Raw genomic sequence first — 57671 nt, 5'->3', positions numbered from 1 at the left:
TAATGGGGCATACGTCCAGCCTTTTAGTTTGGCGAGTCGTTCCGCTTCCGTCGCAGGAACATTAGCCTCTCCGTAGTAAGGTAACATTAAAAGAAAAGACTGTTTCTTTGCCCCTGTTTTTTGCACCAAGGTGATTGGCCCGGTTAGTGCTAATGTACCCGTCTTCATAGAATACATGGCGGCACGATGTCGGTTAGTTTCAGATGCAACATCTAACCCGAAAGCCGCTTGATTACGTTCTTTGGGACTTACATATTCAATAATAAATTTTTCCCCATTATGTGGGGAGAGCATTCTGATTGCGAAATTTGGCCGGCCATCCGCCTTCATTCTGGCAATAAAAGCGGCTTCGTCAGCCGCAGGCACACGGATGATATATCCTATGCCCATTGCGCCAGGGAATTCTGCCTTTAAATCTCGGGTTGCTGAATAACGCTCGAACTCATTGAAGGTAATGTCGGATTTCCCCGATGCAGCAATTGTCCCTCGTAGGCCTCGTAAACCATATTGAAACTTGAACACTTTATCCCGGGACTCATCGAGAATATGCTCCGCACGTTTCTCTACTGCACTGATGATCACACGCTCTTCGTAACGCATCATCAACCACACTAGCGAGCCAGTCAGCATAAGACCAAGTAATAATACAATCGCCCCTTGCTTGATCGGAGACATCACCAAATTTCGAATTGCTTTTGTCATGTTTTGCATTCCGCCCTATTCGTTCGATTGCACTAACGATGCAATAAACGCTTTTGCTGGTTGTGGTCTGCCATAGTAGTACCCTTGCATGGTGGTACAGCCCAACCGTTTTAATTCATTTGCAATTTCTTTGGTTTCGACACCTTCTGCCACCAAATCAATTTTTAAGCTGCCTGCCATCCGAATTATCGCCTCGACAATACCGTGATCACTTTCATCGCGAAGCATGTCGCGCGTAAATCCTTGGTCAATTTTGAGTACATTAATAGGGAAACGTTTTAAATAGGTTAAGCTCGAATACCCCGTGCCAAAATCATCAATAGCAATCGACACGCCCATTCCTCGTAATTCTTTTAGCACAATCAGCATGTTTTCTAAGTTACAAACCAATACGCTTTCTGTAACTTCTAATTCTAATAACGATGGGCTAAGCCCGGTTTCCCGCAGCATCGCATTAATAAAACAAACAAAATCTGCTTGCGCAAATTGAATGGCAGACACGTTCACTGCTACTTTTAGGTTGGGGCTTAACGCTTGCCAAGCGAGACAATCTTTACAGGCTGTTTTTAAAACAAAGGCTCCAATTCGATTGATCAAACCAGTTTCTTCTGCCAGAGGAATAAAACTAAGCGGCGAAATGAGGCCCCCTGTTTCATCGCGCCAACGCACCAAGGCTTCTGCGCCGATAATTTTTTCTTCGGTTGTGCAATATTTTGGCTGATAGAACACTTCAAACGAATTAGACTCTATTGCTGCGCGCATCCGCATTTCTAGGTCATGTTTGGTTTTTAAACCTTCTTCAATTTCATGGGCAAAAAAACTAAACTTATTTTTACCGGCGGCTTTAGCGGTATACATGGCTGAATCAGCGTGGCGATACAATGCCTCGATGTCTTCTGCATCATCTGGGTAAATACTCACGCCTAAACTAGCAGATAAATTAAAGCGTTTATCACCAACCAAATACACGTCTGACAAGGTCGCTAAAACCGATTCGCAGAATTGCCCTACCATATCTACATCATGCACTTCATGTAGCAAGATCAGAAACTCGTCCCCCCCTTGCCGGCAGACAGTTTCCCCTCTGCCAATCGCGCTCTTTAGCCGCAGTGCCACTTTCTGCAAGATTAAATCCCCAACAGAATGGCCAATCGAATCATTAATCATTTTGAAGTTGTCTAAGTCTAGCATTACCAATGCCACGCGGTGTTTATGTAGCGCCGCAATCTCTATGGCATTCTCAGTTCTATCCCTTAGCAAGACTTTATTGGGTAAATTCGTTAACGAATCATGATTCACAATATGCGTCATTTGTATCGCTAACTGTCTAGCCACGCTCACATCATGAAACACAATAATGGCACCAATCACATCTCCATATTGGTCGAAAATAGGGGCAGCTGCATCTTCCACATTCAGACGCTCACCATCTGCACGAGCCAAACAGGTGTCTATTGCCATTCCCACAGGGCGTTTCTCAATGAGACTCACTCGGATAGGGTTTTGCAATACACGAGAAGTCTGACCTACATATAAAGGCATCACTTCTTCAATTGCTCGACCACAATATTTGCTCGCCATCCGGCCGGTCATCTGCTCGGCAGCAGGGTTCATGTAGGTGACAATCCCATCGGCATCCGTCGCGATCACGGCATCGGCAATCGACTCCAGCATCACACGAATGCGTTCTTTTTCGCTTCTTAGGGCATCTTCCGCTTGCTTTCTAGCGGTAATATCATTCAGCAACATTAGATAGCAAGCCTGCTCGCCTTCACCGCACTGCTGGGTGAGAATGGTCACTTCTACATAGCGTAAAAAGCCTCTGGGCGAGCGCATAGAGGTATCAAACGTCACTTTTCCGCTTTCCTGCAAAGCGGGTAACACTTTTTCTACTTGCTCATGAAAGCGTTCACCAAACGCTTGTCCTATTTTTTGGCCAATTTGCTGCTCTACCGCACCAGCAATCCAAGCCCCTTCCCTATCATTGGAATACAAACACAAAAACTGATGATCCCAATGCGCAATAAAAACAGGCAGGTTGTAAGCAATATCAGACAAATTCTGCTGAGAGGCCGCTAATTGCTTGGTTTTAGCTTGCAGGGATAGATGGGTAGAGACACGCGCACGTGCAATGGGATGGTTAATCGGTTTATGCAGAAAATCTGCCCCACCTAAACGCAAGGCTTCAATTTCTTTCTCTGGCTCGGTATGGGAAGTAATAAAGATAATGACAGAGTTTGCCATGCTAGGCATCTCGCGTAGCGCTTGGCAAACCTCATAACCATTCATGCCAGGCATTTCAATATCCAGTAACACCAAGTCTGGTTTTTTGGATTCCGCGATTACTAATGCTTGTGCGCCACTCGTTGCAAAAAATAACTCACCTAATCCGGAAATGGCTTGCTCAATCGACAAGATATTACTTGGCTGATCGTCCACAATTAAAATGGTGGGTAGAACAGAGGTATCCGTCACAAACATGAATAAGAAGCTCCGAAGCTAGCCGCGCTACCGGCAGTTTAGGGAATCGATATTTCATTCTAGACGATTTAAATTTTTTAACACCTTGTAGTTCAGTAACTAGCAGGCGCCAAGCCACTGGTGGCCGATTGCTAATCATTCAAATTGGATACAATTTTTTGCTGACCCGCCCATTTCAATGGGGACTACATCGACGGCCTCTTTCAAAAAAGAAGCCCATCTCTCTCAAAAACATTCAACCAACGTGTTCATTAACCATGGCATGATCATCCTCAATACGATTACAAAGGCATCAACATGTCTCACTTTACAAATGCACTCACTGTTCATATCAGCAAAAATGAAACACAGCTTTTTTTAGCTAACCACACCAGTGAAGCGGCAGTTGGCACCTTAGCCATTGGATTTGAAAACGTATTACCCGGCCCGATTCGCGTTACGCCACCAAGGCCAATCGATCTAGAATTGGCAATTGAATACATCGAAGAAGAAGTAATGCCTTGGGCGCAAAAGCTACCGGCTCAGCCATATTTGTGCCTAGTGGGGAATGAAGAAGTAGTAAACGTGATCACGGCGCTATTTGATCAGGACGCAAGTAAACCGTATTCGATCGACCAAATCGAAGATGCATTTAGAAGACTATGTGAAATTGCAGAAGGTAGCCCTGCAAAAGGCAATGAGTCACTCATTACCCCTGTAGCAGTCAGTACATTACTTATATTGCGGGAGATGATGCATCACATTGGGTTCAATGAGTTACAGCTATACAGATGATTACCCAACCCAGAACCACTAACTAGGCGCTACGTTGGGTAATCGTTTTTATTAGGCATTTGCCTCTTGTAAGGTATTACTCTTGGAAGTAAGCGCCCCGCCAACCGAAGCCAGAATAATAAAGCCAATCGCCAACCATTGGCTGGTGGTTAAATGCTCATGCAAGATGACTTGGGCAAGCAATGCCGCAACCGCAGGCTCCATACTCACCAAAATACCGTAAGTTTTCGCTGGCACACGCTGCAAAGCAAGCATTTCCAGAGAAATTGGCAATGCGCTGGAAATAATTGCCACGCACACCGCCACCAATAAAATATTGGGTGAGAACAAGGCGGTACCGGCTTGGGCAAAGCCTACCGGCACCACGACTAATGCAGCAAGTAGCATACCAAATGGCACCGATTGCCCGTGGTGCAATTCGCTAATGCGTTTTCCAAACACAATATACACCGCCCAGAAAAAGGCCGCCGTTAGCGCAAAAATCACTCCCACTTTATCTAATGCAGCCTGATCGGTTTTGATCGGGATGAGCATGGCCAAACCAACAATCGCCAAGCAAACCCATAAAAAATCTACCCATTTGCGAGAGAGTAAAATCGCCACCCCCAATGGGCCGATAAACTCAATGGCTAATGCCACACCAAATGGGATAGATTGAATCGATAGATAAAAAAACAAGTTCATCAAACCAAGCGATAAACCATACAAAATCAGCGGCTTAATCATCTCTTTTGGCATTTTCCAACGCCACGGACGCCAAAATGCCATTAAACATAGTGATGAAATACCCACCCTTAATGCAGATGTCCCCGCGGCGCCCACCGCAGGGAATAAGGACATTTTTGCCCAAGAAGTGCCGGCTCCTAAGAATGTGACACAGCAGAGCATTGCCAATAGCGGCAATAGTGCTTTTTTGGTTGAATTGGTCATGAAATATGCTTGAAAATTGGATTTTATAATGTGAAAAATATTACACATTACATTGGGGGGCAAATGCAAGTCAGATTAACGATTCTCAGAAAATAAATATCACCTGTACTGCGAGGTTGCTTGGTTTAATAGCAAAGGAGAACATATTTAAAAGGCAAAGCCTGAGATAAATACGCTAATCTATCACTGCCACTCCAAGCGTAAGAGTCCCTTACTTTCAGCGAAAAAATCATCTGTGACATGGTGATATAATTTTTCCATCTATTTTTTTAGATCATCCAAATAGACTCAGATAGACCAACCCATTTCTCTCTGAACCGTATTGTTTTTTTATAGAAGGTAATAGATGACTCAGTTCGAAAAAGCAATTCGATTCCAAGCGCTGCATCAACGCGAGAAAGCATTTGCCATCCCTAATCCTTGGGATGCAGGCACCGCCCGAATCTTATCCTCATTAGGATTTGAAGCCTTAGCAACAACCAGTGCCGGCTTAGCTTTTAGCTTAGGCAGAAGAGATGCTGAAGGTGCACTAACGCGAGATGAAGTGCTAGCCAATGCAAAACTGATCGTTGATGCGACGGATTTGCCGGTTGCTGCTGATTTAGAAAATGGTTTTGGTGATCAACCAGCGGTGGTAGCAGAAACCATCCGGTTAGCTGCTGCGTGCGGATTGGTTGGTGGTTCGATTGAGGACGCTACCGGAAAAAAAGAACAACCTATTTATGACTTTTCTTTGGCGGTTGAACGAATTGCAGCCGCAGCAGAATCCGCTCACCGCCTTCCTTTCCCTTTTGTATTAGTGGCCAGAGCAGAGAATTTTCTTAATGGTAAGCAGGATCTAGATGACACCATTAAACGCCTACAAGCATATGAAGCAGCTGGCGCCGATGTGTTATTCGCCCCGGGTCTTCCAGATGCCGAAGCGATTCGGACAGTCTGCGCTGCCGTCACTAAACCTGTCAATGTGGTCATGGGGCTGCGTGGGCAACACTACACTATGAAGCAACTAACAGATCTTGGCGTGAAACGGGTGAGTCTTGGCTCTTCTCTTAGCCCCGCAGCACTCAGTGGACTAATAAATGCGGCAAAAGAAATTATGGATGAAGGCACTTTCTCATTTGCCAACAACACAATCTCTTTTGATGCAGTAAATGCATTCATGAAGGGGTCTGCTGATTAGCAGCCCCTTTCACCTTTTAGCGAATATAGGTCGAGTAGTAGGGAGAGATAGCCTGAAAAAACAGACACACCTGTTTGTTAAAATGGAACTAACAGGAGGATGACGTGAGTAAGAGAGTTACACAAAGCTATACAGCAGAATTTCGGGCAGAAGCAGAGGCATCTATCCAAGAGTACATAGAAATATTCTACAATCGACAGCGAAGACTTTCACGACTGGGTTTCGTTGCGCCATCTATGTTTTTTCTGGGATGCATATCTCAAAAACTGAGCCATTAGTCGAAGAAATTCTATAAGAAGCCTTACCACCATGCGCACTAGCAATTGCTGCGACAACTGCTAACCCCAGACCACTGCCAGTTCCTTTTGCATTTGGGGCGCGCCTGAAGGCAGTAAATACATATGGAATGAATGTCTCTGAAATGCCAGGGCCTTCATCACTGACGCTGAGCAGATAAGAGCCATTTTCAAGTCTCATCCGTATAACAATTGTTCCAGGGATTGCATGCTTTGTTGCATTTTCCAGGAGGGCTAATATTGCCTGCCTGATTTTTGCCGGATCACAAAAGACCTCCTTGACTTGCAAATCATACACCACTTGTTGTTCTGCTTTGCTGAGAGAGGGAGTGATAGACTCCACTAGTGGGTAGATTTCTGATGCTAAATCTACCCATCTTTGACTTAGGGATAAGTGCCCACTTTCTGCAAGGCTGACAACACGGAGGTCTTCTATCAGTTGGGTCAAACCCTCGACTTGTAGTAGTAGACTGTCAAATTGCTTCGCATCTGGTGGAAATATACCTTCCGCCAAGCCTTGCAGGCGTCCTCGCAAAATAGTCACAGGTGTTCGTAGCTCATGTGCAATGGCTGCATTCCAGAAAGCCTGCTCTTCTGTCATATGTTGCAGTTTTTCAACGAGTAAATTGAAATCTTCCACTAATTGTGAGGCTTCAAGTAAAGAGTGGTCATTGCCTGCTGCTCTTACCGTTAAATCGCCTTGTGCCACTTTGCGGATACCATCAATGACTGACGTTAATGGAGCCAATATTCTGCGTGATAAATTGGCCGCGACAAAGATGGCAAGTACTAGTGCGGCGAGTGTCGTCATGATTAACCAAATCCATTCTGGACCTGTTGGCGTTAACCCGTCTTCTGGAAAGTTTTCCGGCCAGTACTTTGACCAAAAAAAGTACAGCGCATACGAAGTCAGTACGACAAAAAATGTCACACCAACAGCCATTGCCATCATCGTGAGTGTGATCAAACGGTAAAGACCAACCGGCTTCATTCTTGACCCCATAGTCGGTATCCCACTCCTCGTACACCAGAAGGAATCCCCATGATGCCTACCTGCTCAAGTTTCTTACGTAGCTTGCTTAGGTGGCTGTCTACCGTCCGTTCAAGTGTATTGCCTTCCGGCAGACAGTTCTCAATTAATGTTGCCCGGCTAAAGACTTGTCTAGGTGCGCTGGCTAAATGAACCAGCAGCTTGAACTCGGTGAGAGTCAACTCAAGTGGGAGTGTTTTCCCCCCGAGATCCAGTATGACCTCATGATTGTGTAAATTTATCTCAAAGGGCTTCACACGTAAAATCGAGGAGCTAGCAGTGGAAGTATGCAGGCTGCTCCGACGCAGGACTGCCTGAACACGCGCTACAACTTCGGCTGGATTGAATGGTTTGACTACATAATCATCAGCCCCAATTCGAAGTCCCATTAGTTTGTCTATATCTTGGTCTAGGGCTGTTAGCATGATCACAGGGGTCGTTCCGCGAAGACGGATCTCTGATAACACACGCCAGCCATCGATTTCCGGCATTTGAACGTCAAGTAGTACCAAGTCTGGCTGATGACTCTGATGCAAGGCAAGTGCTTCCTTGCCATTTCGTGCATGAACCGAACGTAACCCACTACGGAGTAGAAAGGCGGAGAGGATTTCTGCAATTTCATCTTCATCTTCTGCGATCAGAATCATTCCGTGTGAGCCTGCGGGCATAGAACTCGGATTGGTAGGTATCACTTTTATCTCCATCGAATCTCCACATAGTCTCAGCTAAAAATCCATCTGGTCAATGCACAATTCAAACCAAATGGTTTTCTGACAAGCTTTTGGGGAGTTCTTGATCGTGTGCAATCGGTATTTTAGGCAGAGTGGAATCATAACAATTTCCATATTATTAGCGGCCTGCAAGCAGGCCTCAGTAGAGGAAGTATCCTTACCTCCGACAGTGACAACAGAAACTGTAGTAGGGGCTACTTTTCAACTCAATGAAGAACTCCCTGGTCGTGTTGAGCCATTTCGAGTAGCAGAGATTCGGCCACAAGTAAGCGGGATTGTCCAGCAACGCTTATTTGATCAAGGGACAGAAGTTAGTGCGGGGCAGCCGCTATTTCAGATTAATCCAGCCCCATTTCTTGCTGAAAAGGAGAATGCGGCGGCGGCGTTGCAACGGGCAGATGCTGCATTGGTTAGAGCAAAGATTCAAACTGAACGATTAGCTTCGTTGGTATCTTCTGATGCCATCAGTCGTCAAGTTTATGATGATGCGGTTTCTCAGCGTGACCAAGCATTGGCCGAAGTTGCCCAAGCAAAAGCAGCATTAAAGCGGCGGCAGTTGGATCTCAAGTTTACGAAAGTAGAAGCACCTATCGCAGGACGAATTGATCAGGCATTGGTGACAGAAGGGGCGCTAGTTAGTAGTTCGGATAGTAATCCGATGGCACGTATTCAGCAGATTGATAAAGTATATGTTGATGTTAGACGTCCGGCAGCTTCACTGGAGGCACTTCAACATACACTAAGGCAGCATGGTACCAAGGAGGAAAATCCACTTCCTGTCACTTTGCTTCGTAGTAACGGTGAGGCCTTTGATACCAGGGGAAAAGTTTTATTTTCGGGTATCAACGTAGATGCTGGTACCGGTGATGTATTGCTGCGAATTCAGGTGGATAACCACAAGAGGGAGCTTTTACCGGGCATGTTTATACGGGCGCGAGTTCCGGTAGCAACATATTTGGATGCACTGACAGTACCTCAACAAGCTGTTGTAAGACCTGGTGGTAAAGCAAGCTTATGGACTATTGATAATCAACACTTAGCCCACCTCATTCCAATCGAACTGGGTGAGTTACTGAACCATCGCTATCGCATTGTCTCTGGCCTGAAAAAAGGGCAGCAGATAGTTGTAGAGGGGATGGAGCGCTTAATTGATGGAAAGCCGGTAACGCTGAGCCAACCCGCTGCAACTTCGGCGTTGGCCACACACTAACGGATTGATTGGATTTTATTCATGGCCAAGTTTTTTATCTTTCGCCCAGTATTTGCTTGGGTGATTGCATTTTTCATTATTTTATTTGGGTTGATGGCAATTCCCAATCTCCCTGTTGCTCGATATCCCTCTGTGGCACCACCTAGTGTTTCCATTACAGCAAGTTACCCAGGGGCGAGCCCTCAAGCGATGAACGACAGTGTACTTAGCCTGATCGAGCGTGAAATCTCTGCTGTGAAGAATTTGTTGTATTTCGAGTCTTCTACCGATACTTCGGGCTCAGCATCTATTACTGTTACCTTCAAGCCTGGGACCAATCCTGAGATGGCTCAAGTCGATGTACAGAATCGACTGAAATCAATTGAGTCTCGCTTGCCTCTACCCGTTCGCCAAAATGGCTTGAGTGTTGACTCCGCTTCTTCTGGTTTCCTGATGATTGTTGGGTTGCGGTCCGAGAATGGTCAGTTCAGTGAGGCCGAGCTCAGTAATTATATGGCACGAAATATGGTTGAAGAGTTACGCCGTATTGATGGGGTCGGGCGGGTGCAACTATTCGGTGCCGAGCAGGCAATGCGCATCTGGGTCGATCCCGCTAAGCTGATTGCTTACGGGTTAACCATGTCAGATCTATCGACTGCCATTAGCCAACAAAATATTCAGATTTCCCCGGGAATCATCGGTGCGGCACCAATTAGCGCTGGTCAGCGTGTTGCTGTGCCGTTAACTGTCGAAGGGCAACTAACTAACCCCAATGAATTTGCCAACATTGTACTGAAGTCTAATGCAAAGGGTTCCAAAGTCGTGATTGGCGATGTTGCCCGAGTTGAGATTGGATCACAGTCCTACGGATTTGATAACCGAGAAAATGGTAAGAGTGCAACCTCTGCTGCGATTCAACTCGCTCCTGGTGCAAATGCGGTGAAGACCGCAGAGGCAGTCAAACTTCGCCTGCAAGAACTAGCTCCATCTATGCCTAAGGGGATAAGTTACTCGATTCCGTTTGATACAGCCCCTTTTGTAAAAATTTCCATCGAGAAAGTGATTCATACACTCATTGAGGCGATGGTACTAGTCTTTCTGGTGATGTTTCTTTTTTTACAGAATATCCGGTATACCCTCATTCCTGCAATCGTTGCACCGATCGCATTGCTTGGTACATTTACCGTGATGTTGTTGTGTGGCTCATCCATCAACGTGTTGACAATGTTTGGCATGGTGTTGGGGATTGGCATTATCGTTGATGATGCCATTGTCGTCGTTGAGAATGTTGAGCGCATCATGGCACAAGAGGGGTTATCGCCCCGAGAGGCTACCATCAAGGCGATGAAAGAAATTACCGGCGCAGTGATCGGTATAACCTTGGTTCTGACTGCTGTATTCATTCCAATGGCGTTTGCGAGTGGTTCTGTTGGCGTCATTTATCAGCAGTTTAGTCTGTCCATGGCAGTGTCTATTTTATTCTCAGCGTTCCTTGCTTTAACCCTTACACCTGCGTTGTGTGCCACGCTACTTAAACCGCTCGATACAGCACATGCGAATAAACGGGGGTTCTTTGGCTGGTTTAACCGCCAGTTTGAACGTCTTGTTCAAAACTATGAGTTGCGGGTAAGTAAGCTAATTTTACGAGCGGGCCGAGTAATGCTCGTCTTCGTCGGGCTGATTGGTTTGTTACTGCTGGGCTTTAGGCAGTTACCTAGCGCATTTTTGCCCGATGAAGACCAAGGGTATTTCATGACTGTTTTTCAGTTACCTTCAGATGCAACTACCGAGCGGACGCTGGAGGTGGTTGATCGGTTTGAGAAATACGTCCTGACTCGTCCTGCAGTGGCATCCACCTTGTCAGTACTGGGGTTTGGTTTCTCTGGTTCAGGTGCTAATACTGCCATGACCTTTACTACCTTAAAGGATGGAGATAAGAGGGAAGGTGCGACTGTTCAGTCCGAGCTTGCTTCAGCTTGGGAAGCCACCGCCAGCCTAGGAGAAGGAAAGATAATGCATATGTCTCCACCGGCGATTGAGGAGTTAGGTACAAGCTCGGGGTTCACATTGCGTTTGCAGGATCGTGCTAATCAAGGGGAAAAGGCCCTCAAAGCGGCGGAGGCAAAGCTACTTGATCTAGCTGCCAAAAGTTCGTTGGTGACAGACGTCTATCCAGATGGGCTTCCTCCTGGTACTAGCATTCGCCTAGAGATAGACCGACAAAAGGCAGAGGCATTAGGGGTGGCATTCATTGCGATCAGCGATACCTTGTCTACAGCGATTGGTTCTCTTTATGTGAATGACTTTCCTAATGAGGGTCGAATGCAACAAGTCATTATCCAGGCAGATGCACCGGCTCGTATGCAAATTGAGGATGTCCTTAAGTTATATGTACGGAATACCCAAGGTGGCATGGTGCCATTATCCGAGGTAGTTCGTCCTGTATGGAGTGAAACACCTCTTCAAATGGTCCGCTATCAAGGTTTTCCTGCCACACAAATTTCAGGTAGTGCGGCCAAAGGTACTTCCAGCGGTGAAGCAATGGCCGAAATGGAGCGTTTGGCAAAGCAACTTCCTCCTGGTTTTAGTGTCGCCTGGACTGGACAATCTTTACAGGAACGACAATCTGCTACGCAGGCGCCGATGTTAATGATGTTATCCATCGTGGTGGTTTTTCTTGTCCTGGCTGCGCTCTACGAAAGCTGGAGTATCCCTCTATCGGTCATTATGGTTGTGCCATTAGGGTTGCTGGGAGCTGTTGTTGCTGTCTTGATTCGAGGATTGCCGAATGATGTATTTTTTAAAGTCGGCATGATCACTGTGATTGGATTATCTGCAAAAAATGCCATTCTTATCGTTGAGGTAGCTAAGCAATTGCGTGAGCAAGGCAAAAGTTTAAGTGAGTCGGTGCTGACTGCTGCCCGCCTTCGATTGCGCCCCATTTTGATGACTTCATTAGCATTTGGATTAGGGGTTGTTCCGCTAATGTTTGCAATTGGTGCGAGCTCAGAAACTCAGCATGCCATTGGCACCGGTGTGTTTGGGGGCATGTTAAGTGCAACGGTATTAGCAATCTTTTTCGTTCCAGTATTTTTTGTGTTTGTCATGCGTGCACAAGAAAAACTTCGCTCACGGCAATCTATCGGCAAGACCCATGAGGTGATTGTTCATAAGGAGTCAATTTAATGAAGTTCCAGATTTTATCTTCAGTGATGTTGGGAATGACATTAACTGCCTGCTCACTTACCCCCCAATTGACGATGCCAGTAGCGCCAATTCCAAAACACTACCCTGCGGTAAACCTAGGTGATCAACGAGCAGGAATAGTGCCGCTTGACTGGACAAACGTGTTTACAGATCCTTATTTACAACAGTTGATTCCGCAAGCACTGGAAAACAATCGTGACTTAAGATTGGCTACTTTAGATGTTGCTGTGGTCCAGGCGCAATATGGCATCCAGCGTTCGACTATGTTACCGGCTATTGATGTAGCAATCAGTGAAACGCGACAGCGCAGTAACTCATCTGGTACAGGGGCCACGGTGAGTGCTCAGAAAAATATCAGTCTTGGAATCAGTGCATATGAGATCGATCTTTTTTCACGCGCTAGTTCGATGACAGATGCCGCATTTGCACGTTTTTTGTCGAGTGAATATGGTAGAAACTCCGCTCAGATTTCGCTGGTGAGTGCGATTGCAGATGCCTATCATGCGGTTTTGCTAGCGCGTGACCAGTTGCAACTAGCAAAACAAACCCTAAAAGATTGGCAGCAGTCACTAAATTTAGCACGCCAGCTTAAGGAGGCAAAGCAGAACAGTGGTCTTGATGTTGCACAAGCTGAAGGACAGGTTGCCATTGCTGAGGCAGATTGTGAATCGCGGACCCGGGCACTCGCATTGGCTCATCATGCCTTACAGTTGTTGGTTGGAAAAGAGCTAACACGGGAGATGGATTCGGCACCCAAACTTGAGCAATTGCCACGGCCGTTCTTCCCGACTGGCTTGCCATCAGACTTACTGACGAATCGACCAGACATATTACAAGCAGAGCAAAATTTGCGTGCAGCAAATGCGGATATTGGCGCGGCGCGTGCTGCATTTTTCCCACGCCTTTCTTTAACAACCTCTGTCGGGTACGGCAGTTCGGAAATGCATAACTTATTTGATAGGGATAATCGATCATGGATTTTTGCGCCACAAATAACCATTCCAATTTTTAGTGCGGGCAGGTTAAGGGCTGAGTTACGTCTGTCTGAGCTCAGAAAGTCTATTGCAGTTGTTGAGTATGAGAGAGCTATTCAAATTGCATTTCGGGAGGTATCTGATGGATTAGTAGGGCGAGAGACTTTTACACGTCAATTCGCTGCACAGCAACGTGTGGTGGATAATGCAGCAAAACGGCTGGAGCTTTCTACTCTGCGTTATCGTGCGGGGGTTGATAGTCGGTTAGAGGTACTGGATGCTCAACGGCAACTATATGCAGCACAGCAAGCTTTATTAGATTTGCGAGGTGCTGAATTGAGTAATGCAGTTTCATTGTATAAAGCATTAGGTGGTGGTGCTGTTCCTTCCTTGCGCTCTCAATTGGAGTAAATTGGATGAGCTCACTTTACCTGATGGATGCCCACCAACACTCTGCGCCTCCAGAAAATGGAGACAAATGGAGGCTACGGTTTTGGTCGATCTTTATCGGACAAGGGCTTTCACTGTGCGGCTCAGCGCTGACACAGTTTGTTTTGTTATGGTGGATTACTGATACAACCGGCAATGTGAGCGACTTAGCGATTGCTGGCGTCGCTGCAATGCTTCCCCAGGCGCTACTGAGCCCCTTGGGTGGTGTGTTTTCCGACCGCTATAGTCGCCGCGTGCTCATGATCTTGGCAGATGTAATAAGCGCATTGTGTATGGTTGTGCTGATTATTTTGTTTCTGACCGCCCACATAGCGCTTTGGCATGCTTGGGTCATGATGGCCATCAGAAGTGCCATGCAGGCATTTCAAATGCCTGCTGCCGCTGCGAGTATTTACATGTTGGTGCCCCGGCAATTCTTGCCAAGAGCAACTGGCTTCGAGCATGCATTGCAAAGCCTGACAGTTGTGACCGCCGCTCCTCTTGGGGCGATGGCAATCGGTGCTATGCCAATTGGCTGGGCACTCGCGATTGATGTGTGTACTGCGATATGCGGAGTATTGCCCCTGCTTTGTTTTCGTATTCCTCAGATCTTTACTCCCAATCAATCTCGCCCAGGGATATTGGTAGAGTTCAAAGAAGGACTGAGTGCGGTTCGTAATACACCAGGTTTGGTTGCGCTGTTTATCTTGCTTGCAACTACTGTTCTGGTCATCATGCCCGCATTTACCCTACTGCCAATGTTAGTAAAACAGCACTTCAGTGGCAGCCCAACTCAGGTGGCATGGATGGAAGGGCTATCGGGTATCGGGATGGTAATCGGTGGTGTCGCCGTTGGTGCAATGGTGCCGCAGCGACCTATTCTTTGGATACTTGTTGGATTTGCTTGCTCTTGTTTCTCGATTGCTTTAACCGCCTTGGTGCCGGGCAACTTGTTTGGTGTGGCTGTTGCATGGTGGGTAATGAGTGGGGTGTTCTTCATTTTTGGCGATGTACCTCTGACAACGATGCTTCAGACACTTGTTCCTAATCAGTTACAAGGCAGAGTATTTTCAATCCTGAATGCAATCATGAGTCTTTCAGCTCCAGTTGGCTTATTAGTGATTACACCATTGAGCGAAACATTGGGGGTTCGCTGGATTTTTATTCTTTCGGGTTGTCTAGGTGGCTTTATTTCCATCATTGGATTTTTGTTTCCATCTCTACAAAGATTAGGACAATCTAATGGAAAGCATTCGGGGATAGATTAGTTGTAAGTGGGAGTATTGGTTTTATACCGATTTACAAGGCATTGAGTTAAGGATACAAGGCTGCCCAAACTACTGTGTGTAGTTATGAACTGACCTGCCCTGACAATAGTAGACACACCATCTCTTAAGCGTGTTGCTGCTTTTTGCTGAATTCCAGTGCGTAAACAGATGGCGCTACGAAACCCAGTCGTGAATGTCTTCGCTGTCGGTTGTAGAATATTTCTATGTATTCTTGGATAGATGCCTCTGCTTCTGCACGCGTTTCATAACAATGCTGGTAGATAAGTTCATTCTTCAAACTACCCCAGAAGCTTTCCATGGGCGCATTATCATAGCAATTACCTTTACGTGACATAGAAGCCCTCATACCAAACTGCTTCACCAACTTTTGGTAGTGATGTGCACAATATTGACTTCCTCTATCCGAATGCAGAATTAGGCCTAACGGAGGTCGCTTCCACTTCACTGCTTGCCACAGTGCCTGACAGACCAAATCCTTTGTCATCCGCGAGCTCATGGCATAACCGACAATTTCACAAGTAAAAATATCTTTGATGCCAGCAAGGTATAACCAACCTTCCTTGGTCGAGATATAGGTAATATCGCTCACCCACGCTTCATTAGGCCTTGTTGGCGCAAATTGTTGTTCCAACAGATTTGCCGCGACCGGCAGCTGATGATTCGAGTTGGTTGTTGCGTTGAATTTACGCCGCTGAATGCAGAGAATACCTCTTCCCTACGTAGCCTTGCAATCCTGTCTCGACCAGCCAGAAAGCCTTCTGCATGCAGTTCAACTTGCAAGCGTTTAGCGCTGTAGGTCTTACGTGTTTTTCGATGAGTAGCACGAATCGCTATATGTAACCGATCATTTTCTAAATAGCGTTTACACGGTAGTCAAATTAGCCAAGCGTAATATCCACTGCGTGATACAGATAAAGTACGGCACAACATTTTTATAGGAAACTGGGGTTGCCAAGCTTTCACGAACGCGTACCGGGCAGCGACTCCCTGGCAAAGTACACCGTCGCTTTTTTTAATATTTCCTTTTCCATTTTGGCGTCAGCTAACTCCCTGCGTAGCCGTCGAACTTCGGCGATCAGTGATTCAACACTTTGTTCCCCATTGCTCTCAGTTCTCGACATCTTTAGCTTACGTGCTTTCGTTGCCCAATCGGCGAGCGTGCCTTGGTTCACACCAAGTCTTGAGGATACTTCTGCAACAGACATGCCTTGCTCTATAACTAGTTTGATTGCTTCTGTCCGAAATTCTGGTGTATAGCTTTGTGTAACTCTCTTACTCACGTCATCCTCCTGTTAGTTCCATTTTAACAAACAGGTGTGTCTGTTTTTTCAGGCTATCTCACATCTCCATCATGCAGTTAAACCAGACTCATTGGATATTAGAGTTACTGATATCGACCACAAGTTTTTGGATATCACTCATACGCCACATAGAAAGACGAGCTCCACATTTTACAGGAGCGGTAAACCTTCCTTGCTTTATCCCGTTGTACCAAGTAGCCCTGCAAACCGGAATAATCCTTAGTACATCTGGCAACCTTAAAAAACAAATGATTTGGTTCATTTTAAACCCTTACCCCCATATCAATATCAGAAGTTAATGTGAAGTGGGGTGCCCTTCATTTCACTCCTAGTACATCCACAAACGGTGTCTAATAGGGTATAGACTCAACTGCGCTAGATATTTACAGTTAACTGTTCATTTCGGAAAAAAATTTCATGAAGCAAGAAAGGATTGTTAGCTTTTCCGAAGTGAAAAAGCATAAAAAAACAGAATTTTTATGTGGATCAGGATGTGGGCCAAAGAAGCACAAAAAAAAAAATAAAGCCCTGAAAAATCAGGGCTTTATCTTGAATAGTGGCGGAAAGGGGGGGATTCGAACCCCCGTTAGGGTGTTACCCTAAACACGCTTTCCAGGCGTGCGACTTAAACCACTCATCCACCTTTCCGAGAAGACGCGCATCATAGCGCGTTTTGCCATTTTCTGGCAAGACATTTTACCCAACCACAGGGGTCGGTAGCGTCTCGATTGCCTCTTTTGCTCTTGCGCCAATCCCTTCACCGCCAGCTAGCACATAGTCTTGAATTTGCTTACGCATTTGCGGCGCCCAAAACTTAATTAGATGCTGACGAATCTCTTCTACCGCCAACGCATGGTCAGGGTCTGCATCAAAAAATTGGCCAATTTGGTTTGCCATTTTGATCAGGTTTTCAATATGCATTCTGTTCTCTCTTTCCCACTTCATCGTGCAATTCACAACAAATGGTGGACTTCATTCTGATGATGTTCTTTAAAGCGAATCAAAAAACCACTAAGCGTCTTTTTCCAGGCTGATAGCGAATTAGGCTAATCCCTGCTCGGTGCGCAATTTCCACTGCTAATGCGGTCGGCGCAGATAACACAATCACTTGTCGAATCCCCATCACCGCCGATTTTTGCACCATCTCCACACTCGCTCGGCTAGTTAGTAGCAAGGAGCCTGCTGACAGCTGCGTTTCTGATTGGCGAACCACTGTGCCAATCAGTTTATCTAAGGCGTTGTGCCTACCCACATCTTCACACACAATCGATACCATTGAATTGGCATCTAACCAAGCTGCGCCATGACATGCACCCGTAGCAGCAAATAACGGCTGCTTTTGGCTAAATGCGTCAAACGCGTCCCGTATCGTTTGATAATCAGGGGTTGGCAGTACGGCTAACTCACCTGCCGGTTTTGCTGGTAATTGCCGCCACACATCGGCAAGCGATTCGGTGCCACATAAGCCGCAGCCAGTTCGCCCTGTTAGTTGGCGTCTACGCTCTTTCAGTGCTAAAAAGCGTGGAGTGGCAATTTCCATTTGGATCCGCCACCCGTCAGCTGCTTCAATCACTTCTACATCAAATAATTCTTGGGGATGCTGAATAATCTGTTCTGACAAGCTAAACCCCAAGCCAAGTGCCGCTAATTGGTCTGGGGTAGCCATGAGTACAACGTGACTAATCCCGTTGTACTCCAGCGCAACCGGTACTTCTGTTGCTAGCCAATCATCAGCCGTTTCTGCCTCTCCTTGTTGAATTTGAGAAACAGAAACCGCTGCTTTCACCTGATCCAGCATCTTTGCTACTTATGCCGGTGTGCGGTTCGCTTTTCTCGCGGCCAGCAATTCAGCTTGCTGCTCAGAGAATTCGCGATAGCGTTTTTGCCATTCAGATGGCTGGCTTACCTTAATGAGCTCCACCGCCGTTACTTTGTACTCAGGGCAGTTTGTCGCCCAGTCAGAGTTATCGGTAGTGATCACATTGGCGCCAGATTCTGGGAAGTGGAACGTCGTATACACAACGCCCGGCTGCATCCGATCAGACACACGCGCATGCAATACGGTTTCCCCTGCTCGGCTAGCCACACCCACCCAATCACCATCAGAAATGCCGCGTTCTTCTGCATCCACTGGATGCAATTCGATCACGTCTTCCGGATGCCATGCGGTGTTATCGGTACGGCGAGTTTGCGCACCCACGTTGTACTGGCTAAGAATACGGCCAGTCGTCAATAGTAGCGGGAAGCGTTTGCTTGCGCGTTCATCCGTTGGTTGGTAACGGGTCAGCATAAAGCGGCCTTTACCACGCACAAACTCATCAATGTGCATAGTTGGCGTACCTTCTGGCGCTTCATCGTTACATGGCCACTGGATACTACCTAGTTGTTCTAGCTTCTCGTAAGAAACGCCGCTGAACGTTGGGGTGAGCCTTGCAATTTCATCCATGATTTCGGATGGATGCTTGTAGTGCATCTCAAACCCTAGCGCTTTTGCCAGCTCAACGGTTACTTCCCAATCGGCTTTGCCGGCCAATGGCGGCATTACTTTACGAACGCGTGAAATACGACGTTCTGCATTGGTAAATGTGCCGTCTTTCTCTAGGAAAGAACTACCCGGCAAGAACACGTGGGCAAACTTAGCTGTTTCATTCAAGAAGATATCCTGAACCACTATACATTCCATTGCGCTTAACGCAGCGGTAACGTGCTGGGTGTTCGGGTCACTCTGTGCAATGTCTTCCCCTTCGCAATACAAACCAAGGAAGCTACCATCTAGCGCGGCTTCAAACATGTTTGGAATACGAAGACCCGGTTCAGACTGTAGCGGTACGCCCCATGCATTTTCAAATAGCTCACGGGTCGCCAAATCACTTACGTGACGATAGCCCGGGAACTCATGCGGGAAAGATCCCATATCGCAAGAGCCCTGCACGTTGTTCTGTCCACGTAGCGGATTAACACCAACGCCTTCACGACCAACATTACCGGTTGCCATGGCTAGGTTAGCAATCCCCATCACGGTGGTAGAACCTTGGCTATGCTCTGTTACGCCCAAGCCGTAGTAAATCGCGCCATTACCAGCTTCCGCATACAGACGCGCAGCTGCACGAACATCGGCCGCAGGCACACCAGTAATGCTTTCTAGTGCTTCTGGAGAATTTTCTGCTTGGCTAACGAATTCACGCCATTTGTTAAATGACACCATATCGCAGCGCTCTGCCACAAACTCTTCCGCAATCAGGCCTTCTGTCGCAATGACATGAGACAAGGCATTCAGCATCGCGACGTTAGTACCCGGACGCAGCGGCAAGTGATATTGCGCACGCCCGTGATGAGTATCAATCAAATCAATGCGGCGTGGGTCAATCACAATCAGCTTCGCGCCTTGGCGAAGGCGACGCTTCAAGATAGATGCAAATACTGGGTGACCATCGGTTGGGTTAGCACCCATCACAATTACCACGTCAGACTTCATCACCGATTCAAATGTCTGTGTACCGGCTGACTCACCCAAGGTTTGTTTTAGACCATAACCAGTTGGAGAATGGCAAACACGAGCGCAGGTATCTACGTTGTTGTTACCAAACGCGGCACGAATCAGTTTCTGAACCAAGTAGGTTTCTTCGTTGGTACAACGAGAAGAGGTAATACCACCAACCGAGTTACGGCCATACTTTGCCTGAATGCGCTTGAATTCACTTGCCGCGTAGTTAATCGCCTCATCCCAGCTGACTTCTGTCCAAGGATCGGTGATGTTCTTACGAATCATTGGCTTTGTAATGCGGTCTGGGTGTGTTGCATAACCCCATGCAAAACGACCTTTCACGCAAGAATGGCCTTGGTTTGCTTGGCCATTCTTACTTGGCGTCATGCGAACTAATTCATTTCCGCGCATCTCAGCTTTGAATGAACACCCTACCCCACAATATGCACAGGTGGTTTCAATTGCATGTTCTGCTTGGCCAATCTTGATAACAGACTTTTCCATTAAGGTTGCGGTTGGACAAGCTTCCACACACGCGCCACAAGACACACACTCAGAATCAAGGAAATTATCGCCACCCGCAGCAGATACGCGAGACGCAAAACCACGACCATCAATGGTTAAGGCAAATGTACCTTGTGTTTCTTCACAAGCGCGTACGCAGCGATTACACACGATACATTTAGAAGGATCGTATGTGAAATACGGATTAGATTCGTCTTTTTCTGCTTTTAAGTGGTTTGCACCATCAAAGCCATAGCGCACTTCACGCAAGCCCACTTCACCAGCGGTATCTTGTAATTCGCAATTACCATTTGCAGAACACGTTAAGCAATCTAACGGGTGATCAGAAATATAAAGTTCCATCACACCACGGCGTAAATCTGCCAACTTAGGTGACTGCGTTTTTACTTTTAAGCCAGGCGCAACCGGTGTGGTACAAGAAGCAGGGTAACCACGACGGCCTTCAATCTCGACCAAACACATCCGGCAAGAACCAAATGGCTCTAGGCTATCTGTCGCACAGAGTTTAGGAATCTTTGTCCCCATCTCCATGGCGGCACGCATAATCGAGGTACCTTCTGGTACACACACGCTTTCGCCGTCAATCTCTAGGGTAACCATGTGCTCGCTTTTGCGTAGCGGCGTTCCATGATCCAATTCTTGAATGTGGCTGCAGGTCATGATTGCACCTCCTTGCTAGCTAGGCCGAAATCTTCCGGGAAATGACGTAATGCACTCATGACAGGGAATGGTGTCATCCCGCCCATCGCACACAAAGAACCATGCAACATGGTTTCACACAAATCTTCAAGCAAGGCCACATTTTTCGCTTGATCTTGCTTATCACGAATTTTCTGGATCACTTCTACCCCACGGGTAGAGCCAATACGGCATGGTGTACATTTTCCGCACGATTCTTCTGCACAGAAATGCATCGCAAACTGGGCTAATTTCGCCAAGTTCACCGAATCATCCACCACAACACAGCCGCCATGTCCTAGCATGGCTTGTTTAGCTGCCATGGCTTCGTAATCAAGTTCGGTATCTAAATGCGCTTCAGGCACCCAAGCACCCAACGGCCCCCCCACCTGCACGGCACGAATCGGTTTGCCGCTAGCCGTTCCACCACCGTAACCTTCTAGCAGTTCACGCAGTGTCAGTCCAAATGCTTTTTCCACTAGGCCGCCGAAACGAATATTACCTGCCAACTGGAAAGCCATGGTGCCACGAGAGCGTCCCATACCAAAGTTATGATAGTACTCGCCACCTTTTGCCAAGATGTCTGGAATAGAAGCCAAGGTCAAGACGTTATTCACCAGGGTTGGTTTACCAAACAGCCCTTGTAACGCAGGCAATGGTGGTTTCGCTCGTACTAAACCACGATTCCCTTCAATCGATTCTAATAACGAAGTCTCTTCACCACAGATATAAGCGCCAGCACCTTTTCTTACTTGAAGCCAGAAAGCATGCCCGCCACCCATGACGTTATTGCCTAAGTAGCCAGCCGCTTCTGCGGTTTTAATTGCCGCTTCAAGATGCGCAATGGCTTGCGGATATTCAGAACGGACGTAGATATAACCTTGTGTTGCACCCGTGGTTAAGCCAGCAATCGTCATGCCTTCAATCAGCAAGAACGGATCACCTTCCATCAGCATACGGTCAGCAAAGGTACCAGAATCACCCTCGTCAGCATTACAGACGACATATTTCTGATCGGCTTTAGCGCCTTTTACCGTGCCCCATTTAATCCCGGCAGGGAAAGCTGCGCCACCACGTCCACGAAGACCAGAAGTTTGCACTTCGTCTAGCGTTTTATCTGCACCAATCTTAACGGCATGACGTAAACCGGCATAACCGCCGTTTGCCTCATAATCAGTTAAAGATAGTGGATCAGTCACCCCTGCCCTAGCAAACAGTAAACGCTCTTGGGTTTTGAGGTAACGATGTTCTTCTACCAAGCCAATCGACAATGCGTGATCCGTACCAGTCAAAAAGCCGGCGTTAAATAATGAGGCAACCTCTTCTACCGAAACAGGGCCATAACCCACACGACCCGCATCGGTTGCCACTTCCACGAGAGGCTCTAGCCAGAACATGCCACGGGAGCTATTACGGATTACCTCAACGTTGTCACCACGCGCTTTGGCAGTTGCAATAATGGCACTCGCCACATCATCAGCACCAACACCACGGGCAATCGAATCGCAAGGAACATAAACACGAATAACGCTCATTGCTCGCCTCCTGATTTCAAAACGGGCTGCAATAAGCTATCTAATTTCTCTTTAGACACGCGCGCATACAATTTGTCATCTAGCAGCATAGCTGGCGCGGTCGCACAGGCACCTAAACAGTACACAGGGCGAACAGATAATTGGCCATCCGCTGTCACACCATGATCATCTACGCCCGTACAGGAATGAACGTGCGCGGCTAGCGCATCACTTCCCATCGATTGACAGGCCTCTGCACGGCATAAGCGAAGCTCGTGCTTAGCAGGTGGTGCCAAACGAAAATCGTGATAGAAACTGATCACACCATGAATTTCTGCTTTCGAGCGGTTCATGGCAAAGGCAATATCGGAAATCGCAGCTTCAGGGATGAAGCCAAGGATGTGCTGGATATCGTGCAGAACGGGCAATAGCGCGCCGGGTTCATCTTTTCTGCTAGATAACACACTTGCAACAGCGGCTTGCTGTTCGGGTGTCATGTGTATTCCTCTCGTCAACTCTTTCCCAGACATTTTACGCGGGCTGTCCGGCTATTTAGAGTATTTTTATGAAACGGATGGGTATTAAAACAGCTTACACAAACTAATCAACTTAATACGATAATTATTGAGACAAATTATCACTTTAACTTGTACTAGTTCGCCCCATTTTTGGCTTGGATACGACTATATCCTATCCAAGCCAATCATGGTATACCATAATACGAATCAGTTCATTAGACTAGGTATACAAAAAATATTAACGTTGCTTAGTCTGCCACTCTGGATGAATCCAGACAGGCGCATTGCTCGCAGGTAATGGCTGTTTGCCGCGAATCTTATCAGCCATCTTTTCTGCCATCATGATCACTGGTGCATTCAAGTTACCACTCACCACATCAGGCATAATCGATGCATCCACTACCCGCAGATTTTGCAAGCCATATACACGGCCAGCACCATCTACCACTGCCATTGGATCATCCGCACTACCCATTGCGCAGGTACATGATGGATGCAATGCACTTTCCGCCTTATCGCGAACAAAGGCATCAATATCTGCATCAGAGGTAGCACCTTTACCTGGCGCTAGTTCTTCAGCACGGAATTCATCCATCGCTTTTTGCGCAAAAATCTCACGGGTCAAACGAATACCCGCACGCATTTCTTTGCGATCTTGCTCTGTCATCATGTAATTGAACAAGATTTTTGGTTTATCTTTCGGGCTAGCGGTTTTTAGCTTCACATAACCCTTACTAGTTGGGCGCATTGGGCCAATGTGAGCTTGGAAACCATGCTGAGTAGCTGCTGATTTACCATCATAGCTAACTGCCATTGGCAAGAAATGGTATTGCAAATCAGGGTGTTTCACCCCAGCTTCACTACGAATAAATCCACCCGATTCAAAGTGGTTAGTCGCACCAATCCCTGTACCGGTTAGTAACCACTGCACGCCAATTTTTAACATCGCTAGTGGATTTTGCGCAGAATATAATGTGATTGGTTTTTTACAAGCCACTTGTACATACGCTTCAATGTGGTCTTGCAAGTTATTACCCACACCAGGCAAATCATGCACAACAGGAATACCTAGTTTCTTCAAGTCTTCAGCAGGACCAACACCAGATAGAAGAAGTGTTTGTGGGGAATTAATCGCACCACCAGATAAAATCACTTCACGAGTGGCATTCACACGATGCAACTGTCCATTCTGGCTGTATTCAATCCCAACCGCCTTTTTACCCTCGAATAAAATGCGCGTCACCAACGCACGGCTTTCCACCGTTAAGGTACTACGCTTCATCGCAGGACGCAGATACGCCATCGCGGTACTCCAACGGCGACCTTTGTGAACGGTCATATCCATTGGGCCAAGACCTTCTTGCTGATGTCCATTCATATCAGCGGTGTACGGATACCCAGCTTCTACCCCCGCCTCGATAAAGGCATTGTATAGCGGGTTGGTACATGGGCCAGTACTGACAAACAGCGGACCATTATCACCACGATAAGCATCTCCGCCTTTATGGCGAGTTTCTGCTTTACGGAAGTATGGTAGGCAATGCGCGTAATCCCAGTCTTCTAGACCTTTGCGAGTCGCCCAGCCATCGTAATCCAGCGCATGGCCACGAATATAAACCATTCCGTTAATAGACGAAGAACCACCTAACACACGGCCGCGTGGGCAGTACATTTTACGGTTATTCATGTATGGCTCAGGTTCCGATTCGTAGTACCAGTTGTACTTATCATCCTTCAACGGCCATGCAAACGCCGAAGGCATATGAATAAAAATACTCCAGTCACGCGGGCCTGCTTCTAGTAACAATACTTTTGCATCCCCATCTTCCGTTAAGCGGTTTGCCAATACACAACCAGCAGAACCTGCGCCAACGATGATGTAATCAAATTCCTTTGCCATACTTCTCTCTCATCCGTAAATGACATCTATTACATGCATTAAAAACCCTGCAACTAATCTTACCTGGTCAAAAATTGCTTACTCGTAAGGGCAAGCAACTTCACCAAGTTCAACATAGACACTCTTAATTTGAGTGTAATGATCAATTGCTGCATGGCTGTTTTCGGAACCAATGCCTGACTCTTTCATCCCGCCAAATGGCATTTCAATTGGCGTAATGTTGTAGTTATTAATCCAGCAAACACCTGCTTGTAATTGATGAATCACACGGTGTGCGCGTGTTAAGTCTTTTGTGAAAATACCGGCAGCCAAACCTAGGCGCGTATTGTTGGCACGCTGCACGACTTCTTCTTCGTCACGGAATGGCAATACAGACATCACCGGTCCAAAAATTTCTTCGCGAACAATCGTCATCGTATCCACGCAATCAGCAAAAATAGTTGGCTGAATAAAGCTACCGCCCTCACAACCTTTCACTTCGACCTTTTTACCGCCGCATACTAGACGAGCACCTTCTTGCAAACCACGCTCGATGTAAGACATCACCGTGTCTGCATGATCATTGGAAACCATCGCACCCACTTGGGTTTCTGGATCCATCGGATCACCAATTTTCAATTTCTTGGTACGCTCAGTTAACTGAGCCAAAAACGCTTCGTAAATGTCTTCATGCACAAACACACGGGTACCGTTGGTACAGATTTCGCCTTGTGTATAGAAGTTAGCCAGCATCGCTGCAGATGTCGCCTGTTTTAGATCCGCATCTGGGAAAATAATCAACGGCGACTTACCACCAAGCTCCATGGTCACGCGTTTTAGTGTTTTCGCTGCATCTGCCACAATGGCTTTGCCCGTTTCGGTCGAACCTGTTAGCGATACTTTGGCAATATCAGGATGCGCAATTAATTTACGCGCAACATCCGAGCTACCCTGAATCACGTTAAATACGCCATCCGGCACACCAGCTTCAGAGTAAATTTCAGCCAATTTTGCAGCAGACATTGGGGTTAAGCTGGCTGGCTTATAAATCATTGCATTACCACATGCCAAAGCTGGAGCTGATTTCCAGCATGCAATCTGGATTGGGTAATTCCAAGCACCAATACCAAAACAAACACCTAGTGGCTCACGACGTGTATAAGCAAATGCATTTTTCAACGGGTACTGGTCGCCATGAATGCCAGCAGCCAAGCCCGCAAAGTACTCAATACAGTCCGCACCAGACAATACATCTACCGCCACAGCCTCTTGAATTGGCTTACCGTTATCACGCACTTCTAGTTCGGCTAATTCTTGGTTACGTTCACGTAGCAATTGTGCTGCGCGATTTAAAATACGGCCACGCTCTGCGCCAGTCATTGCAGACCAAATCGCAAAACCTTCTTTTGCCTTAGCAACGACTAAATCTACTTCATCGTCACCTGCTTTATCAATCTGACACAACACTTCGCCTGTTGCTGGGTTTAAATTGTCAGCAAACTCCTGACGGGTACTTTGTACGTATTGGCCGCCAATATAACTGCGCAAGATGTGATCAGACACGTTGATTCCTTTCAGATAAAGCAAGCCACAAGAATGGCAAATTACAACTTTTTAGGTTGTAAATTTAAGTATTTTTGCAAATTTTAGTTGTCAGGCAATTTGACTAGAGAGGGGGCTTTAATTGCTGACAGATTTCGACATGAAAAGGACTAGGCACGACATAGTATGCAACTGATAGACCGAAAGAGGAACGCCAATCATCTGATTCCTCAGAAAAGCAAAATTTTCAAGTCGCCAGCACAGCCTTCTTCTCAAATTTCTCAATTACAAATCAAAAGAAGAGGATAAGGGTAAATGATCAGAAATCCCCCTCCAGGTAAGACGATCTCCTACCTCTGTACTTTGCACCTTTAAATGACGAAAATAGATCCGGTCTAATGAAAGCATAGGCCAACCAGCAGGAAACGTTTTAGGTAATCGTCCTTTTAATGCAAAAGTAGATTCATGCAGCCCGGCATGGGTTAGTAGCAGATGCGTTGCCTCATTTCGCCAATCATTAAAATCGCCCGCCAAAATGAGAGGTGCATCGAATGGAACATGCCGATGTATCTCATCCATCAACAGAAACAATTGCTTCTTGCGATCATTCGCTAACAAATTTAAATGAACACAAATTGCATGAAGTTGCATCGACCCCATTTGGTAAATGCAATGCAACATCCCCCGTTGCTCTAACTTGTTCTGAGAGATATCCACATTCCTAGAGTGGATTAATGGAAAAGCACTAATTAATGCATTGCCGTGATGCCCATGCGGATAAAAAGCATTCCCTCCGTACACCGCATCTAAATCCAAATGATTAGCGAGAAATGTATCCTGTCGATGATTTGGCCAGTCGATCCATTTATCTTCACGAATACGGTGCTCCCCTTGCACCTCTTGCAGGAAGATCAAATCAGGCTGGGCATCTTTCAATAAAGAGGCCAATCGATGAACGGTCAAGCGTCGATTAAATGCATTCATTCCCTTATGCATATTCAAAGAAAGCACGCGAATGTTAGCCATTTAAATATTCCTGAAAACGATTTTAGGAAGCGCATTCATTAACAATTGAAACAATTAAATCTGAAACTGATCAATTAGTTTATAAAAATAAACTTACGCATTGAACTTATTTAGCACTCAACTATCAGAAAAAAAATAATATGCTATGATTAAGTAAACATAAAACAAGAACGACATTTCAGCATTGATATGAATTAAAACATATCAAAAACCAGACTTCGAATAGGACGAATTGAAATGGCCATCCAGCTCACAGACTTGTCATTTGACCAGCTAGCCCAACTACGCCAAGACGTTGATAAAGAAATTCAAGCGAGAAAAGCGCAAGAAGCCTCCGCATTAGCAAACTTGGTACAAGAAAGAGCCTCCCAACTTGGTGTATCCGTACAGGAATTATTCTCTTTCCTAGGTAAAAAAGGAAATGTGAAAAAACCTACTGGTGTTGCCAAATTTGCCAATCCTGCAAACTCAGCTGAAACATGGACCGGCAAAGGCAGAAAACCAACTTGGTTCATTAATGCAGTTAACTCTGGCGCATCTGAAGACTCAATGAGAATTTAGTCGATCAACCGAAGCGTTAAATAAAAAGGCAGCCTTAGCTGCCTTTTTATTTGTGCGTGTACATCCCATTAAGGCTGAATCTGAATAGAACCAAAGACCTGAACCGATAAATCAGACTCGCCAGCATTCGCTTGATCATACAATGGCGCGGCCATTTCCTTAGACAGTGCCTTTACCGCCATCAATGGTCTTGGCATTTCTGTAGAAACCTGCAAATTCACTAATTTATATTGCTTACCAGGCGCTAAGGTACTAGTTACAACCCCTGCCTTATCCTGAAAAGACTTAAGCGCCTCTTTGGTGACCATTTGTTCTACAGAAGATCGCTTTGCTTCAGAAACAGAATAACCAACACCATTAATCACAAATTGAGACTGCAGCTTGCCGATTAATACACTAGCAGCGGTAATATCCTGAGCAGACACATTCAATTCTAACCGCCCTCGCCATGATTGCAGCTTATTATTTTGGCCATAAACCGGATACGTTTGACGCAATGACAATTGCAACTTAACGGAAGGATACTGCTTTGAGAGTAATACAGCTTCATCAAATTGCTTATCCAACATGCGATTTAAGCGTTGTGGATCTGCATCATTTAACTCGTTAAATAAATTAGCACTGATCGTATCATTTTGAATTTGTGCTTTCGCACCAGCCTGCAGCTGGACAACATCATAATTCAATGCTTCTGCGTAAGCAGAATTATTGCAAAGCAACAAAAAAGAAGCCGCCAAAGAAAACGATTTAAGCATGTATCTCTACCTTTATTTTCATTCTATTCATTTAAGAATATTGCATAGTTAAATTGAATATAAATATTTAATTTAACTATTTCTATTAATAAAGAAGACAACAAATCAGCAAAATAGTTTCCAATTTGAAATCACCGGCTACCCAAAGCAGCTCAATGTAGCATCCATTCCGTTGGTGTATTCTCTGGCATTAATGCCTCGACCACATGCCCATCCATATCTACATAGGCAGGAGTATCAAAACCATCATCTTCTAATACAGAATAATTCGTAGAGAAATGAATCACATCGCGTAACGCCAAACTCGTCAACAATTCATTCACAACGACAAGTTGGTTAGGTAAATCATCACCCCATAAAGGCCAAATCAAACCATATTGAATACCACCTAGTTCATGCGTCGTAAATCCAATACGAATTTCTTCATCATCATCACGCTCAAAGACAGACACCGTCGCAACCAAATCGGCCACCGCCACCTCTAAAGTCATCGATAAGAAAGTCGCTGCTGCATTCACTGCATAATGCCTAGAGGACATATCCGCCGTCTTCCAAGCGGTAAACAGCGCATCAGGCAACATTGCTTTAGACACACAACCAGGCAGCGTGGTCGTCAACATCGGCTGTAAAAAGCTATTTAAGCCTTCTAATACATCCATTTTACTTTTCTGAAATGGAGGTTCTTGCCAGACAAATAGCGCACCATTCCTTGGCAATTTCACTTTAATCAGCAAATAACGCACATCACATAGGTAAAGTTCAACTTCAGGATAGCTTGCACGTGAAACATCAATCACAGGATGTTTATCTGGCAAGGATTGTAATAATTTATAGGCGGCCGAATAAGTTGATGGCAATTGCTCAGGAGAGAACCATTTATTGACAATCGAAACACCGACACCACCTGCAAAAACATTTTCCACGAGATATTGGTGCAATGTTTCAAGGTAACGAAGAGAGACGGTTGTGTCAGGAATTTTGAAACGAGACCACGTTAAAATAGGCAATGCCATTAACTGGGTAGTCGCTTGAGGACGAGTAGAGTCTATTTTCGTTGCAATCGCCTCAACCCAAGGCATTAGCACCTCGTGTAACTCTGGCAAATTCCCCTGAATAAGCGTTAAAACTTGATTCAGCTGGGCGTCTTCTTCTTGTGCCATTAATTGGCCAAGCATTTCAGACAGCGTAATTGCCCAAGACCTTGCTTCCACTTGAGAGCCAGAACTTGCCAGCCCCTCAATTGCAGCCAAAATCACACGGCCAGCCTCCGACAATTCATCACGCCAATCAGACATTGCAACCTACCTATCAATATTTACTATTTTTGACTTACTTTAGTGTAGTTAGCTTGTTCATTCGTAGCCAACTAATATTCAAATACAAATAAAAATGGCCGCTGAATCAGCGGCCATTTTTTATGCATCAATTACTGCTTGCAGATGATTACTCACCAACAACAGAAACAGTAATGTTTGCAACTACGTCTGAATGTAGTTCAACTGCCAATTCAAACTCACCAACAGTTTTCAATTGGCCGTTAGGCATACGAATTTCAGAACGTACAGCTGGGTGTCCAGCAGCAGTTAGTGCTTCAGCAACGTCTACGTTAGTTACAGAACCAAATAGTTTGCCATCAACACCAGCTTTTTGAGTGATAGTAACAGTGAAACCTTCTAGTTTCTCTGCACGTACATTTGCTTCAGCTAGTTTTTCAGCTTGCACTTTTTCGAATTCAGCACGACGTGCTTCGAATTCTTGCAAGTTAGCTTCAGTAGCACGACGTGCTTTACCTGTAGGGATCAAGAAGTTACGAGCGTAACCATCTTTAACCTTAACTACATCACCTAATTGGCCGAGGTTGGCCACTTTTTCCATCAGAATAATTTGCATGGTGGAATCGCCTCAGTCTTAGTGGTTGTCAGTGTATTGCAGCAGCGCCAAGAAACGGGCACGTTTAACCGCAACAGACAATTGACGCTGATAACGAGCCTTAGTACCGGTGATACGTGCTGGAATGATTTTTCCGTTTTCGCTGATGAAATCTTTTAGTAGATCTACATCTTTGTAGTCAACTTGTTTGATACCTTCAGCCGTAAAGCGGCAGAATTTTTTGCGTTTGAACAGATTACGAGACATTTCTCGCTCCTTGCCAGAATTTGTTAACTTAAGTTTTCTAAACCATCAAGTTGTGTCACGTGAAAAACAGGTCTTGGGTTTTTTAGATTTTTTGCAGCTAAAAAACCAGTGAAATCATAGTCAGCATCGGCATTTAAATTGGTTAATAGATTAACCAATCCACCTAATACTACACATTCAATTTCACAACTCACGTTTCTTGCTTTACCGGATTCCATCACACTTGAATGATGAATTAACCAAAAACGAAGAACCGGGATACCTGCTGGTGTGTAACTAACTGGTTCTGCGGATTTAATTTTTCCAGACAGTACAAGTTGGTTCATCACCGAATTCCGTTACACAGAAAAAAGCTTATTAAGCCTCTGCAGATTCAGCTTTCGCTTCACCTTCAAGTAGAGACTTAGATTTTTCTTCTTTCATCATTGGAGAAGCTGTAGTAACCGCTTCGTCCATTTTGACAGTTAGATGACGCAATACTGCATCGTTGAACTTGAATGCGTGCTCTAGTTCGTCCAGAGTAGCCTGGTTCACTTCGATATTCATTAATACGTAGTGAGCCTTGTGGATTTTCTGGATTGGGTAAGCCAATTGACGACGGCCCCAGTCTTCTAGGCGATGGATTTTGCCACCGTTACCTTCGATCAGAGTTTTGTAACGAGTAACCATTGCTGGCACTTGTTCGCTTTGATCTGGATGAACGATAAAAACGATTTCGTAGTGGCGCATATTTGCTCCTTTTGGTTAAAGCCTGCCGTATGCGTATCGATCAGGCAAGGTTTTGGTAAACCGTGGATTATACACTAAGACACCAACTCTCTGCAACTCACAGAAAAATGGCAATTAATTTAATTGATTCACTAGTGGAGGCTCGGCACTCTCAGCGCATTCTGTGTACCACAAAATGCGGTTACGGCCAGCTTTTTTAGCGGAATACAGGGCGAAATCAGCTTGTCGGAGAATTCTAGATGGGCTCTCTTCAAGCGAAGGAAAAACAGTCACACCACCAATACTAACAGTCAGCACATCAGCAGCGGTCGATTTTTCATGCGGGACATTCAAATCCTGCACGAGTTGAATGGTTTGCCTGCAAATACCCATTGAATCTTGCTCAGACACACCGGGCATTAACATGACAAACTCTTCTCCACCATATCTGGCAACATAGCCAGATGAAAGTGGAACTGAAACACGCATGCAACGAGCTACTAACTTCAACACATCATCACCCTTGCCATGACCATAGCAATCATTGAATGCTTTGAAATGATCAACATCTAACATAGCCATAGACAATGGCGCCTCCCAAGAGGCACATCGATGAAATTCTTCTATTAAAATCTCATCAAATTTACGACGATTATGTACTTCGGTTAAACCATCTAAGCTAGCTAGTTTTTCCAGCAATGCACGCTGACGTTCTAAGCGAAGAATATTAGCAATTCGCGCTTTTACTACCGCCAGATGAAAAGGCTTGGTGATGTAATCGTATGCGCCTAATGATATTCCATAGGCTTCATCATCCGCAGAATCTTGACTGGTAATAAAAGCAACTGCCAAATGCCGAGTACGCTGCTGCTCGCGCAAACGACGTTGTACTTCATAGCCACTGATATCAGGCAATACAACGTCTAGCAAGATAAGATCAGGTAAATACTTTGCCGCCTTATGAACAGCTTGCTCGCCGTTCTTGGCCAGAATCAAACGATAATCGTTTTTCAATAGCTCAGTCAGAATAGATCGATCCATCCATTCATCGTCAACGATTAGAATTGTCTGTTGTTCAAACACTATGTGTACTTACCAGAAATAATTAAATTCGGTCATCGTTACAATTGCTTGATGCATTGATTGCAAGGCAATAAGGCATTGAGTTTGCCCCACTTCAATCTGCCATTTCAATACTCATTTTCAGCAATCGGTACAAAACACTAACAAATAGACTCAAATCAATCAAGAAACCTGCAAATTATCCAGCCAAAAATCGTTGGCGGCGAGTTTCAGAAAGCACCATCCCTGTGGCCACGGAAACATTAAAACTTTCCACTTGGCCAAACATTGGAATGCTAACCAATTCATCACATAATTCTCGGGTTAGGCGACGCATGCCTTGCCCTTCATTGCCAAGCACCCATGCCATTGGGCCAGTGTGCTTAAAACCAAATAGATCGGTATTCGCTTCTCCTGCCGTACCTGCAATCCAAATTCCTTGATCTTTAATTTCTCGCAACGTTCTAGCAAGGTTAGTGACGGTTAAATACGGTACCGTTTCTGCCGCACCGCACGCCACTTTCGCTGCGGTTGCATTTAACCCAACCGCCTTGTCTTTAGGCGCAATCACCGCGTGCACCCCCATACCATCGGCAGTGCGTAAGCATGCACCTAGGTTATGCGGGTCTTGAATACCATCTAGCACTAATAGCAACGGTGGTTCTTTCAGGTCTGCCAACACATCGTCTAAATGCTTAGCTAACGGTGCAAACTCCACTTTGGCGACAACGCCTTGGTGAATAACTTCACCCACTCGCTCGGCCAACTGAGAGGCAGAAACTCGTTTTACAGGCACATTACGCTCTGTCGCCAATTGCAGAACACCTTTCATCCGACCATCATCTCTACCATCTTGGCAATAGATTTCGAAAAAACGATGACGCGCTTGGCGAAGGGCTGCTTGCACAGCATGAATACCGTAAAGATAACGAACAGAAGACATGTAAATCCTGAAAATAAAGCGAATATTTAATGAATCATTGTATCAGGCAAAGAGAGAATTACCAGAATTTAGCAAAGAAAAACAACAACAGGATTACATCTGCATGTCTTTATCTTGCTAGGAGCGCTTGTACAAAGGAAAATAACAATACAAAACGAAATATACAAATCAGCCAGGGTAAAGAATGCAAGCGCCAGAACAGCAGCCAAATGACAATGAAATCAAACAGCAAGCGATTCGCCGTGTGCTGATTGCTATCGCGCTAATCATGGCAGCAATTGTTGTGCTAAACGCGTTGAGCAGACTAAAAGAAAGTCAGCAAAAAACACTTTCACCTGAAAAGGCAGATACAGTAGCTTCTGCTGCTGCAACAGTTACGCCACAAACTACACCAACAATTAAACCTGACGTCGTTGCATCCAAAGCGGAATATATTGAGCAACCAGCCTCTGAAGCCCCTGCATCCTCCAGCGTTTCATCCACACCCAAAGTAGAAGCCGTAAGTAGCCACCCTGCCCCACCGGTTGTTGTGAACAATGCAGGTAGAATTACGCCTAAAGCAAATGATAGTTTAGTCATTAGCAACAACGAACCAACGACCATCGACAACCTGCCAGGGACACCACTAGCGATCCCAGCAAAGCCAGCACCAGCACAAACTAAAACTACCACCATTACCAAACCAAGCCTGACGCAACCAACGCCAAGCGTGACACCAAGTTCCGCCAAACCGCAACCCATTACCCCTCCGGCAAAACCGATCGTACCAGCAGCAACCATGCCGATTAACAACAACCATCTTGCCGTTCAGTCTTATACCGTTCAAGCAGGTGTATTTGGGCAATATGAGAATGCGAATACCTTGTACCAAAAATTACGAGAACAAGGCATTCCTGTGAGATTAGAATCTAGAGTGGTGATTGGACCATTCAAAGACAAGACAGCAGCAGAGGCCGCCACGCGGGAACTGCAGTCATTAGGGATTAAACCGTTAGTCATCCCCAATGTAACCACTGGCAAATAGATTAATCGAACACCCAGGAAAATAGGATGCCCATTTCGTTAGGTGCCGCTTTCGCTGCATGGGCATAGCCTAATGTTGGCACCCATGCCAACTGATCAGCAAGGAGCAACAACGGGGCAACCTCTCTCTGCCAAGGGGGAATCCCCTTTTCTTGCCAACATTGCTTTAATGACTTTGTGGGTGTATTTGAAGAAAGCTTAATTTTCTCTCCGCCTTGGCGTCCTCTTAGGATAGCAACCTCACTGCGAAGCCAATCCAGTCGAACTCCGTCCCCGTCCACTTGCTGCCAATGAAGCGAGCCTTGCCAATGGGGAATCGGTACAACACCAGCGGTCGAATGCCAATCAACCGCTAAGGTAAACACCGAGAACTCGGTAAATCGAGCGGTTTCAAAAAATAATTCTTGGCGATAGACGCCTACAAAATGCACCGCATTAGGAAGTGGAATGCGAATTTCCGCATCGATGCGTGATGTTTGTAATTGCTTCCATAAGTTTTCTAGCCATACTGCAGAAGGTGGTTGATGTTGGTGCATCTTTACCAACCAATGTCGAAGCACATTTTTTGCGCGGTAATCCGCCAAACCTAGCAAAGCACCAAGGCGCAGTGAATTCGATTGCGTCTGGCAGGTTTGCAAATCAATTGCAGCCAAGTCTTCAGCAATTGACATCGATTCTCTTAGCAATTTTTGCGAGCGACAAATCGCAGCACGGTAGGAAGGATAACGCGCTTCAATCACCGGCAGTACGGTCTGTCGCCAAAAATTACGGTCAAAACGCACGTCTTGGTTACTTTCGTCCTCTACCCATTGCCAACCTTGCTGCACAGCTAGTGCATACAACTGTTGCCGAGGAATACTTAACCAAGGCCGAAGCCACCACTTGCCATCCGCCTGACGAACCGCAGGCATACCAACAAGCCCCGCCGGCCCACTCCCGCGTAGCAACATCATCATGCCAGTTTCTACCTGATCATCTTGATGCTGGGCCAGCAGAAAAACCTCGGTCTCATGAGTTGCCAATGCCTGATAGCGAGCATCTCTGGCACAAGCTTCTAAGCTCTCCCCGCCTTCTCTGGTCAGTGTTAACTTGGTTGAAGAAAACTCGACACCAAGAGATTCACAAAGTGATTGGCAGAATGACAACCAGTCATCTGCATATCTACTAAGCCCATGATGCACATGATGAGCGGATAGCAGTACTTGATATTGCTGACACCAGTTATGTGCGCAATGCAGCAGGGCAACAGAATCCAAACCACCAGACAGGGCAACGGTAAGTTTGGCGGGCTTAAAAGACAAACTGGCCAGCACCGAATCGATGCTGGCCAGTAAGTTGGCATGTATATCAGAAGAAACCATGTTGACTCAGATTAGGCTGCTTCTACGTTAAATTTGCCATAGCTCATCAGACGCTCGTAACGATTGTCCAACAACTCATCAATTGGCTTATCTTGCAAATTCTTCAACGCGTCTTGCAGTGTCTTTTTCATGGTTTGCATCATCAAACGATGATCACGATGCGCACCACCTACTGGCTCATTCACGACTTTGTCAATTAAACCAAGGGTTTTCAAGCGACTTGCCGTAATGCCTAATGCTTCCGCTGCATCTGATGCACGCTCTGCAGTCTTCCAAAGGATAGAAGCACATCCTTCAGGAGAAATAACAGAATACGTTGAGTATTGCAGCATCATGGTTACATCGCCAACGGCAATCGCCAAAGCGCCACCGGAGCCACCTTCACCAATCACTGTACAAATGACAGGCACTTTTAGTGTTGTCATTTCATACAAATTGCGACCGATCGCCTCTGATTGGCCACGTTCTTCCGCGCCAATACCAGGATAGGCACCCGGTGTATCGATGAATGTAAATACCGGCAAACCAAAACGTTCTGCCATTTTCATTAAGCGTAAGGCTTTGCGGTAACCTTCTGGTTTAGGCATACCAAAGTTGCGCATGATCTTTTCTTTAGTATCACGGCCTTTTTGGTGCCCAATAACAACCACTGGTTGACCATTAAATCGGGCTAACCCACCGACAATTGCTCTGTCATCCGCAAACGTACGATCGCCATGTAGTTCATGGAAATCGGTAAAAATACCATCGATATAATCAAGGGTATAAGGACGCTGAGGGTGACGAGCAACTTGAGAAATTTGCCAAGGACTTAGCTTGGCATAAATATTCTTGGTTAATTCAAGGCTCTTTTTTTGCAGGCGATCAATCTCTTCAGAGATATCTACCGCAGAGTCGTCTTGCACGAAACGAAGCTCTTCAACTTTTGCTTCAAGTTCGGCAATTGGCTGTTCAAATTCTAAAAAGGTGGTCTTCATCCGCTATGGAATCCACTACTGGAAATGGGCGATATAATACTACCAAGCGAGCGAAACGCCAAACACATGACAATGGCTTAAGATTTTTTTCCTAAGCCATTTATCAAAATGTAGCTAAACCCAGCGCCAATGCTAGATTTATACGTTTCTAAATACTAATTCGCAAGTTGTTGCTTGTTTTTGTAACCCGGTTTGTTTATCCAAGTTTAGCAAGATCGGAAATTTTGCTTTTGGCACGATGACACTTGCATCTTCAGAACGGCCTAACAACATTAACACGACAACATGATCGCCTTCTGTATAAGACAGCAAATTAGTTTCTTCGTCTGTCAGTGTCAGTTCATAACGAACATCAAAGATTGCAGGATCGACAACACTAAATGTGACATCAGGACGATCAAGCGATTGCAACCAGCGTACCAATGGATTTGCTTTTTGCTCATCATGTAGCAATTTAAAACGCGTACAATCTTCAAATCCTGGCAGTCCGACAGGGAATGTCAGTGTTGTTGCAGGATCAATATCTACTGGACCAAACCATTCTGTCATAATCTGCATGTTGAGGTTTTCCTGTAATCATAGGTAATCAAGTCATTAGCATAAGTGGCTTAAATAAAAAAAACCAGCGGCGTTCGCTGTCTTTTGTTTTTTTTATATACATTCTTGATTTAAAGCAGTGTTAAGAGATACGTATTCGATGAAGCCATTCAGATGGGACATATTTTGCAAAGTAGTCGATAACTTTGGCGATATCGGCGTTTGCTGGCGATTTGCCAAACAATTAGCAACAGAAACAAATGAGACAATACGTCTATGGGTCGACGATTTACCTACCATGCAAAAATTGGTAAATACCGTTCAATTAGACCTACCCTCTCAACTAATCGAGGGGATTGAAGTCCAACAATGGGATGATGCCAATATCGATGCATGCACAGTCTTCTCCGACATCGTGATTGAAGCCTTCGCATGCGATATTCCACTCTCTTATATTTCAAAAACGTATCAGGCAAATCCTCATTTTTGCTGGATTAACCTCGAGTATTTATCCGCAGAATCTTGGGTCGAAGATTGCCATGGCATGACATCGATTCATCCACAACTTGGCATAACCAAGTACTTCATCTTCCCTGGGTTCACTGACAAAACAGCAGGATTATTTCGAGAACACGATTTAATTAGTAAAAGAGATCAATATTTATCCTCAATCAATCGTGCAAATGAGATTGAACGAGCTAAAAAGCCTATCTATATCAGTTTATTTGCGTATGAGAATCCATCTCTTCCCGTATTGCTAGATACGTTAATGAATTATTCTCAGCCGATTCATTTATATGTAACCGATAGCAAAATCTTGCCTGATGTTAAAAGCTGGCTTCATTCGCACATCAATCCACCTTCAATCATCGAAACTTCTCGTCATTTTAAAATGGACAAGTTAGTAATCGAATGCCTGCCTTTCATGAGCCAAGATGAATATGATGAACTGTTGTGGCGATGTGATTTAAATTTCATCAGGGGAGAAGATTCATTTCTTCGCGCACAATGGGCTGGTAAGCCATTTATTTGGCACATCTACCAACAAGAAGAAAATGCACATTTAGATAAACTATCTGCTTTTTTAGATCGCTACCTAAATGCTTGGCCAACACAACTGGCGGCCAATTTTCGCGCCCTGTCATATCAGTGGAACACAGATCTGAAAGAATCAGATTTGCTCACAAATTTACTAAATAGCCTGCCAGAACATGAAGACTTAGCCATATCTTGGCAAAAAACGCTGGAAAAACAACAACCAATTGCCAAACAGCTGGCACAATTCTGCAAAAGCAGGTTAGAATTATGAGTTTGGCGGACACTCTGTATCGCCCAATTTGACACAGTTAAAACAGGATAGTTTGACAATGAAAACCGCTCAGGAACTCCGCTCTGGCAACGTATTTATGCTAGGTAACGACCCAATGGTTGTTCAAAAAGCTGAATACAACAAATCTGGCCGTAACGCTGCTGTGGTCAAGATGAAAATGAAAAACTTGCTGACCGGCTCTGCTTCTGAAGCCGTTTACAAGGCTGACGAAAAATTTGACGTTGTGATCTTAGATAAGAAAGAGTGTACCTACTCTTACTTTGCTGATCCAATGTACGTGTTCATGGATACAGAATTCAATCAGTACGAAATCGAAGCTGATAACATGGGCGACGTGCTTCAGTACCTACAAGATGGTATGGAAGACGTATGTGAAGTTACTTTCTACAACGGTAAAGCAATTTCTGTTGAACTACCAACAACGATTGTTCGTGAAGTGTCTTACACAGAACCAGCAGTTCGTGGCGATACCTCTGGTAAAGTAATGAAACCAGCTAAATTGACTAACGGTGCAGAAATTCAAGTTGCTGCATTCGTTGAAATTGGCGACATGATTGAAATCGATACACGTACACACGAATTCAAGCGTCGCGCTTAATTCTTACGTTTGTTGATTGGGTTTCACCCAATAAAAAAGCCCGCTAATGCGGGCTTTTTTGCGTCTACATCAAATTACTTCCAGTCTTTCAGTGACTTTCTCAACGTAATTAGCCACAACTCGGTTTTGTCATCATTTTGCTCAATAGAAAGCGATGCACCTTGATGAACATTTCCCGACTTATCTTGCAGCTTGCCGTCAGAAACTACTAACTCATCTAGCTTCTTATCTGTCCCTTTTAACTGACTACCAACTGCAAAATCATTATCATTAATGACCGCTAACGTCGTGCCATCCACCAGTGCAAGGCCTTCTGATTTTTCAGGCTTCCAACCTAGCTTTCTTAAATCCAAGATGGTTTTCTTGGTTGCAAATTGCACCCCCATTTGCTGAACATCTGCAGCATTAGCAAACTCTAGTAATTTGCCATTTGGTAGTGTCTTACCTTGAATATCGGTAGCATTCGATAAATCAACCAGCACAATATCGTTGTGCATTTGCTTATCTTTATCTTTGCCTTGTTCGATCAATGCAAACTTTGTTTCAGAGATCGCAACAATATCCCCAATCTTCATATCTCCGGCTTTCTTAAAGAAGGCAGAAACAGGGTAAGCATATTGTTTTACACTGTCAGTAGCTGGGTCTAGTACAACGATACGAGTAAACAACGCATCACTCTTCGTCTTACCTTCTACATCCAATGTACTTTGAATGGTTGCAACCACCTTGCCAGATGGTGTCACGGCAACCCCTTCAAAACCACGGTTGGGCTGGCGAAATGCTAGTTCAGCAGGCAATCCAACGCCGGGGCCATACTTTTTTAGGACCTCACCAGTTTTGCCATCAATTTTGGCAATAAATGGACCATACTCGTCCACAATCCACAAATTACCTTGGGCATCGAAATCAATCCCTTCGGGATCTAGACCATTCACATCATAAGACAATGTATTTAGGAGGCGATCTAAACCAACCTCACCCGTAGACCCCACAGAGCCAGATGGTACTGGCAATCCAGAAATCTGCTTGCCAGATTGTTTAATAGGCATGGTTTGAATGACTGCCGCTTTTTCAGCTAACGAAACACGAATTTGCGCAATAGTTGGCGTAAAGTCTGGCGCCACAAATAATTTGCTTGCAGTCGCTTTCCCCCTCACCAACACATCTGGCGTATCCACATTTGGACCACGGTCTGTTAACGACCAAAACTCTAATGCCGAAGTCCCTTTTTCATATCCTTTGAAGCGCAATCCAGAGCCAACTGCCATTGGCATGCCTTGAGGAAGCTTTGGGGTATGCACTTCATATCGTTCAATTGCAGACACATCTGGCAGTGTTGATGGTAAAAAACTAAACTCTTCAGCCATTGCCGGTAAAGAAACTAAGCCGATTAAGGCTGAAATTGTGCGCTTCATATCTTCCTCAAGTCATTCATCACGAAAGTAGATAAACTTATCAGGGGTAGATGACAGAAAAATGACTAAGTTTCTTATCCGTAAAAAATAAAAAAACCGATCAGTCACCTGATCGGTTTTTTATTACGTTAAACCAGACAATTACTTCATTGTAGGCATAACAAATTCAGCACCAGCACGAATACCTGTTGGCCAGCGAGTGGTCACGGCTTTCATTTTGGTGTAGAAACGAACGCCTTCAGGGCCGTGCATATGATGATCACCAAATAGAGATGCCTTCCAGCCACCAAAGCTATGGAATGCCATTGGTACTGGAATAGGCACGTTAATACCAACCATACCTACTTGCACACGGTGAGCGAAGTTACGCGCTGCATCACCATCACGGGTAAAGATGGAAGTACCGTTACCGAATTCGTGGTCATTGATCAGTTTTAGCGCCGCTTCGAAGTCTGGCACACGAACAATGCACAATACTGGGCCAAAGATTTCTTCTTTGTAGATGGTCATTTCTGGGGTTACGTTGTCGAATAATGTACCACCCAAGAAGAAGCCATTTTCATAGCCAGGCACTTTCAGACCACGGCCATCAACAACTAATGTTGCACCCTCTTCAACACCTTTAGCCACATAACCAGCTACTTTTTCTTGGTGCTGTTTGGTCACCAATGGACCCATTTCAGCATGAGGATCAGTACCCACGTTGATTTTCAATGTGCGAGCACGCTCTGCCATTTTTTCAACTAGTTGATCAGCTACATCGCCAACCGCTAGCGCAACAGAAATCGCCATACAACGCTCACCAGCTGAACCGTAAGCTGCGCCAGTCAATGCATCCACTGCTTGATCTAGGTCTGCATCAGGCATCACGATCATGTGGTTTTTCGCGCCACCTAGTGCCTGAACACGTTTGCCGTGATGCGCACCAGTTTCGTAGATGTATTTAGCAATTGGAGTAGAACCAACAAAGCTAATTGCTTGCACGTCTGGGTGGGTCAATAGACCATCAACCGCTAGTTTGTCACCATGCAATACGTTAAATACGCCATCTGGCAAGCCAGCTTCTTTTAGTAGATCTGCAATCAACAAGGCAGCAGAAGGATCGCGCTCAGATGGTTTTAGAATGAAGGTGTTACCGGTTGCAATCGCCACCGGGAACATCCACATTGGCACCATGGCAGGGAAGTTAAATGGGGTAATACCAGCAACCACACCTAAGGATTGGCGAGTGGTGTAAGCATCGATACCACCACCTACTTGCTCGGTGTATTCACCTTTCAACAATTGAGGAATGCCACAAGCAAATTCCACTACTTCAAGACCACGGGTCACTTCACCCATTGCATCAGATACCACTTTACCGTGTTCGCTGCTGATCAATTCAGCCAGTTTCTGCATGTTTTGCTCAAGCAAATCTTTGAACTTGAACATCACGCGTGAACGACGTAGTGGGCTAGTTGCAGACCAAGCTGGGAACGCAGCTTTTGCCGCAGCAACAGCGGTATTTACATCGGCTTCATCTGCCAAACGTACTTTTGCAACTACTTCGCCTAGCGCTGGGTTGAACACATCACTTGTGCGGGTACCTGTACCAGCAACACGTTGACCGTTGATATAGTGAAGAACTTCTGACATTACTTTCCCCTCAATCATGGTTTTAATAAGAGACGGTGATCGATTGAAATTCACCGCCCCAATTTACTCACTAGCAAAGCACCAAACATTTACTCAATGGTTTTTAGTACATCTGCTAATACGTTAAAGATCTGGTCGATCTGCTCTTTATTGATGATCAGTGGAGGCGACAAGGCAATGATGTCACCAGTGGTACGGATCAATACACCTTTGTCCCAAGCCTTGAGATACACCTCAAATGCACGCTTACCTACTTTACCTGGCGCAGACTCTAGTTCAATACCAGCAACAAGACCGATATTGCGAAGGTCTTTCACATGCGGCAGACCTTTTAGTGAATGCACACCGGCTTCCCAGTGACTTTCCAATGCAGCAGCACGCTCAAATAGCTTCTCTTCTTGGTAAAGATCCAGTGTTGCAACTGCAGCAGCAGCAGCAACAGGATGTGCCGAGTAGGTATAGCCATGTGGCAATTCGATCGCATTTTCTGCGCTCGCTGCCATGTACGCATCGTGAATTTCTTGTTTCACGATGACTGCACCCATTGGAATAACACCGTTACTTAGGCCTTTTGCACAAGTAATAATGTCAGGAACAACATCAAACTTGTCTGCACCCCAAGCGGTACCCAAACGACCAAAACCGGTAATCACTTCATCAAAAATCAACAAAATGCCGTGTTTGGTACAAATCTCGCGCAAGCGCTTTAGGTAACCTTTTGGAGGCAAGATCACACCAGTAGAACCTGCAACTGGCTCAACAATAATGGCAGCAATGGTCGAAGGATCGTGCAAGGTGGTGATGCGCGCTTCAACAGCATTAGCCATTTCTTCGCCACCCAATGCTGGCTCGCCTTTAGAAAAAGCGTTACGAGCCAAATCATGAGTGTGAGACAAATGATCAACACCTGCCAATGCATTGCCAAACAACTTACGGTTGCCAGCAATACCACCAACAGAAATGCCACCAAAGTTCACACCGTGGTAACCACGTTCACGACCAATCAATTTAGTACGAAGATGATCGCCTTTCATGCGGTGATAACCTAGCGCGATTTTGAGCGCGGTATCCGCAGATTCTGAACCAGAGTTGGTAAAAAACACACGATTCAAACCGGCTGGCGCCATTTTCGCCAAACGGTCGGCTGCGATAAACGCTTGAGGGTGTCCCATTTGAAATGGTGGTGCATAATCTAAGGTAGCAATCTGACGCTGAACCGCTTCCGTAATAGTTGGGCGATTGTGACCAGCGTTTACACACCATAGACCAGCAGTACCATCTAGAATCTGGCGGCCATCAATATCGGTAAAATGCATGTCCTGTGCAGAAACCAACATACGTGGTGCTGCTTTGAACTGGCGATTTGCCGTAAATGGCATCCAGTATGCATCCATTGGCAATGGGCTACCGTTCCATTCAAGTGTCATCGTTATCTCCTTGAGCTCTTCATTACAAGGTTGGTGAGGGGTGTGCTAACTGTATTGGCTTTACCAATACAGTCACATATACAGTTTAAAAATTGTGTACACTAGCTGTATTGGAATTTTTCCCTTTACGGTTATGTTGCAATGAACAAAAGCTTATTACCTCTTTTAGATCTCAACCCTGAAAGTAACGAGTCCCTCGTTTCTCAAATCGTGAATGGATTGAGCAACCGAATTAGCAATCGGCAACTACGCCCTGGCAGCAAAGCCCCGTCCATCAGGCAATTTGCCCAAGCGCATGGGATATCTACCTTTACCGTTGTAGAAGCGTATGATCGATTAGTAGCCAAAGGCTTTTTGCAACCAAGGCGAGGTGCAGGTTTTTTTGTGGCCGATTCAGCACCGAAAACAGACCCTGTTAAACCGAGGTTAAATGAAAGTAACGTAGACAGTTATTGGTTACTTAGAAATGTGTATGAAAATGCCGAATCAGGCATTCATGCTGGTTGCGGCTGGCTACCAACCACCTGGCTAGATGAAGAAGCCTTACAAAAAGGGCTACGGCAGGCGGCAAGATCAACCGACCGCATTGTGAAATATGGCCACCCTAAAGGGTATGCACCACTAAGAGAAACCATCTCACGTCACTTACAAGAACTAGAAATTGAAGTAGGTACCGAACAAGTCCTATTAACACTTGGGGCGAGTCAAGCGCTTGATTTAGTCACCAGACGCCTCACCGTCACCGGCGATACAGTACTCGTAGATGATCCGGGTTATAGTAACTTGATGTCCGCACTTAGATTGCGTGGCTTAAAACTCATTGGCGTCCCAATGACCCCGAGCGGACCTGATATTCAGGCCTTAACGAATATCCTCGCAACCCATCGCCCGAAGTTGTATTTTACCAATACACAACTGCAAAACCCGACTGGGGCAAGTTATAGCCCTGCCACGGCTTATCGCGTCCTACAGTTGGCGGCACAGTATGACTTCAAAATAGTGGAAGATAATGTATCGAGTGACCTAGTTCCCGGCAGGCAGCAGACACTCGCCAGCATGGATCAATTAAAGCAAGTGGTCTATATCGGTAGTTTTTCAAAATCGATTGCGCCGGGATTGCGCGTAGGGTTTATCGCGGCGGAAAAAGGCTTATTAGAAGAATTGGTTTACCATAAGCTCGTTTCCGGCATGGCCACCCCAGAGCTCAACGAAACGCTCGTGCACGGCATCCTAACGGAAGGCCATCACCGCAAACACCTAGAACAATTGAAAGAAAAACTGGGGCGCGCACAAGAGAAAACCGCTCGGCGACTAGAAGAAGCTGGTTTTGAACTCTTTCATGAACCAGGTGCGGGGATGTTTTTATGGGCGAAATGTAAAAAAACAGCAATTGACCCACTCATTCTTTCACAATTAGCCGTATCAAAAGATATTTTGTTAGCCCCTGGCTATTTATTTAGGCCAGATCAATCCAATACACCTTGGCTTCGCTTTAATGTTGCATATTGTGATAATGATCGCTTATTCCAGTTTTTTAACGAAGTTTTTGCGAGAGATTTCATCATTACGTAATTCTGTGCGCAAATGATTCACCTTAAATGCTGCAGTGCAAATAAGCAAAGAAATGCCCTTCAGCGGGGTCAATCTTAGTTTATAATGTAAAACGAAACGTTATTCTCACTTATGGAAACTCCATGAAACTGATTATTTCACTGACCAGCCCGTACGCCCGCAAGGCAAGGATCGTGGCACAGGAAAAGCAGCTCACAGTGGAAAATGTGATCGACATTCCTTGGAATGCAGATACCAACGTGCCTAATCTAAACCCATTAGGCAAAATCCCTGTTTTGATTTTGGATGATGGTGATACGCTATTCGATTCCAGAGTAATTGTGGAATACATGGATCGCCTCTCCCCTGTTGGCAAATTGCTACCACAAGATACCCGACCTCAAACTCGCGTAAAACGTTGGGAGGCATTAGCCGATGGTATTTGCGATGCAGCAGTGACGATTTTTCTAGAGAAAACCAAACGCGCCGCAGATAAGCAAGACCCGGATTGGATTGCTCGCCAAGAAGAGAAAATTCACCGAGCCTTGCAAGTCATGTCAGAACAATTGGCAGATAAGACTTGGTGTGTCGGCGAAGGCTTTACCCTTGCAGATATCGCGACAGGCTGCGCTTTAGGCTACTTAGATTTACGATTTACAGAACTCAACTGGAAAGAGTCATACCCAAATCTGGCCAGACATTTCCAAAAGTTATCAGAACGCCAAAGCTTTATTGATACGCTACCACCTGCTTAATTCAGTATTGAATCTGCATTGAAATAGTCACAAAAAAAAGCTCATGCTGACCGCGTGAGCTTTTTTTACGTCTTTTTCTCAACCTATCAAACACTATTTAAGTTGCAACACTCATAAAAAAGCCCCGATGCATATCGGGGCCTTTTTACGTAACAACTTTCTAGCGCTTACTTAGCTGCTAACCAGTCTTGTACACTCGCTAAAGCAGCAGCAAGGTTCTCTGGTTGAGTCCCACCCGCTTGCGCCATATCTGGACGGCCACCGCCTTTACCACCAACTTGCTGAGCAACGTGATTTACCACTTCGCCCGCTTTCACTTTGCCAGTTAAGTCTGCTGTCACACCTGCAATCAGCGATACTTTGCCATCAGCATGCGTTCCCAATACCACGACACCACTGCCCAACTTATCTTTTAGTGTATCCATGGTTTGACGCAATGTAGAAACATCGGCACCCGCTAATTCAGCCACCAACAACTTCACGCCATTCACTTCAACGGCCTTTTCAATTAATTCGCCACTCTGGCTACTTGCCAATTTAGCTTTTAATTGTGCAATTTCTTTTTCAAGGCTACGTAAGTTGTCCTGGGTCTGCGTAATACGGCTAGTTAACTCTGCAACCGGCGCTTTTAACAAGCCCGCAGCTTCTTTGATCAGCATATCTTGCTGCTGCACCCATGCAACAGCCGCTTCACCGGTCACCGCTTCGATACGGCGTACACCGGCTGCCACACCGCCTTCAGATACGACTTTAAAGAAGCCAATATCACCGGTACGGTGCACGTGCGTACCACCACACAATTCAGTTGAGAAATCCCCCATTTGTAGCACACGGACTACATCACCGTATTTCTCACCAAATAGCGCCATTGCACCAGTTTTTAATGCATCGTCAAAAGACATCAAGCTAGCAGTTACGTCGTAGTTAGCCATAACGACATGGTTAACAATGCTCTCGATTTTTGCAATTTCTGCCGCGGTAACAGGTTGACCATGCGCAAAGTCAAAACGAGTGCGTTCGTGGTTAACAAGCGATCCTTTTTGCGACACATGCGTACCCAATACCTCACGCAGTGCTTCGTGAAGCAAGTGGGTTGCCGAGTGGTTACGGGCAGTTGCTTGGCGACGGTGCAAATCAATCGTTGCTTGCACACTATCACCCACGCTTAATTGGCCGCGGCTTAGCACACCGTGGTGGCCAAACACACTCGCCTGAATCTTTTGTGTGTCTTTCACATCAAACAAAGCGTCAACACCACCAGTTGCAGAGATTTCACCGGTATCGCCAACTTGACCACCGCCTTCCGCATAGAAAGCAGTATTGTCTAGGACCACAATACCAGCATCACCAGCAACTAACTGATCAACGGCTTGGCCATCTTTGTAGAGGGCAAGCACTTTTGCATCAACGCTCGCTTCCACATAACCTTCAAAAGCAGTCGCTGCGCCAGCGTATTCCACATTGGCCGATGTTTTGAAGCTAGATGCTGCGCGCGCTCTTTCACGCTGAGCTTCCATTTCACGCTCAAAACCATCTAGATCTACTTCAACACCACGTTCGCGGCCAATATCTGCTGTCATATCAACAGGGAAACCGAACGTATCGTAAAGTTTGAAGATCACTTCGCCGCTTAGCTTTGTACTGTTAGCAGACAGCGCATCTTCTAGCACTTGCATGCCATTTTCTAATGTCTTAGCAAACTGCTCTTCTTCTGCTTTCAGCGCAGCCACTACACGTGATTCTGCCTCTTTCAGCTCAGGATAAGCTTCACCCATTTCTTTCACTAAATCAGGCACTAGCTTATGAAAGAACGATTGTTTCTGTCCCAACTTATAACCATGGCGAACTGCACGACGGATAATACGGCGCAGTACATAGCCACGGCCTTCATTACTCGGCATCACGCCATCAGTAATCAAGAAAGAACATGCACGAATATGGTCTGCAATCACTTTCAGAGATGGTTGATCTTGGGTGTATTCAAGCCCGGTTTCACGCGCAGCTGCTTTTAGCAGGTTCACAAAAAGATCGATTTCGAAGTTCGAATGTACATGCTGTAACACAGCAGACAAACGCTCCAAGCCCATACCGGTATCAACAGATGGCTTCGGTAACGGATGCAATACACCGCTTTCATCGCGGTTAAACTGCATAAACACGTTATTCCAAATTTCGATAAAACGATCGCCATCTTCTTCGGGGCTTCCTGGAGGGCCACCAGCCACATCCGGGCCATGGTCGTAGAAAATTTCCGTACAAGGACCACATGGACCAGTATCACCCATCGTCCAGAAGTTATCTGATGCGTATGGTGCGCCTTTGTTGTCACCAATACGGATGATACGATCGGCAGGAACGCCCACTTCTTTATTCCAGATATCGAATGCTTCGTCATCTGATGCGTAGACGGTGACAAGTAAACGCTCTTTTGGCAATTTAAGCCATGCGTCACCCGTCAAGAACTCCCACGCGAAACTAATTGCATCACGTTTGAAGTAATCACCAAATGAGAAGTTACCCAACATTTCGAAAAATGTATGGTGACGAGCGGTATAACCCACATTTTCTAAGTCATTATGCTTACCACCCGCGCGCAAGCAACGCTGAGAGGTCACGGCACGTGTATAACTACGCTTTTCAAAACCTAAGAAACAGTCTTTAAACTGAACCATACCAGCAACGGTAAACATTAGCGTCGGGTCGTTGCCTGGTACTAGTGGACTAGAAGAAACCACTTGGTGGCCCTTGCTAGCAAAAAATTCCAAAAACTTCTTACGTATATCAGCACTTTTCATGGGATCTATCTTTAGCCGGCTACAGCGCCGCAAGAGGTCAATAATCCCTAGATTTTCTTATGAAACAGGGTGTTCTGCCAACATGAAAATGAAAGTTTTATAAAGAAACTTGGTAGATAAGCGTTTTTCGCCCAACACTTAGTGGTCCATCTGATAAAATATAGGAATTAAATGCGCCTGTTTGCCTCAGTCTCAAACAGGACTTGAAGTCCCGGTCTACGCACCCTCTACAAGTAAACATTTCGACTAACCCATCTGGTAACCCAAGACTGAACAAGACGAACATGTCATTGTGGCGCTTACCGAAGGACTTCAATCCCCATGAAATTTACCGACTTAGGATTATCCGAGCCTATTCTTGAGGCCATTACCGCATCAGGTTACGACACCCCTACCCCCATTCAAGCACAAGCGATTCCTTGTATTTTAGAAGGAAAAGATTTACTTGCTGCAGCACAAACAGGGACGGGGAAAACGGCTGGTTTTACACTCCCGATTCTTCATCGCCTGACCGACAAAAGTAAAAAAGGGCCTTCAGAAGGACGCCCACCAGTAAGAGCACTCGTGTTGACCCCTACCCGCGAATTGGCAGCGCAAGTCGATGAAAGCGTAAAAACCTACGGTCAATTTTTAAAACTGACCTCTTTTGCTATGTTCGGTGGAGTCAGCATCAATCCGCAAATTAAAGCGTTAAAAAGCCGAGTAGATATTCTTGTTGCCACGCCTGGGCGGCTTTTAGACCATGTCAGACAAGGTACATTGGACCTGTCGAAAGTAGAAATTCTGGTGCTAGATGAAGCAGACCGCATGTTAGATATGGGGTTTATTCGTGACATCCGTAAGATATTAGAATTACTACCTACATCGCGCCAAAATCTACTTTTCTCTGCCACGTTCTCAGATGATATTAAAAATCTAGCAAGTAGCTTCCTCAGTAACCCTGAAACCATTGAAGTTGCAAGAAGAAATACAGCAGCCGAAACCGTGCAACAAGAAGCGGTTTTAGTGAATAAAGAAGATAAACGTCATTTGCTAACCCATCTGATTAAATCGAAAAACTGGTTTCAAGTGCTCGTCTTTACCAGAACTAAACATGGCGCCAATGCGCTAACTGAACGCTTGTTAAAAGCAGAAATTCCTACATTAGCGATTCATGGCAATAAAAGCCAAGGCGCACGTACCAGAGCACTATCTGAATTTAAAAGTGGTAAGTTGCAAGTATTAGTGGCAACCGATATTGCTGCTCGTGGTTTAGATATCGACCAACTACCACACGTAGTAAACTACGAACTGCCGTCTGTAGCAGAAGATTATGTTCATCGTATTGGCCGCACAGGTAGAGCAGGCGCAGAAGGAAGTGCAATTTCGCTAGTAGCACCAGATGAGAGAAAAGCACTTCAAGCCATCGAAAAAATGATGGGCAAGCAAATTCCATTAGCGCAATACGACTTTCCAAAACCAGAAGCGTCTGAGCGCCCAAGTAGAGCGCCCAAGCCAGCTTTAAACAAGCCTCGGACCAATCATCAAAAATCGACCACGCCAGCAGAAAAAATAACAAGAGAAGTGAGTGCACCATCTGACGCACCAAAAACAACTACCAAACCATTTATTCCAAAACGTAGTTTGGCAGCGGGAAACAACACGCACGGGACAACACCTTCCCGTGATAAGTCACCGAGAAGAAAACCTCGCTAAATAAGCTAAGTAAAAAAAAGGGCCGACGATAAATCGATCGGCCCACCACGACTGCAGAGGAAAATGATTCAAAACCCATTCAACACACGGTTTTGAAATTGAATGTCTTCAAATAACACCTTTACCAGCTAATTCAGCTAGTTGCTCTTCCGTTAAGCCAGCTATATCACTCAACACTTCTTGTGTATGCTGCCCAAGCGTAGGTGGTGCAACGTTATATTCGATTGGTGTTTCACTTAATCGAATTGGATTAGCCACCAATGGCACATTTCCAGCGCTTGGGTGCGGAACATTCACCTTAATCTGACGATATTGCACATGAGGGTCTTCAAACGCCTGCGGAATACTATTAATCGGGCCACAAGGTATCGTCTCAACCTCTAACATCTGCAACCATTCATCGCGATTACGTAATTTCATTGCTTCCGCAATCATCGGCACCAAAATCTGCCGGTTTTTCACCCGGTTTTTATTAGCAGCAAATCGCTCGTCATTTGCCCACTCAGCATGCCCACACAACGCGGCAAAACGTGCAAATTGCGTATCATTGCCTACAGCCACAATAATGTGCCCATCCGCCACTTCAAAAACTTGGTAGGGAACAATATTAGCGTGTGCATTTCCTAACCGTGGTGGCTTCATTCCACCGACTAAATGGTTACTCGCTACATTCGCCAACATGGCCAGTTGGCAATCTAGTAACGCAATATCAATATGCTGGCCAACGCCAGTTACTTGTCGGTGATTTAACGCGGCCAAGATGGCAGTTGTGGCATACATACCGGTAAACAAGTCCGTTACAGCCACCCCAACCTTCTGAGGCTCTCCATCTGGGTCACCAGTAATACTCATTAAGCCGCCAAGACCTTGAATCATAAAGTCATAGCCAGCACGTTCCGCATAAGGACCAGATTGACCAAAGCCAGTAATAGAGCAATACACAATATCAGGCTTAATGGCTTTGATACTGTCGTAATCCAACTGATACTTTTTTAGGCCACCGACTTTAAAATTTTCGAGCACAACGTCACATTGCTTTACTAATTCGTGTAACAACGCTTGGCCTTCTGGTCTTGTAAAATCTATCGTGACCGATTGCTTACCACGATTAGCACACAAGTAATATGCGGCCTCTTTTGTATCGTTTCCGTTAGTGTCTTTTAAAAAGGGAGGGCCCCAACCACGGGTATCATCCCCATTTAATGTTCGCTCGACTTTAATCACATGGGCACCTAAGTCCGCTAAGTTTTGACTGCACCAAGGCCCAGCCAATACTCTGGAAAGATCCAGTACACGTAAATGAGATAAAGCACCCATGTTTTTCTCTTTTTTATTTGTTGCAGAAATTAAGCGCCAAATGCCGCAATACCCGTCTGTGCACGACCAAGAATCAACGCATGCACATCGTGAGTACCCTCATAGGTATTCACCGCCTCAAGATTCATCACGTGGCGGATAATATGATATTCATCTGCAATACCATTTCCACCATGCATATCACGTGCAACACGGGCGATATCTAGCGATTTCCCGCAGTTATTACGTTTAATGAGGGAAATCATTTCTGGTGCCCACTGATCCGCATCTAAAAGGCGAGCAACCTGCAACGCAGCCTGCAAACCTAGCGTAATTTCTGTTTGCATATTGGCTAGCTTCAATTGAATCAGCTGATTCGCCGCTAATGGACGACCAAATTGTTTACGGTCTAGGGTATATTGACGTGCGGCATGCCAGCAGAACTCTGCAGCCCCCATCACTCCCCACGCAATGCCAAAACGGGCTTTATTCAAACAACCAAATGGACCTTTTAAACCTTTTACATTCGGTAATAAGTTCTCAGCAGGGACGAACACCTCATCCATCACAATCTCACCAGTAATGGAGGCACGAAGCGAAAACTTACCTTCAATTTTCGGCGCAGATAGACCTTTCATCCCTTTTTCTAAGATAAAACCACGAATTTCGCCGGCATCATCTTTTGCCCAAACGATGAAAATGTCTGCAACGGGTGAATTGGTAATCCACATTTTGCTACCTGAAAGTGAATAACCACCTGCTACACTTTTCGCGCGCGTAATCATTCCACCAGGGTCAGAGCCATAGTTTGGTTCTGTTAATCCAAAACAGCCAATAATCTCGCCGGTTGCCAATCTTGGTAAATACTTTTGCTTTTGCTCTTCTGAACCATAAGCATAAATTGGGTACATAACTAAAGAAGACTGCACACTCATCGCAGAACGGTAACCAGAATCAACACGCTCTACTTCTCTAGCAATCAAGCCGTACGAAACATGCCCTAAACCTGCGCCACCATATTCCTCAGGAATCGTTGCGCCAAGAAAACCCAATTCGCCCATTTCTTTCATGATGCTCACATCAAAAGTTTCATGGCGGTTTGCTTCAAGAATCCTAGGCATTAATTGCTCTTGGCAATAGCTATTTGCCGCATCTTGAACCATGCGTTCTTCTTCACTTAACTGTGAAGACAACATGAGTGGATCATTCCATTGAAAGTTAAATTTGCTCATTCTGATCTCCTTAGCGAGAATTCATCAATTCCGCTTTGCGGAACTTTATTTCACAATGCAAAAATAATACGCCAGTCTCCAAAAAAAAGCAAAGCTGCTAGCGCAAACATCAGAATCATTTGACGCAAATAAAAAAGCCCTGCAGTTTTTTCAACCACAGGGCTTTCTCATACAAACAGACAAAAGTTAACGAACCATAAACTCTCGATCAACAGCCGTCCAACTTTCAAAATCAGAAAACTTCATCGGCTTAGCCACCCAGTAGCCTTGCACACTATCTGCATTCAGTTGCCGAATCATGTCTAACTGCGCACGAGTCTCCACCCCCTCGCATATCACTTTTAAAGACAACGCATGCGCCATACGCACAATCGCCTCAACAATTGCATCTCCCTCGAACCCTAAACGATTAATGAAGGATCTATCTACCTTAATGGAGGTAAATGGAAGTGTATGCAATCTAGCCAAGGAAGAATAACCAGTACCAAAATCATCCAAGTGGAAATTAATACCTAAACCGGCACAATAATTCATTGGTCCAAGCAAACTATTCTCATTACTTTCTAGTAAAGATTCAGTAATTTCAAGATTTAGCCAGCCACCAGAGAAATCATTTTGCCGCAATACCAACTCAAGCTCTTCAACAAACCCATCTTCAAGCAACTCTTGAATCGAGACATTAACAGACATACGGCTACCCGGATGGGCGAGAATATAAGACCGACAGCGCTGGCAGGCTTTATTCAATAATTCCAAAGTAAGCTGTCGCATCATATGCGCATTTTCAGCAACGGGTATAAACGTTCCAGGCATTACCAAACCAAGACGAGGATGATTCCACCTTGCCAATATCTCAAATTCTTTCAATGAGAGGTCATTTGCGTTCACAATGGGTTGAATAACAAAGTCAATTTCATCGTTGGTTAACGCCGTAGCAAGCTCAGCCTCTAAACGAGAATTTTCCTCCAAAAATTCCAGCATCCAATCCGCAAAAATAGTCACACGATTTCGACCATATTGCTTAGCACGGTACATCGCAATATCGGCTTTTTTCATCAAAATAGAATTATAGGTATTATCGATCTGACGATTCTCAACAAATACCACACCAATACTAGCCGTCATGTTAAAGCACAGACGATCTGACATTAATCCGCTTTGCAGATTTAAAAGAATATTATTAGCAAGTAGTTGAGCCTCTTCTACGCGAGAAATTTCAGGTAAGAGAATGGCAAATTCATCTCCTCCAAGACGCGCTATACAAGCGGATTCATGCGTAATGCCACGCAACCGCTGTCCTAGTACCTGAAGAATATCGTCGCCAACCGAATGGCCATGAATGTCATTAATATTTTTAAAATGGTCAAGGTCAATCAAAATTAAAGCAAAACACTTACCACTTGCACGCGCACTAATTTTTGCTTCTTCGATTTTTACCGCTAATAAAGCGCGGTTAGCCAATTGAGTTAATGGATCATGCGTTGCTTCATGCACAAGGCGATCACGATGGCTTTCTGCGCGCCCCATCAAGACATTCATATGTTCTGCCAGCGTGTCTAGCTCATCTATATTTTTATGCTTTAGACGAATGCCACTAGATGACTCCGTATACCCTTTCAATGTCGCAACATAGGCAAGAATTCTAGACACAATGATTTTTGAAACGCCTTTAACAAGCGCAAAGGTAGCAACTAGCCAAATCACAAAAAGGTTAAGAATTAAAAGCCATAAAATTTCAATGCGTTGACTGGTAGAAGCACGCTCTTCATTTATCGCAACGGTAAACCCGTACCTTGTAGGAGTGGTATTGGTGAAAGCAGAAAGGATATGATCCCCTTCAAATGTAATTGCATTTTTTACATTTTGTTCAGGCATCACATTAAAAGAAAAATTACTTAACTCGAATAAAGAAGAGTAACGTTCCTTATCCAAGACGCGAATCATTAATGCATATCCACGCTGCGGGCCTGACTCATCATTGTGCAAGATAGGCGCAATACCAACCATTAAGGCCTGTTCGCCAGCGAGGATAAATTGCCCTGCTTTTTGACCACTTGTAATCTGAGCCTGAACTCGTGGCCAATCAATGCTTCGCAATACTTGATCTATTTGAGGAAAACGTTTGTAGCTAATAGAAAATGCACCATCAGCATCTCCAGACAGCCGAGAACCAAATGCAGCCACACGGACAGAGCGGTCCATATGCACCAACCAAAAACCATCAATATCTAAATTTCTCAACACTTCCTTCGAAACATTAGTCCGCTCAAACTCAGTATTGGGCGTTAACATAAAGTTCCATGTTTCATCCCAATTAGAATAATCCCCAGCGGCACGCGCAAGACCTTTAATTCGATCTTCGACAAGTGAATTAGCTATTTTTAGTTTTGAAGAAACTTGAGCACGCTCTAAAGACTGAAAGCGCACATCCAACGCCTTCCAAGAAAGGTAGGTATCAATAGAAATAATCAAGAATAGAACCAAGCTAATCCAAAGTAGGACTTGCAAGCTTAAATGGCTTTTTATTTTTCTAAACAATGCCATGCTCCTCACACCATAACGCACTATATTTACTTCATTTTAGCTGATTTGAACAAATATACACTGTGAACATTTCTAAACTCGAACAGTTAGATAGTCTGGAGAACATTAACAGAAATTGTTAATATCTCAATTCTATTTAGGAAGCCAAAATGACAATAAGTGACGAAAATAATAATTTAGAGATTGATCACAACAAAGATCGACTATTCGTCACAGCCTTAGCAAGAGGGCTATCAATCCTCGAATCATTTAAGCCAGGAGATACATGGCTTGGCAACCAAGAGCTAGCGATACGAACCGGTCTACCTAAATCGACCATATCAAGACTAACTTACACGCTTTTGCAACTAGGTTATTTAATCCAAGACAAAGAAAATGGCAGATATCGCCCTGGCATTGCGGTGTTGGGCTTAGGCTATGCAGCACTTGCCACACAAGACATCCGTTCATTCGCGCTTCCATTAATGAAAACCCTGTCTGAAGAAACGGGATTATCAGTCACATTAGCAGCAAGATCAGGCAATCAAATGATCTACATTGAAGCCTGCCGCTCCGCGGCCAGACTAAGCATCAAGCACGATATAGGGTCGACCGTTCCACTGGCAACAACCGCCATCGGACGCGCATGGATTGCCGGCCTATCTGAAAGTGAACAACAACAAACGATTGAATCGCTAGGTCTTTATTATGGTGAAAAATGGCCTGCTATTCATGAAGGACTAAATAAAGCCCTAGCCTACTACGCAGAGAATGGTTTTACTATTTCATTAGGGGAGTATGAAAGCGAAATTTTTGCAATTGGTTGCCCAATTCGTGCGGGGTTATCAGGACAACCTCATCTCTCATTAAATTGCAGTGGGCCCGCTTATAAATTGTCCAAAGAAATTCTAGAAATAGAAATCGCCCCAAAGCTACTCAAACTCGTAGCAGATTTAGGCGGAAAACCTTAGTTGTAAATAGTGCTACTCTACACCCTTAGCCAATTGCTTCTGCGCTCTACGTTCAGCAAAAAACTGCTTTAGTAAACTAACGGCTTCATCTGCAAGCAATCCAGAGCGAACTTTAGCATGATGGTTTAATTGTGAATTTTCAAAGACATTCAAAACGCTATCACAAGCTCCAGTTTTGAAATCTGGAGCACCATAAATTACCTGACCAATCCTTGCATGCATGATGGCACCACTACACATTAAGCAAGGTTCTAAAGTTACATACAATTGGCAGTCCACTAGCCGGTAATTTCCTATTTTCCGTGCAGCTTGTCGAATGGCCATCATTTCAGCATGAGCAGAAGGATCATGCCGCATAATTGGCTGATTGTAACCCCTGCCAATTATCTCATTTTGAAACACAACAACCGCCCCTACCGGCACCTCCCCTAGCTTATATGCTTGCACGGCACACTTAAGTGCTTCACGCATAAATATATTATCCTGCTCACTCCAAGCGACAGAGGTTTCCATAGAGACATTCACAAACAATAAAGAAAAGAGAGACTACAGAATATGATTTTATCAAAAAGAAACAAATGAAAGGGATTCACTACAATAGAAATAAAAAAAGAAGAATGGAGTTGGGAGGCAGATTTTATATTTGATACTGTGGCACAAGTATCCGAGTAGCGGTTTAGAAACCACAAAGTAAAAAGCCAAACGA

Annotated in this window: 47 protein-coding genes, 1 tRNA gene and 1 pseudogene (1 of these 49 running past the window's edge); 14 read left to right on the top strand and 35 right to left on the bottom strand. The window is 45.2% G+C overall.

Annotation, left to right across the window (positions count from 1 at the left end; translation table 11 throughout):
- Positions 1-702, bottom strand: the 5' end (the start) of a protein-coding gene (locus LIN78_RS11680) for a PAS domain S-box protein (protein WP_227181019.1). Its footprint begins 4212 nt before the window's first position; the window shows 702 of its 4914 coding nt (coding positions 1-702); it begins with the start codon at positions 700-702; the stop codon falls past the left edge of the window.
- Positions 703-717: 15 nt separating this feature from the next.
- Complete coding sequence (locus LIN78_RS11675; protein ID WP_227181018.1) at positions 718-3183, bottom strand: two-component system response regulator; 2466 nt, start codon at positions 3181-3183, stop codon at positions 718-720.
- 297 nt (positions 3184-3480) lie between these two features.
- On the opposite strand from LIN78_RS11675, the gene LIN78_RS11670 reads away from it, so the two are divergent.
- Complete coding sequence (locus LIN78_RS11670; RefSeq protein WP_227181017.1) at positions 3481-3957, top strand: hypothetical protein; 477 nt, start codon at positions 3481-3483, stop codon at positions 3955-3957.
- A 51-nt stretch (positions 3958-4008) separates the two neighbouring features.
- On the opposite strand, the gene LIN78_RS11665 is transcribed toward LIN78_RS11670, so the two are convergent.
- Entirely contained in the window at positions 4009-4887 is an 879-nt protein-coding gene (locus LIN78_RS11665) for an EamA family transporter (protein WP_227181016.1), read from the bottom strand.
- A 346-nt stretch (positions 4888-5233) separates the two neighbouring features.
- Here LIN78_RS11665 and LIN78_RS11660 point away from each other — a divergent pair, with 346 nt between their 5' ends.
- Positions 5234-6067, top strand: a complete 834-nt coding sequence (locus LIN78_RS11660) for an isocitrate lyase/PEP mutase family protein (protein WP_227181015.1) — start codon at positions 5234-5236, stop codon at positions 6065-6067.
- Positions 6068-6301: 234 nt separating this feature from the next.
- Here the strand turns inward: LIN78_RS11660 and LIN78_RS11655 are convergent, their stop codons facing one another.
- Both LIN78_RS11655 and LIN78_RS11650 read right to left on the bottom strand, forming a co-directional pair.
- Positions 6302-7354: an ATP-binding protein gene (locus tag LIN78_RS11655; RefSeq protein WP_227181014.1), complete on the bottom strand. Its 1053-nt coding sequence runs from the start codon at positions 7352-7354 to the stop codon at positions 6302-6304.
- Complete coding sequence (locus LIN78_RS11650; protein WP_227181013.1) at positions 7351-8085, bottom strand: response regulator; 735 nt, start codon at positions 8083-8085, stop codon at positions 7351-7353. The genes LIN78_RS11655 and LIN78_RS11650 overlap by 4 nt, the downstream gene beginning before the upstream one ends.
- Positions 8086-8293: 208 nt before the next feature.
- Between LIN78_RS11650 and LIN78_RS11645 the strand changes: the two genes are divergently transcribed.
- The 4 genes from LIN78_RS11645 to LIN78_RS11630 are packed head-to-tail and all read left to right on the top strand — an operon-like array spanning position 8294 to position 15191.
- On the top strand, positions 8294-9334 hold the full coding sequence (locus tag LIN78_RS11645; RefSeq protein WP_227181012.1) for an efflux RND transporter periplasmic adaptor subunit: 1041 nt from the start codon (positions 8294-8296) through the stop codon (positions 9332-9334).
- Positions 9335-9355: 21 nt separating this feature from the next.
- Positions 9356-12499, top strand: coding sequence for a multidrug efflux RND transporter permease subunit (locus tag LIN78_RS11640; protein ID WP_227181011.1), 3144 nt, complete (start codon positions 9356-9358; stop codon positions 12497-12499).
- On the top strand, positions 12499-13905 hold the full coding sequence (locus LIN78_RS11635) for an efflux transporter outer membrane subunit (protein WP_227181010.1): 1407 nt from the start codon (positions 12499-12501) through the stop codon (positions 13903-13905). Before LIN78_RS11640 ends, LIN78_RS11635 begins: the two co-directional genes overlap by 1 nt.
- Before the next feature lie 5 nt (positions 13906-13910).
- Positions 13911-15191 carry an MFS transporter gene (locus tag LIN78_RS11630; protein WP_227181009.1) on the top strand — a complete coding sequence of 427 codons (1281 nt, stop codon included), beginning with the start codon at positions 13911-13913 and terminating at the stop codon, positions 15189-15191.
- A gap of 124 nt (positions 15192-15315) precedes the next feature.
- On the opposite strand, the pseudogene LIN78_RS11625 reads toward LIN78_RS11630, so the two are convergent.
- The 11 genes and pseudogenes from LIN78_RS11625 to LIN78_RS11575 form a co-directional block, all read right to left on the bottom strand.
- Positions 15316-16492: pseudogene (locus LIN78_RS11625) on the bottom strand (IS3 family transposase).
- Positions 16493-16580: 88 nt separating this feature from the next.
- Entirely contained in the window at positions 16581-16775 is a 195-nt protein-coding gene (locus LIN78_RS18405) for a helix-turn-helix transcriptional regulator (RefSeq protein WP_227181008.1), read from the bottom strand.
- A gap of 295 nt (positions 16776-17070) precedes the next feature.
- Positions 17071-17161 (bottom strand) — tRNA-Ser (locus tag LIN78_RS11615).
- 48 nt (positions 17162-17209) lie between these two features.
- On the bottom strand, positions 17210-17434 hold the full coding sequence (locus tag LIN78_RS11610) for a formate dehydrogenase subunit delta (RefSeq protein ID WP_227181007.1): 225 nt from the start codon (positions 17432-17434) through the stop codon (positions 17210-17212).
- Positions 17435-17513: 79 nt separating this feature from the next.
- A complete protein-coding gene (fdhD, locus tag LIN78_RS11605) occupies positions 17514-18311 on the bottom strand; it encodes a formate dehydrogenase accessory sulfurtransferase FdhD (protein WP_227181006.1) in 798 nt (265 codons plus the stop codon).
- Positions 18312-18320: 9 nt separating this feature from the next.
- A complete protein-coding gene (gene fdhF / locus LIN78_RS11600) occupies positions 18321-21182 on the bottom strand; it encodes a formate dehydrogenase subunit alpha (RefSeq protein ID WP_227181005.1) in 2862 nt (953 codons plus the stop codon).
- Entirely contained in the window at positions 21179-22735 is a 1557-nt protein-coding gene (locus tag LIN78_RS11595) for a formate dehydrogenase beta subunit (protein ID WP_227181004.1), read from the bottom strand. Before LIN78_RS11595 ends, fdhF begins: the two co-directional genes overlap by 4 nt.
- Positions 22732-23211 carry a formate dehydrogenase subunit gamma gene (locus tag LIN78_RS11590; protein ID WP_227181003.1) on the bottom strand — a complete coding sequence of 160 codons (480 nt, stop codon included), beginning with the start codon at positions 23209-23211 and terminating at the stop codon, positions 22732-22734. Before LIN78_RS11590 ends, LIN78_RS11595 begins: the two co-directional genes overlap by 4 nt.
- 259 nt (positions 23212-23470) lie before the next feature.
- Positions 23471-25132, bottom strand: coding sequence for a choline dehydrogenase (gene betA, locus LIN78_RS11585; RefSeq protein WP_227181002.1), 1662 nt, complete (start codon positions 25130-25132; stop codon positions 23471-23473).
- A 78-nt stretch (positions 25133-25210) separates the two neighbouring features.
- On the bottom strand, positions 25211-26674 hold the full coding sequence (gene betB / locus LIN78_RS11580) for a betaine-aldehyde dehydrogenase (protein ID WP_227181001.1): 1464 nt from the start codon (positions 26672-26674) through the stop codon (positions 25211-25213).
- Positions 26675-26938: 264 nt separating this feature from the next.
- Entirely contained in the window at positions 26939-27679 is a 741-nt protein-coding gene (locus tag LIN78_RS11575; protein ID WP_227181000.1) for an endonuclease/exonuclease/phosphatase family protein, read from the bottom strand.
- A 237-nt stretch (positions 27680-27916) separates the two neighbouring features.
- Here LIN78_RS11575 and LIN78_RS11570 point away from each other — a divergent pair, with 237 nt between their 5' ends.
- Complete coding sequence (locus LIN78_RS11570; protein ID WP_227180999.1) at positions 27917-28240, top strand: H-NS histone family protein; 324 nt, start codon at positions 27917-27919, stop codon at positions 28238-28240.
- Positions 28241-28308: 68 nt separating this feature from the next.
- Here LIN78_RS11570 and LIN78_RS11565 read toward each other — a convergent pair whose 3' ends face one another.
- The 8 genes from LIN78_RS11565 to rlmB form a co-directional block, all read right to left on the bottom strand.
- Entirely contained in the window at positions 28309-28995 is a 687-nt protein-coding gene (locus tag LIN78_RS11565; RefSeq protein ID WP_227180998.1) for an SIMPL domain-containing protein, read from the bottom strand.
- A gap of 152 nt (positions 28996-29147) precedes the next feature.
- Complete coding sequence (locus LIN78_RS11560) at positions 29148-30290, bottom strand: DUF2863 family protein (RefSeq protein ID WP_227180997.1); 1143 nt, start codon at positions 30288-30290, stop codon at positions 29148-29150.
- A gap of 148 nt (positions 30291-30438) precedes the next feature.
- Complete coding sequence (gene rplI / locus LIN78_RS11555) at positions 30439-30885, bottom strand: 50S ribosomal protein L9 (RefSeq protein WP_227180996.1); 447 nt, start codon at positions 30883-30885, stop codon at positions 30439-30441.
- An 18-nt stretch (positions 30886-30903) separates the two neighbouring features.
- The gene (gene rpsR, locus LIN78_RS11550; protein ID WP_227180995.1) at positions 30904-31131 is read right to left on the bottom strand and encodes a 30S ribosomal protein S18; all 228 of its coding nucleotides are present in this window, start codon (positions 31129-31131) and stop codon (positions 30904-30906) included.
- 23 nt (positions 31132-31154) lie between these two features.
- A complete protein-coding gene (gene priB / locus LIN78_RS11545) occupies positions 31155-31457 on the bottom strand; it encodes a primosomal replication protein N (RefSeq protein ID WP_227180994.1) in 303 nt (100 codons plus the stop codon).
- A 31-nt stretch (positions 31458-31488) separates the two neighbouring features.
- The gene (gene rpsF, locus LIN78_RS11540) at positions 31489-31860 is read right to left on the bottom strand and encodes a 30S ribosomal protein S6 (RefSeq protein ID WP_227180993.1); all 372 of its coding nucleotides are present in this window, start codon (positions 31858-31860) and stop codon (positions 31489-31491) included.
- Positions 31861-31974: 114 nt separating this feature from the next.
- Complete coding sequence (locus LIN78_RS18355; protein ID WP_227180992.1) at positions 31975-32922, bottom strand: diguanylate cyclase; 948 nt, start codon at positions 32920-32922, stop codon at positions 31975-31977.
- 178 nt (positions 32923-33100) lie between these two features.
- Entirely contained in the window at positions 33101-33844 is a 744-nt protein-coding gene (gene rlmB / locus LIN78_RS11530; protein ID WP_227180991.1) for a 23S rRNA (guanosine(2251)-2'-O)-methyltransferase RlmB, read from the bottom strand.
- Positions 33845-34028: 184 nt separating this feature from the next.
- On the opposite strand from rlmB, the gene LIN78_RS11525 reads away from it, so the two are divergent.
- A complete protein-coding gene (locus tag LIN78_RS11525) occupies positions 34029-34868 on the top strand; it encodes an SPOR domain-containing protein (RefSeq protein ID WP_227180990.1) in 840 nt (279 codons plus the stop codon).
- A 1-nt stretch (position 34869) separates the two neighbouring features.
- Here LIN78_RS11525 and tilS read toward each other — a convergent pair whose 3' ends face one another.
- The 3 genes from tilS to fliW all read right to left on the bottom strand — a co-directional run bounded on the left by tilS (position 34870) and on the right by fliW (position 37763).
- Positions 34870-36228 (bottom strand): tRNA lysidine(34) synthetase TilS, encoded by a 1359-nt coding sequence (tilS, locus tag LIN78_RS11520; protein WP_227180989.1) that lies wholly within the window; start codon positions 36226-36228, stop codon positions 34870-34872.
- An 11-nt stretch (positions 36229-36239) separates the two neighbouring features.
- Complete coding sequence (locus tag LIN78_RS11515; RefSeq protein ID WP_227180988.1) at positions 36240-37205, bottom strand: acetyl-CoA carboxylase carboxyltransferase subunit alpha; 966 nt, start codon at positions 37203-37205, stop codon at positions 36240-36242.
- 138 nt (positions 37206-37343) lie between these two features.
- Entirely contained in the window at positions 37344-37763 is a 420-nt protein-coding gene (gene fliW / locus LIN78_RS11510; protein WP_227180987.1) for a flagellar assembly protein FliW, read from the bottom strand.
- Between the two features lie 139 nt (positions 37764-37902).
- Between fliW and earP the strand changes: the two genes are divergently transcribed.
- Positions 37903-39051 carry an elongation factor P maturation arginine rhamnosyltransferase EarP gene (gene earP, locus LIN78_RS11505; protein ID WP_227180986.1) on the top strand — a complete coding sequence of 383 codons (1149 nt, stop codon included), beginning with the start codon at positions 37903-37905 and terminating at the stop codon, positions 39049-39051.
- A gap of 58 nt (positions 39052-39109) precedes the next feature.
- Complete coding sequence (gene efp / locus LIN78_RS11500) at positions 39110-39670, top strand: elongation factor P (RefSeq protein WP_227180985.1); 561 nt, start codon at positions 39110-39112, stop codon at positions 39668-39670.
- A gap of 74 nt (positions 39671-39744) precedes the next feature.
- Here the strand turns inward: efp and LIN78_RS11495 are convergent, their stop codons facing one another.
- From LIN78_RS11495 to aptA, 3 genes are all read right to left on the bottom strand, one after another.
- Positions 39745-41085: an esterase-like activity of phytase family protein gene (locus LIN78_RS11495; RefSeq protein ID WP_227180984.1), complete on the bottom strand. Its 1341-nt coding sequence runs from the start codon at positions 41083-41085 to the stop codon at positions 39745-39747.
- A gap of 141 nt (positions 41086-41226) precedes the next feature.
- Positions 41227-42720, bottom strand: coding sequence for a CoA-acylating methylmalonate-semialdehyde dehydrogenase (locus LIN78_RS11490; protein ID WP_227180983.1), 1494 nt, complete (start codon positions 42718-42720; stop codon positions 41227-41229).
- Positions 42721-42809: 89 nt separating this feature from the next.
- Positions 42810-44147 carry an omega-aminotransferase AptA gene (aptA, locus tag LIN78_RS11485; RefSeq protein WP_227180982.1) on the bottom strand — a complete coding sequence of 446 codons (1338 nt, stop codon included), beginning with the start codon at positions 44145-44147 and terminating at the stop codon, positions 42810-42812.
- Positions 44148-44288: 141 nt separating this feature from the next.
- On the opposite strand from aptA, the gene LIN78_RS11480 reads away from it, so the two are divergent.
- Together LIN78_RS11480 and LIN78_RS11475 are read left to right on the top strand one after the other, a co-directional pair.
- On the top strand, positions 44289-45719 hold the full coding sequence (locus LIN78_RS11480) for an aminotransferase-like domain-containing protein (protein ID WP_227180981.1): 1431 nt from the start codon (positions 44289-44291) through the stop codon (positions 45717-45719).
- Between the two features lie 122 nt (positions 45720-45841).
- Positions 45842-46453 (top strand): glutathione S-transferase, encoded by a 612-nt coding sequence (locus LIN78_RS11475; protein ID WP_227180980.1) that lies wholly within the window; start codon positions 45842-45844, stop codon positions 46451-46453.
- Positions 46454-46620: 167 nt separating this feature from the next.
- Here the strand turns inward: LIN78_RS11475 and alaS are convergent, their stop codons facing one another.
- Positions 46621-49248 (bottom strand): alanine--tRNA ligase, encoded by a 2628-nt coding sequence (gene alaS / locus LIN78_RS11470; RefSeq protein WP_227180979.1) that lies wholly within the window; start codon positions 49246-49248, stop codon positions 46621-46623.
- A gap of 321 nt (positions 49249-49569) precedes the next feature.
- Between alaS and LIN78_RS11465 the strand changes: the two genes are divergently transcribed.
- The gene (locus LIN78_RS11465) at positions 49570-50943 is read left to right on the top strand and encodes a DEAD/DEAH box helicase (RefSeq protein WP_227180978.1); all 1374 of its coding nucleotides are present in this window, start codon (positions 49570-49572) and stop codon (positions 50941-50943) included.
- Between the two features lie 108 nt (positions 50944-51051).
- On the opposite strand, the gene LIN78_RS11460 is transcribed toward LIN78_RS11465, so the two are convergent.
- The 3 genes from LIN78_RS11460 to LIN78_RS11450 form a co-directional block, all read right to left on the bottom strand.
- A complete protein-coding gene (locus LIN78_RS11460) occupies positions 51052-52260 on the bottom strand; it encodes a CaiB/BaiF CoA transferase family protein (RefSeq protein WP_227180977.1) in 1209 nt (402 codons plus the stop codon).
- Positions 52261-52289: 29 nt separating this feature from the next.
- Positions 52290-53471: an acyl-CoA dehydrogenase gene (locus LIN78_RS11455; protein WP_227180976.1), complete on the bottom strand. Its 1182-nt coding sequence runs from the start codon at positions 53469-53471 to the stop codon at positions 52290-52292.
- A gap of 186 nt (positions 53472-53657) precedes the next feature.
- Positions 53658-56015: a putative bifunctional diguanylate cyclase/phosphodiesterase gene (locus tag LIN78_RS11450; RefSeq protein WP_227180975.1), complete on the bottom strand. Its 2358-nt coding sequence runs from the start codon at positions 56013-56015 to the stop codon at positions 53658-53660.
- Between the two features lie 149 nt (positions 56016-56164).
- Here LIN78_RS11450 and LIN78_RS11445 point away from each other — a divergent pair, with 149 nt between their 5' ends.
- On the top strand, positions 56165-56965 hold the full coding sequence (locus tag LIN78_RS11445; RefSeq protein WP_227180974.1) for an IclR family transcriptional regulator: 801 nt from the start codon (positions 56165-56167) through the stop codon (positions 56963-56965).
- Positions 56966-56977: 12 nt separating this feature from the next.
- Here LIN78_RS11445 and tadA read toward each other — a convergent pair whose 3' ends face one another.
- On the bottom strand, positions 56978-57478 hold the full coding sequence (tadA, locus tag LIN78_RS11440; RefSeq protein ID WP_227180973.1) for a tRNA adenosine(34) deaminase TadA: 501 nt from the start codon (positions 57476-57478) through the stop codon (positions 56978-56980).
- Positions 57479-57671 lie beyond the last annotated feature (193 nt).

The sequence above is a fragment of the Leeia speluncae genome, assembly GCF_020564625.1.
Classification (GTDB): domain Bacteria; phylum Pseudomonadota; class Gammaproteobacteria; order Burkholderiales; family Leeiaceae; genus Leeia; species Leeia speluncae.
Note: the sequence above shows the minus strand (reverse complement) of the source record. Positions and strands in the feature narration are given on the sequence as shown.

Bases quoted from the DNA above. Each gene is read 5' to 3' on its own strand.
- LIN78_RS11675 (WP_227181018.1), bottom strand. From the start codon at position 3,183: ATGTTTGTGACGGATACCTCTGTTCTACCCACCATTTTAATTGTGGAC.
- LIN78_RS11670 (WP_227181017.1), top strand. From the start codon at position 3,481: ATGTCTCACTTTACAAATGCACTCACTGTTCATATCAGCAAAAATGAA.
- LIN78_RS11665 (WP_227181016.1), bottom strand. From the start codon at position 4,887: ATGACCAATTCAACCAAAAAAGCACTATTGCCGCTATTGGCAATGCTC.
- LIN78_RS11660 (WP_227181015.1), top strand. From the start codon at position 5,234: ATGACTCAGTTCGAAAAAGCAATTCGATTCCAAGCGCTGCATCAACGC.
- LIN78_RS11655 (WP_227181014.1), bottom strand. From the start codon at position 7,354: ATGAAGCCGGTTGGTCTTTACCGTTTGATCACACTCACGATGATGGCA.
- LIN78_RS11640 (WP_227181011.1), top strand. From the start codon at position 9,356: ATGGCCAAGTTTTTTATCTTTCGCCCAGTATTTGCTTGGGTGATTGCA.
- LIN78_RS11635 (WP_227181010.1), top strand. From the start codon at position 12,499: ATGAAGTTCCAGATTTTATCTTCAGTGATGTTGGGAATGACATTAACT.
- LIN78_RS11630 (WP_227181009.1), top strand. From the start codon at position 13,911: ATGAGCTCACTTTACCTGATGGATGCCCACCAACACTCTGCGCCTCCA.
- LIN78_RS18405 (WP_227181008.1), bottom strand. From the start codon at position 16,775: ATGAACCAAATCATTTGTTTTTTAAGGTTGCCAGATGTACTAAGGATT.
- LIN78_RS11610 (WP_227181007.1), bottom strand. From the start codon at position 17,434: ATGCATATTGAAAACCTGATCAAAATGGCAAACCAAATTGGCCAATTT.
- fdhD (WP_227181006.1), bottom strand. From the start codon at position 18,311: ATGCTGGATCAGGTGAAAGCAGCGGTTTCTGTTTCTCAAATTCAACAA.
- fdhF (WP_227181005.1), bottom strand. From the start codon at position 21,182: ATGACCTGCAGCCACATTCAAGAATTGGATCATGGAACGCCGCTACGC.
- LIN78_RS11595 (WP_227181004.1), bottom strand. From the start codon at position 22,735: ATGAGCGTTATTCGTGTTTATGTTCCTTGCGATTCGATTGCCCGTGGT.
- LIN78_RS11590 (WP_227181003.1), bottom strand. From the start codon at position 23,211: ATGACACCCGAACAGCAAGCCGCTGTTGCAAGTGTGTTATCTAGCAGA.
- betA (WP_227181002.1), bottom strand. From the start codon at position 25,132: ATGGCAAAGGAATTTGATTACATCATCGTTGGCGCAGGTTCTGCTGGT.
- LIN78_RS11575 (WP_227181000.1), bottom strand. From the start codon at position 27,679: ATGGCTAACATTCGCGTGCTTTCTTTGAATATGCATAAGGGAATGAAT.
- LIN78_RS11570 (WP_227180999.1), top strand. From the start codon at position 27,917: ATGGCCATCCAGCTCACAGACTTGTCATTTGACCAGCTAGCCCAACTA.
- LIN78_RS11565 (WP_227180998.1), bottom strand. From the start codon at position 28,995: ATGCTTAAATCGTTTTCTTTGGCGGCTTCTTTTTTGTTGCTTTGCAAT.
- LIN78_RS11560 (WP_227180997.1), bottom strand. From the start codon at position 30,290: ATGTCTGATTGGCGTGATGAATTGTCGGAGGCTGGCCGTGTGATTTTG.
- rplI (WP_227180996.1), bottom strand. From the start codon at position 30,885: ATGCAAATTATTCTGATGGAAAAAGTGGCCAACCTCGGCCAATTAGGT.
- rpsR (WP_227180995.1), bottom strand. From the start codon at position 31,131: ATGTCTCGTAATCTGTTCAAACGCAAAAAATTCTGCCGCTTTACGGCT.
- priB (WP_227180994.1), bottom strand. From the start codon at position 31,457: ATGAACCAACTTGTACTGTCTGGAAAAATTAAATCCGCAGAACCAGTT.
- rpsF (WP_227180993.1), bottom strand. From the start codon at position 31,860: ATGCGCCACTACGAAATCGTTTTTATCGTTCATCCAGATCAAAGCGAA.
- rlmB (WP_227180991.1), bottom strand. From the start codon at position 33,844: ATGTCTTCTGTTCGTTATCTTTACGGTATTCATGCTGTGCAAGCAGCC.
- LIN78_RS11525 (WP_227180990.1), top strand. From the start codon at position 34,029: ATGCAAGCGCCAGAACAGCAGCCAAATGACAATGAAATCAAACAGCAA.
- tilS (WP_227180989.1), bottom strand. From the start codon at position 36,228: ATGGTTTCTTCTGATATACATGCCAACTTACTGGCCAGCATCGATTCG.
- LIN78_RS11515 (WP_227180988.1), bottom strand. From the start codon at position 37,205: ATGAAGACCACCTTTTTAGAATTTGAACAGCCAATTGCCGAACTTGAA.
- fliW (WP_227180987.1), bottom strand. From the start codon at position 37,763: ATGCAGATTATGACAGAATGGTTTGGTCCAGTAGATATTGATCCTGCA.
- earP (WP_227180986.1), top strand. From the start codon at position 37,903: ATGAAGCCATTCAGATGGGACATATTTTGCAAAGTAGTCGATAACTTT.
- efp (WP_227180985.1), top strand. From the start codon at position 39,110: ATGAAAACCGCTCAGGAACTCCGCTCTGGCAACGTATTTATGCTAGGT.
- LIN78_RS11495 (WP_227180984.1), bottom strand. From the start codon at position 41,085: ATGAAGCGCACAATTTCAGCCTTAATCGGCTTAGTTTCTTTACCGGCA.
- LIN78_RS11490 (WP_227180983.1), bottom strand. From the start codon at position 42,720: ATGTCAGAAGTTCTTCACTATATCAACGGTCAACGTGTTGCTGGTACA.
- aptA (WP_227180982.1), bottom strand. From the start codon at position 44,147: ATGACACTTGAATGGAACGGTAGCCCATTGCCAATGGATGCATACTGG.
- LIN78_RS11480 (WP_227180981.1), top strand. From the start codon at position 44,289: ATGAACAAAAGCTTATTACCTCTTTTAGATCTCAACCCTGAAAGTAAC.
- LIN78_RS11475 (WP_227180980.1), top strand. From the start codon at position 45,842: ATGAAACTGATTATTTCACTGACCAGCCCGTACGCCCGCAAGGCAAGG.
- alaS (WP_227180979.1), bottom strand. From the start codon at position 49,248: ATGAAAAGTGCTGATATACGTAAGAAGTTTTTGGAATTTTTTGCTAGC.
- LIN78_RS11465 (WP_227180978.1), top strand. From the start codon at position 49,570: ATGAAATTTACCGACTTAGGATTATCCGAGCCTATTCTTGAGGCCATT.
- LIN78_RS11460 (WP_227180977.1), bottom strand. From the start codon at position 52,260: ATGGGTGCTTTATCTCATTTACGTGTACTGGATCTTTCCAGAGTATTG.
- LIN78_RS11455 (WP_227180976.1), bottom strand. From the start codon at position 53,471: ATGAGCAAATTTAACTTTCAATGGAATGATCCACTCATGTTGTCTTCA.
- LIN78_RS11450 (WP_227180975.1), bottom strand. From the start codon at position 56,015: ATGGCATTGTTTAGAAAAATAAAAAGCCATTTAAGCTTGCAAGTCCTA.
- LIN78_RS11445 (WP_227180974.1), top strand. From the start codon at position 56,165: ATGACAATAAGTGACGAAAATAATAATTTAGAGATTGATCACAACAAA.
- tadA (WP_227180973.1), bottom strand. From the start codon at position 57,478: ATGGAAACCTCTGTCGCTTGGAGTGAGCAGGATAATATATTTATGCGT.